Source organism: Streptomyces afghaniensis, assembly GCF_044327915.1.
Classification (GTDB): domain Bacteria; phylum Actinomycetota; class Actinomycetes; order Streptomycetales; family Streptomycetaceae; genus Streptomyces; species Streptomyces afghaniensis.
In genome coordinates this window covers 862438-919194 of the sequence record NZ_JBIRGJ010000001.1, presented here as the reverse complement: position 1 = coordinate 919194, position 56757 = coordinate 862438, and the positions used below count along the sequence as shown (strand labels likewise).

Here is a 56757-nt window from a genome sequence, read left to right as displayed (position 1 = left end):
GAGGCCATCGAGACCCGGATGCGGCACGTGCTCAAGACCGGCAGGCCCCTGCTCGACCAGCAGACCATCGGCCGTACGGCGGCGGACGAGCACGACCGGGCCTACTCGGAGTCGTACCACCGCATCGAGGACACCGACGGCCGGGTGCTCGGTCTGGCGATGGCCGTGCTGGACGTCACCGAGCGCCAGCAGGCCGCGGCCGAGGTCGCGCAGGCACGCCAGCACCTGTCGGTGATCGCCGACGCCGGGGTGCGGATCGGCACCACCCTGGACCTTCAGCAGACCGCCCGGGAACTGGCCGACGTGGTGGTGTCGCACCTCGCGGACCTGGCCGCCGTGGACGTCCTGGAGTCCGTCGTGGCCCGCGGCACCATCGCGCCGGTGTCCGGCGGCGCACCCGCGGAGTTCCGGGCGCTGGCCGTCGCGGCGGGCTACCCGACCGACGCCATCCACGCCGCCGACCCGGTCGGCGAACTGGCCACCTACGCCTCGTCACGGATCATCACGCAGTGCGTCCGCAGGGCCCGCCCGGTCCTGGTCGAGCGCGTGGACCCGAAGATGATGCGGCGCATCGCCCGGGACGCACGGGCCGCCCGGACCCTGCACGAAGCCGGCGCACACTCCTATATGGCGGTGCCGCTGATGGCCCGGGGCAAGGTGCTCGGCACCCTCACGCTGTACCGCACGGTCGACGAACGTCCCTTCGACGACCGGGACCAGGTGCTCGCCTCGGAGCTCGCCGCGCGCGCCGCGATCTGCATCGACAACGCCCGCCTCTACGGCCGGGAGCGCGGCACCGCCCTGACGCTCCAGCGCAGCCTGCTCCCGGCCACGCCCGCCGAGCAGGAGGGGCTCGACATCGCCGCCCGCTACCGCCCGGCGCTCAGCGAGGTCGGCGGCGACTGGTACGACGTGCTGCCGCTGGGGCCGGGACGCACCGGGCTCGTGGTGGGCGACGTCATGGGCAAGGGCGTGCAGGCCGCGGCGATCATGGGACAGCTGAGCACGGCGACGCGGGCGCTGGCCCGGCTGGACCTGCCGCCCGCCGAACTGCTGCGGCACCTCGACGACATCGCCGGCTCGCTCGGCGACGCGATCGCCACGTGCGTGTACGCGGTGTGCGACCTGCGGGCCGGCATCTGCTCGCTGTCCAGCGCCGGCCATCTGCCGCCCGTGCTCGCCGGGGCGGACGGCGGCGCGAAACTCGTCGACGTGCCCGGCGGCGTGCCGCTCGGGGTGGGCGGCGTGGAATTCGGCACCGTGGACCTGGAGTTCACCCCGGGGTCCCTGCTCGCCCTGTACACCGACGGGCTGGTCGAGAACCGCGGAGAGCCGATCGACACCGGCCTCACCCTGCTGACCCGCCACCTGGAGGACGCGGGGCCCAGCCTGCAACGGGCCAGTGACAGCCTCCTCGGCGCGCTGAGCCCGGAGCCGGACGACGACGTCGCGCTCCTGCTGGTCCGCGCCCGGTCCTGAGGACGCTCGGGGGCAACTGTCAGCATGGGTGCGTGAGTTACGTTCTCTCAGATGCGGCGCCGGGCACAGCCGTGGTCGGGGACGGTCCGAGGGGCTCTCAGGCCTCGTCCTTCCGCACGGTGCACAGGGCCCAGACGATGAAACCGGACATCGCGATCATCACGACCGACCAGACCGGGTAGGACGGCAGGGAGAGGAAGTTGGCGATGATGACGAGGCCGGCGATGCCCACGCCGGCGACCCGGGCCCACGTCGATGCCTGGAACAGCCCCATGCTGACGATCACGGCGACCACGCCCAGGATCAGATGGACCCATCCCCAGCCCGTGAGGTCGAACTCGAACACGTAGTTGGGCGTCGAGAGGAACACGTCGTCCTCGGCGATCGCCGCGATGCCGCGCAGGATGCCCAGAATCCCGGCGATCATGAGCATGACGGCACCGAAGACCATCAGCCCGACGGCGAATCCGCGCTTCGCGGTGGGCCCGTGCGTAGGGTGTGTGGCGGTCATCCTGCTGCCTCGTTTCTGTCGGGTCCGGCGCGCTCCGCAACCGGATGTGGAGAAATCCGGGGGGTCAGGGTTCCGGCCGGCCTGAGCCGCTCAGGACTCAGCGTGCCCGCGTACGGGACGGGGCCGCCTCACCCGCGGCGGGTGATCCGTACGGCGATGGTCCGCCGTACCGCGCCGTGCGGTGTCACCCGGCTCAGGTGAACCTCACAGCAGCCGCCGTTCGCGGGCGCGGCGCACCGCGTCGCTGCGGCGGCTGACCGCGAGCTTGCGGTAGATGCTCTTGAGATGGGTCTTCACCGTGTTCACGGACACGTGCAGGTCGGCGGCGATCTCCTCCGTCGACCTCATCTCGGCCAGGAGCCGCAGCACGTCACCCTCGCGTGCGCTGAGATCCTCCACGGCGAGAACCGGGTGCCGGTCCGGCATGGTGGGCCGGGGATCGTGGTGGGGGCCTGGGCGGGAGAGGAGCCAGCCGTCGGACAGTTCCCGGAGCCGGCCGGTGCTCAGCAGGGGGCGGAGCCAGGGACCGGCTTCCAGGAAGGGCCGGCGCAACTGCCCGCGCCGGCCGTCCAGGAGGGCCCCGGCGACGAGGCGGCGGGCGGTGACAAGGTCGCCTCGCTCGTGGGCGGCCTGGGCACGGACCAGCGTGGCGCGGACGGTCACCGCCGGGCCCGGCCGGTCGTCCTCCGGCAGGCTGTCGATCATGTCGAGCGCCCCTTCGGCATGGCCCGCCGCGAGCCGGGCCCGCGCCGCCTCGACCGCACAGGCCGTCCGGTGGTGCGCCACGCGCTCCACGACCGCTCGGGCCGATTCGGGACGCCCCTGGGCCAGGTGGGCGGCGGACGCGAGCAGGGCGGCGTGGTCCTCCGCCCAGGGTGAGCTCACCGCTGCCGGGACGGACGCTTCCGCCGCCGCCAGCGCGGCCCGGGCGTCACCTCGGGCGAGGAGCAGCCGCCCCCGGGTGAGGGTCCGGCCGGCCGCCACGACGGGGTCGCCGGTGAGCGGGCGGGAGGCGGCCGACGCGTCGAGGAGCGCCTGGGCGTCGTCGAGTTCGTCGCGGTCGATGAGCACGGCGGCCAGGACCAGCGGGGCGATGCCGGACCCGGACTGCCGGGGCAGGCTGTAGCGCTCCGCCTGGTCGGCCGCCGCGAGGGCCTTGTGCTCCGCCGGGCCGGGCCGGCCGTTCAGGTAGTCGATCAGCGCGAGGTGGCCGAGGGCCTCCCACCTGGGCAGCGCCATCGCCGCTCCGCCGGGGTGTCCGGCGACGGCGGACAGGGCGTCGCGGGCGGCGTCGAAGCGTCCGGCCCACAGGCGCGCGGAGCCGAGGTGGGTGAGCAGGAGGGCGGTGACTTCGGGGTGGTTGTCCAGGAGGTGTGCGGGGACGTCCTGCCGGAGGGCGCGCGCCTCCTCGGCGGCTCGCTCCGCCCTGTCCGGAGAGCCGGTCATCCGTGCCGCCAGCGCTTCCAGCAGGGCGCAGCCGAGCCGGACCGGCGCCCGGTCGCTGCCGTTCGCGGCCAGGTCGCGCTCGGCCCGGTGCAGGTGGGGCAGGCCGTGATCAAGATCGTGGTGGGCCAGTTCGCGGGCGGCGCGGACGAGGTCGGGCGCCGGGCCCGTGGTGTCCGGGCTCATCCGCGCGAACAGGGCGGACAGGTCCTCGGAGCGCAGGCCGGTGAACAGCTGCCCGAGCGCGAGGTCGTCCACCACGGCGTTGGCGGTGAACTCCCAGTCGCCCGCCGCGGCACCCTGGACGAGCGCCTCGTGCAGGGCTCCGGACCGCCGCAGCCACCGTGCGGCCCGGCCGCGCAGCTCCGGTTCCAGACCGGGGAAGCGCTCCCGCAGGTGGGCGCGGAGGATCTCCGCGAACAGCGGGTGCAGGCCGTACCACGAGTGGCCGAGGTACTGGACGAAGGCGTTCTGCCGGTGCAGCGCGGCCAGGACCGGCTCCGCGTCGGTGCGCAGCGTCAGCGCGTTCACCAGGTCGGGACAGCAGCGGTCCAGGACGCTGATGCGCAGCAGCAGGTCCTGGGTGCCGGGTGGCTGCCGGTCGAGCACCTCGGCCAGCAGGAAGTCGGCCACGGCGCTGTGGTCGGCCTCGAACTGCTTCACGTACAGGTGGGGGTCCGCGACCTGCCGGGCGGCCAGTGCGCACAGTCTGAGGCCGGCGGCCCATCCCTGAGTGCGGTCCACCAGGGCCCGCACGGCACTGTGGTTCAGGTGCAGACCGTGCCGCGACAGCAGCTCCCCGGCCTCCTCGGCGGTGAACGCCAGCTCCGCGTCCCGGATCTCCGTCATCTCGCCCGAGGCCCGGTACCGGTGCAGCGGCAGCAGGGGTTCCGTGCGGGTGACCAGGACCAGGCGCAGGCCGTGCCCGGCGTGGTGCAGGACGAACTGCAACTGCTCCGCGATCTCGGGTGAGCCCACCCGGTCGAACTCGTCGAGGACGACGACGGTCGTGTGGTCCCGGCCCTCGAGGTCGGCGGCGAGGCAGGTCAGCGTCCGCCGGTCCACCCGGCCGGGCTGCGCCGGGCAGCCGACCTCGGCTGCCACCGGAACGCCGGCGGCGCGCAGTGCCTCCAGCAGATAGGCCCAGAAGATCCCGGGTGCCTGGTCGGCGAGGTCGGCCGTGAGCCAGGCGACCGGTTCGCGCAGGCCGGCGGCCCAGTCGGCGACCAGGAGAGTCTTGCCGGCGCCGGCCGGGCCGTTGACCATCGTCAGGGGTGTCAGGAGCGCCTGGTCGAGGTGTCGGGTCAGGCGGGTCCGGCGCAGGAAGCCGGCGGGCCGCTTCGGCAGGGCGAACCGGGTACGCAGCAGCGGGTCGCCCGTGGGGTCGACGCCCGGGGACGCCGGCTCCGCACCAGTCTCCGCGGTCGCGGCCATGGGCACCCCCACTGCCTGCCGTGCGCCGGATCATGAGCAGCACTCGCTTACTCAGGATCTCAGTGTTCACTCCCCCGCGCACACCGGCCCGGGCCCTGCCGCTCCCCCGGCGACCACCCGTGACAACCACCCGTGGCGGGCGATGCGGGCGTCGCGGGTGACGGGGTTCTCTGGGGCCACGCGCCGCGGCCCCGGCGCGGGACGTATCCGCACCGACACCTGCGGAGCCGCACGGCAAGGGCCGAGGCGGCTCGGATCGGGGATGGTGACCATGTGCCGCTGGCTCGCCTACTCGGGCACTCCCGTGCTGCTGGACGACGTCCTCTACCGGCCGCAGCACTCACTGATCGACCAGAGCCTGCACGCGCGGATGGGTGTCGAGACCACCAACGGCGACGGCTTCGGCGTCGGGTGGTACGCACGGCACCTGCGCACCCCCGCCGTGATCCGCGACACCGGCCCGGCCTGGAGCAACCGCAATCTCCGGGAGATCGCCGACCACGTCCGCTCGTCGCTGTTCTTCGCCCACGTCCGCGCCTCCACCGGGTCGGCCGTGCAGCAGACCAACTGTCACCCCTTCCGGTACGGGCACTGGATGTGGATGCACAACGGGGCGATCAGCGGGTTCAGCGAACTGCGCCGCGACCTCATGCTCGCCGTGGATCCGGAGCTGTTCCCCTCGCTGGAGGGCACGACGGACTCCGAGGTGATGTTCCACGTGGCCCTCACCCTCGGGCTGGACGGCGATCCGCCGGGCGCGGTGGCCCGCATGGTGGGGCTCGTCGAGCGGCTGGGCCACGAGCACGGGGTGCCGCAGCCGCTCCAGATGACGGTCGCGGTCACCGACGGCGAACGGCTGTGGTTCTTCCGGTACTCCAGCGCGGGAGACTCGCGGTCGCTGTACTACAGCAGCCGGGTGGAGGGCGTGCGGGCCCTCCACCCCGATCTCGCGTTCCTGAGGCACATCTCCGACGACACCCGGCTGGTGGTGTCGGAGCCGCTCGGTGATCTGCCCGGCGTCTGGAACGCCGTACCGGAGAGCAGCTACGGCGTCGTGCAGCCAGGCCGGGAACTGCTACGGCACTTCGAGCCCGAGCCGGTCTGAGCCGTCCGGCACATCGCCGGCGGCGACGCCCGCCGCGCCCTGACCGCCCGGGAGACCGCCGCCGGAGCCGCCCGACCGACAGCCCGCGGCCCAGTGCCGACGGCTGACGGCCGGACTGCCGCCGGCCGGCCGGGCGGCGGCTGGCGGGCGGGCGGCGGCTGGCGGACGGGCGGCTCCGGCTGACGGCCGGGCGGGCGGGCGGCTGGCGGGCGGCAGACGGGCGAGCGAGCGGCTGGCGGCCGGGCGGGCGGGCGGCTGGCGGGCGGCAGACGGGCGGGCGAGCGGCTGGCGGCCGGGCGGGCGGGCGGCTGGCGGGCGGCAGACGGGCGGGCGAGCGGCTGGCGGCCGGACTGCTGGCGGCTGGCGGCCGGACTGCTGGCGGCTGGCGGCCGGACTGCTGGCGGCTGGCGGCCGGACTGCTGGCGGCCGGGCGGCCGACGGCTGACGGCTGGCAGCCAGGCGGGCGGGCGGGCGGCTCACGGCTGGCGGCCAGTCGGGCGAGCAGCTGATGGCCGGACTGCCGGCGGCCGGCGGGCGGCGGGCGAGCGCTGACGGCCGGCGGCCGGGCGGCGAGAGGCTGGCGGCCAGGCGGGCGAGCAGCTGACGGCCGGACTGCCGACGACTGGCGGCCGGCCGGGCGGACGGCGGCTGATGGTCGGGCGGACGGCTGCTGACGGTCGGGCGGGCGGACGGCGGCTGATGGTCGGCCGGACGGCGGCTGGCGGACGGCGGCTGATGGTCGGGCGGCCAGCGGCCGGGCGGGCGAGCGGCTGACGGCCGGCGGCCGGGCGGGCGAGCGGCTGACGGCCAGGCGGGCGGCGGGCGGCTCGGCAGTGGGACGTGGGTACTCCGGCCGGACACGGGTCGGTGAGACGGTGGTCGGCGGACGGCCTGTGCGGTCGGGCGTCGGCCCGGCCGGTCCGTCAGCGGAGCCTGTCGGCGAACACCTCGTACGCCTGCTGGTCGAAGAGTACGAACCTGACCTCCTCGACCGCCGTGTCCGCTGCCCGTACGGTCTCCACCGCGATGCGTGCGCCGTCGTCCATCGGCCAGCCGTAGACGCCCGTGGAGACGGCCGGGAACGCGACCGTGCGGGCGCCGAGTTCGTCGGCGACGCGGAGGGACTCGCGGTAGCAGGAGGCGAGGAGGGCGGAGCGGTCCTGGGTCGCGCTGAAGACGGGTCCGACCGTGTGGATGACCCAGTCGGCGTCCAGGTCACCCGCGGTGGTGGCTACCGCCTGACCCGTGGGCAGGCCCTTGCCGTACCGCGAGGCGCGCAGCTTGCGGCACTCCTCCAGGATGGCGGGGCCGCCGCGCCGGTGGATCGCTCCGTCGACGCCTCCCCCGCCCAGCAGCGAGGAGTTGGCCGCGTTGACGATGGCGTCGACGCTCTCGCGGGTGATGTCGCCCTGGACGAGTTCGATGGTGGTCACGTCTGCCTCAGTCGCTTCCAGACGGCCTTGGCCGCGTTGTGCCCCGACATGCCGTGCACGCCCGGACCCGGCGGGGTCGCCGACGAGCAGATGAAGACGGCCGGGTGAGGGGTGCGGTAGGGGAACAGGGTCGGTTTGGGGCGCAGCAGGATCTGGAGGCCGGAGACCGCGCCGGAGGCGATGTCTCCGCCGACATAGTTGGCGTTGCGGGCGGCGAGTTCGGGCGGGCCCGCCGTCGCGCGGGCCAGGACGCGGTCGCGGAACCCCGGGGCGAACCGCTCCAGTTGGCGTTCGACGGCGTCGGTGAGGTCGCCGGTCCAGCCGTGCGGTACATGGCCGTAGGCCCAGAAGACGTGCTTGCCCGCCGGGGCCCGGGTGGGGTCGACGACGCTCGGCTGGACCGTGATCAGGAACGGTTTGTCGGGGGCCCGGCCCTCCCGGGACGCCGCGCGCAGGGCCGCGCCGATCTCCGCGTGGTCCGCGCCGATCTGCACCGTGCCCGCGACGCGGGCCTCCTTCGCGGTCCAGGGCACGGGGCCGTCCAGCGCGTAGTCGATCTTGAAGACGCCCGGCCCGTAGCGGTAGTCCGCGTAGTGGTTGCCGAAGCCGGCGATGCGGGCCAGGGCGGTGGGCGAGGTGTCGAAGACATACGCGCGGGCCGGCGGCAGGTCGTCGAGGCGCTTGACCTCGTAGTCGGTGTGGACGCTGCCGCCGAGGTCGCGCAGGTAGGCGGCGAGGGCGTCGGAGATCGCCTGGGAGCCGCCGCGGGCGACGGGCCAGCCGCGGGCGTGTGCCGCCAGGGCGAAGACCAGGCCGATGGCGCTGGTGGCGAAGCCGCCGAGCGGTGCCATGACATGTGCGACGAGCCCGGCGAACAGGGTCCTGGCCGGTTCGTCGCGGAAGCGGCGCGTCAGCAGGGTCGACGGGGGCAGGCCGACCAGACCGAAGCGGGCGAGGGTGACCGGGTCGCGGGGCAGCGCGGTGAGCGGCAGGGACATGAAGTCGCGGGCCAGCGCGTCCCACTTGGGCAGGAAGGGCTCGATGAGCCTGCGGTACGCCCCGGCGTCGCGCGGCCCGAAGGAGGCGGCCGTCTCGCCCACCGACCGGGCCAGCACGGCCGCCGAGCCGTCCGGGAAGGGGTGGGCCATGGGAAGCTCGGGGTGCAGCCATTCCAGGCCGTAGCGCTGGAGCGGCAGGGCGCGGAACGCGGGTGAGTTGATGGCGAGCGGGTGCGCCGCGGAGCACGGGTCGTGCCGGAAGCCGGGCAGGGTGAGCTCCTCGGTGCGGGCACCGCCGCCCACGGTGCCCCGGGCCTCGAACACGGCGACGGAGAATCCGCGGCGGGCCAGCTCCACGGCTGCGGTCAGTCCGTTCGGCCCCGCACCCACTACGACGGCATCGAGCATCGACGGCACCTTCGGACCCCTTCGTCAGCCGACGGCCACTGAGGATCAGGATAGGCCCGGGAACTGACAGTCACCGGCCGCGGGCGGATTCGTGCGGGAAAGCGGCCCGGAGCGCCGCTTGAGCGACTGCGCGTGTACGGTCCGTGACATTCAGGCTCCGCTCGCCAGCAGCGCCGCCACCCGGCGGGCCGTGGCCGCGTCGCGGGCCGCGGTGAACGGCAGGTCGTTGCCGCCCGTGATGCGGAACGGCTCGCCCGTGCGGGTCAGGTGGGCGCCGCCCGCCTCCTCGACCAGGAGCAGACCGGCCGCGTGGTCCCAAGCGGCCTCCCACGAGAAGGCGACCGCGTCGGACTCGCCCCGCGCGATGGCGAGGTACTCCAGTCCGGCCGAGCCGCACGCGCGCGGTGCCACACCCTCGGTGCGCAGGCCGAGCAGGGCGCGCTTCTGCTCGTCCGTCGTGTAGTCCGGGTGGGAGGTGGCCACGCGGAGGTCCCGTCCGGGTTCGGGAACGCCGGCGAACAGCCGCTCTCCGTCGAGGTAGGCGCCCTTGCCCCGCTGGGCGGTGGCGAGCTGGTCGCGGGCGGCGGCATAGGTCCAGGAGGCGAGCAGGGTGCCGCCCTGGGCCAGCGCGACCAGGGTGCAGAAGGCCGGTTCGCCGCGCACGAACTGCCGGGTCCCGTCGACCGGGTCGACAATCCAGACCGGGGCGTCGCCGCGTATGGCCTCGTAGGACGCCGGGTTGGCGTGGACCGCCTCCTCGCCGACCACGGCCGAACCGGGCAGCAGGGCGCCCAGTGCCTCGGTCAGGTACAGCTCGGCCTTGCGGTCGGCGTCCGTGACCAGGTCGTGCGGGCCGGCCTTCTGGTCGACCTCGTGTGCGGCGAGCCGGCGCCAGCGCGGCATGATCTCGGCGGCGGCCGCGCTGCGGATCGCCTCCTCGACGTCGGAAGCGTGCCGTGCGAGAAACTCTTCGATGGTTTCGGTGCTGTCGATCACCCCTCCATCACAACACGTGGCACTGACAATCCCTACCCGCCCGGTGCACTCCCGGTGGCTTCCCGATGAACAGCGACGCGTCCGCGCCGGCACCACGGACAGCCATGAGGACTCGGCGGGTTCACCGCCCGACCGCGTAGCCCTGCATGCCGCGCGGGTTCGCCGCCGCCGACAGGACGCCCGTCTCGGGGTCCCGCGCGACCGCGCAGAGCCGGCCCTCCGACCAGGGGCCGCCGACGGTCACCCGATGGCCGCGCCGCCGCAGCTCCTCGACGACGGCCGGGGCCGTGCGCGACTCCACGGTGACGCTCCCCGGACGCATGCCGCGCGGGTAGAAAGAGCCGGGGAAGCTGTCGTTGTGCCAGTTCGGGGCGTCGATCGCGCCCTGGAGGTCCAGGCCGCCGCGCACCCGGGAGCGCAGCGCGACCGCCAGGAGGAAGTGCAACTGCCACTGGTCCTGCTGGTCCCCGCCCGGTGTGCCGAACGCCATGACCGGCACGCCCTCGCGCAGTGCGATCGAGGGCGTCAGCGTGGTGCGGGGCCGACGGCCGGGGGTGAGGGAGTTGGGCAGGCCCTCCTCCAGCCAGGTCATCTGGAGCCGGGTGCCGAGCGGGAAGCCGAGTTCGGGCACGACGGGGTTGGACTGCAGCCAGCCGCCGCTGGGCGTGGCCGAGACCATGTTGCCCCAGCGGTCGACGACGTCGAGGTGGCAGGTGTCGCCGCGGGTGGCGCCGTCGTCGCCGACCTCCGGCTCGCCGGGCACGGGGGACGCCGGGCTCTTCGCGACGGTGGGTTCGCCGGTGCCCGGGGCGGCGGAGCCCTCCTGGGCGGTGGCCGCCACGCGGGCGTGCGCGCACAGTCGCGGGGTGCGTCCGCCGGGGCTGCCGGGCCGCAGCTCGTGGGAGGCCCGCTCGCCGACGAGAGCGCGGCGGTCGGTGTTGTACGCGTCGGACAGCAGGTCGTCGAGCGGCACGCCGGTGGCGTCCCCGTACCAGGCCTCCCGGTCGGCCATGGCGAGTTTGCAGTTCTCGACCAGCAGGTGGACGTAGTCGGCGGAGCCGTGGCGGGGCAGTTCGGGCGGAAGCAGGGCGAGCTGCTGCAGGAGGACCGGGCCCTGGCTCCAGGGGCCCGGCTTGCACACGGTCCAGCCGTTCCAGTCGTACGTCGCCGGCGTCTCGTAGGTCGCGGACCAGGCGGCGAGGTCGGCGGCCGTGAGGGTGCCGGTGTGGTGTGCGCCGCTGGTGTCCAGGGTGGGCTGCCCGGCCTGCCGCACCAGGGCCTCGGCTATGAAGCCGGAGCGCCACACCTCCCGCGCTGCCTCGATCCGGGCCTCCCGGTCCCCCGCCCCCGCCGTCTGGGCGAGCAGGCGCTTCCACGTGGCGGCGAGCGCCGGGTTGGCGAAGAGCTCGCCGGGGCGGGGCGGCTTGCCGCCGGGCAGGTAGACGTCCGCCGACGAGGTCCATTCCGTCTCGAACAGTTCGCGTACGGTCTCGACGGTCTCGCCGACGCGTTCCACGGGCGGGTGCCCGTGCTCGGCGTATCCGACGGCGTACTTCAGGACGTCGGCGAGGGACTTGGTGCCGTGGTCGCGCAGCAGCAGCATCCAGGCGTCGAACGCGCCCGGCACGGCGGCGGCGAGCGGCCCGGTGCCGGGGACGAGGTCCAGGCCGAGGCCCCGGTAGTGCGCGACCGTCGCCCCGGCCGGTGCGACGCCCTGCCCGCACAGCACCCGTACCTCACCGCCGGCCGGCGCGAGCAGGATCGGCACCTCGCCGGCCGGGCCGTTGAGGTGCGGCTCGACGACATGCAGCACGAACGCGCCCGCCACGGCGGCGTCGTAGGCGTTGCCGCCGTCCTCCAGGACGGCCATGGCCGACTGCGAGGCGAGCCAGTGCGTGGAGGACACCATGCCGAAGGTGCCCTGGAGGGTGGGGCGGGTCGTGAACATGTGACCTCTCATCTCGTTCACCTTTTTGCCGGTGATCCCCCTTCCCTACCCGGGCTGACGGAGCGGATAGCGGGATGCTGGTGACACCATGCGGATGTTCTGTGTCCTCGCCGTCCTGGTGGCCGCGAACCTGCTCAACAACTGGCTCGCGCCCGGCGCCTACGTACCCACCTGCGTGGCCGCGGCTGCCGCGCTGCTGCTGATCGCCCGGTGGGACGGTCTCACCCGCGCCGATCTCGGGCTCGACAAGGTTGCCCTGTTGCGAGGGCTGCGGTGGTCATCGGTCCTGGTGGGGGCGGTTCTCGCCCTTTTCCTGGTCGGGCTGGCCCTGCCGGTCACCAGGGAGGCCTTCGAGGACGAACGCGCCGCCGGCCTGACCGTGGGGGAACTGCTGTGGCGGGTGCTGATCCGGGTGCCGGCCGGCACCGTGCTGCTGGAGGAGATCGCCTTCCGCGGCGTCCTGTGGGCCATGGTGCGGCGTCGGCGCGGTACCGCCTGGGCCACCGCGGTGTCGTCATCGCTGTTCGGGCTCTGGCATGTGCTTCCCTCGCGCGGGCTGAGCCGGGCCAACGAGGCCGTGGCGGTCCTCGGCACCGGACCGGCGGGCACCGCGCTGTCGGTCGCGGCCGCCGTGATCGCCACGACCGCCGCCGGGGTCGTCCTGTGCGAGCTGCGGCGCCGGTCCGGGAGCCTGCTGACGCCCGCTGCGCTGCACTGGGCCCTCAACGGCTTCGGCTACGTGCTGGCCTGGGCCGTACCTCGATGGAGGGGCGCGGGGGACGTGCTGTGACCGTCGGACAGTGCCCGCGTCAGCCGTGGGATGTCGTGCCGCCGAGGACCTGCTCGCGGAGGATGTCGGCGTGGCCGCAGTGCTGGGCCAGTTCGCGCAGCGTGTGGAGGTAGACCCAGCGCAGCGGCAGCGGGCCCCGGCGGTTGCCCAGGAGGAGGTCGTCCAGTGTCAGCTCTGCCGTGGCGCGACGGGAAGCCGCGCAAGCCTGCTGGTAGGCGTGCTGGACCGAGGCGATCGTGTCGTCGTCGCGCAGGTCGAAGGACTCGTCGGGCGAGTCGGGAATGCCGATCTCGGCACGGGACCGGCAGGTCGTCCCCTCGTCGAACCAGACCTTCTCGACGAACGTGGCGTGCTTGACCAGGCCGAGCAGCGTGGTCTTGGACATGACCAGTGACCGGCGTGCCTGCTCCTCGGTCAGTCCGTTCAGACTGTCGTGCAGCGCGGAGCGATGCTCATCGAGGAACGTCTCGAACTGGTCGCGGAGCGTTGCGTGGAAGACGGCGGGTTCCGTGGACGGCTGGAAGACCATGTCCGCAACGATAGGCCGCCCGGCTCCTGTGCGACCGGCGCGATGACAAACCACCCAGTGGTCGCCGAACCGGCCGAAACCCGGGCCGTCGACAGTGAGTCACCGTCACCACGCAGGCACGGAGCGAGTTCGCACTTCCGCGTCACAGGGAGTCATGTGAAACTGTCGTCCCGTCCGCCGTCCCCCCACGAGAAGGGCGCCGTGCGTTCCCTACCTCTGCCCCTGGCCCTGACCGCACGCCTGTCCCCCGTGGCCGTGCTCGCCGCGGCGGGCTGGGCGCTGTCGTCCGGCCCGCTCGCCGCGCCACAGGCCGCCGAGCACAGGCCGGCCGACGAGAAGACCGGGACCCAGTCCGCGTCCGCACCGTCGACGTCGGCTGTGTCGAAGACCTACTCGGCCGCGCCGGCGCCGTGCGAGAGCGTCGCCAAGAAGACGGTCGAGTCGCTGGTGCCGGGTGCCAAGACGGCCGGGAAGGAGATCCCGTCCACGGACTCGGAGCTGCGCCGCACCTGCTCCTGGAACGCGCTCAAGGGGTACAACTACCGCTGGCTCGACGTGTCCTTCGAGGTGATGGAGTCGGACGAGGCGGCGGAGAAGGCCTACCAGGGGCGCACCGAGGAGAAGAGCGGCGGAGGTGCCGTCCCGGGTCTGGGTGACACCGCGTACTCCATCGTCAACCTCACCACCGAGGACAAGCAGCAGACCCGCGAGGGCCAGGTCTTCGTCCGCGCGTCCAACGCGCTGGTGATCGTCACGTACAACGGCAGCGACTTCGAGTCGAAGAAGGCGCCGAGCACGGACACGATCAACAAGGGCGCCATCAAGGCCGCGAAGGAAGCGGTGGCCGCGCTGGAGGACGGCAAGGGCTGACCGCCCTCCAGCATCCGCGTCCGGGTCCGTGTCCGTGTCCGTGTCAGACGGTGGCCCGGTTGCCGCCCCGCGCCGCCATCAGCACCAGGTACAGCAGCATCGACGTGCCCAGGCCCACCGCCCAGCCGTAGTCGGCCAGATCGGCCAGGGCCGGGATCGGGCGGCCGTCGATCAGCGGCTTGAAGCTGGCGCCGCCGACGGCGAGGACTCCACCGACCGCGAAGGCGACGACGGCCCGCCAGTTCCAGCCGCCCTCGTACCAGTAGCGGCCGCCCGTGCGGTACAGGTCGGCCAGGTCGAGCCGGGAGCGGCGCAGGATCCAGTAGTCGGCGATGAGGATGCCCGCGACGGTGCCGAGCAGGCCGCCGACCAGGCCGAGCCAGGTGAAGATGTAGCCCTGCGGGTCGGAGTACAGCTTCCACGGGAAGATCAGCACACCGAGGACGCACGTGGCGAGCGCGCCCGCCCGGAAACTGATCTTCCGCGGCGCGATGTTGGAGAAGTCGAACGCGGGTGAGACCAGGTTGGCCGCGACGTTGACGGACAGCGTGGCCACCAGGACGGTGACGAGGGCGAACAGCAGGCCCACCGTGTTGTCGGTCTTGGCCGCGAGCTGTACCGGGTCCCAGATCGCCTCGCCGTAGACGGCCTGCGAGCCGGAGGTGACCATCACGGAGAGGAACGCGAACAGCGTCATCGTCGTCGGCAGACCGAGGGCCTGGCCCCACGTCTGCGCCTTCTGGCTCCTGCCGTAGCGGGTGAAGTCGGGGATGTTCAGCGACAGCGTGGACCAGAAGCCGATCATGCCCATGAGCGCCGGAGCGAACAGCTTCCAGAAGTCCGGGCCCCAGCCGAGCTTCGACGGCTGGTCGAACAGCGGACCGAAGCCGCCCGCCTTGTCGCTCATCCACCACAGCATCACGAAGGCGCCGACGAGCACGAAGGGCGCCGCCCAGTTCTCGAAGCGGCGGATGGTCTCCATGCCGCGGTAGATGATGACGACCTGAAGCGCCCAGAAGATCGCGAACGACAGCCACATCGTCCAGGCGTAACCGCCGACCTTCGCCGCGTCCGTCCAGCCACTGCCGACGAGCTTGCCGGCCAGGAAGTAGATGGCCTCGCCGCCGATCCAGGTCTGGATGCCGAACCAGCCGCACGCCACCAGCGCCCGTACGACGGCGGGCAGGTTGGCCCCGCGGATGCCGAAGGAGGCCCGGGCGAAGACCGGGAAGGGTATGCCGTACTTGGGTCCGGCGTGCCCGGTGAGCAGCATCGGTATCAGCACGATCACATTGGCCAGGGCGATGGTGAACACCGCCTGCTTCCAGTCCATGCCGACGGCGATGAGTCCGGAGGCCAGGGTCCAGGAGGCCGTGTTGTGGGCCATGCCGACCCACAGCGCGGAGAAGTTGTACGTGGTCCAGGTGCGCTTCTCCACGGGGACCGGCAGCAGGTCCTCGTTGGCGTAGGGACCGGTCGGTGCGGGGGCGCCCGGGGCGATCTCCACCCGGCCGTCGGCGAGGGTGACTTGGGTGGTCGGCGGCGGGGCCGTGGGAGCGGTGTCGGTCATGGGCCAGGCCAATCATGGAGGTGGGACGGGAAAGGCCATGCGGGTGGCGCCGATGGGGGGTGCGCTCGGGAGCGTCCTGGGCCCCCTTCCCGGGCCGGCGGGAAGGGGGAGCTCAAAGGGAGTGGTGCTGGCTGTCAGCCGTTGACGGCCGGGATGACCCGCGATCCGTACGTGTCGATCACGGTTTCCTGTGCGTCGTGCATGTCGTAGACGGCGAACTGGTCCACGCCGAGCTCGCGCAGCGCGTTCAGCTTCTCGACGTGCTTGTCGACCGGGCCGATCAGGCAGAACCGGTCGACGATCTCGTCGGGCACGAACTGGGTGTCGGGGTTGTCGGCGCGGCCGTGGTGGGAGTAGTCGTAGCCCTCCCGCGCCTTGATGTAGTCGGTGAGTTCGTCGGGGACGGCGGCGGAGTGCTCGCCGTACTTGGACACCAGGTCGGCCACGTGGTTGCCGACCATCCCGCCGAACCACCGGCACTGGTCGCGCGCGTGGGCGAGCGCCTCCGGGGAGTCGTCCTCGGTGACGTAGGCGGGGGCCGCCACGCAGATGGTCACCTCCGAGGGGTCCCGGCCGGCGGCGACGGCCGCGTCCTTCACGGCCCTGACCATGTACTCGGTCAGATACAGATCGGCCAGCTGGAGGATGAACCCGTCGGCCTCCTCGCCGGTCATCTTCAGGGCCTTGGGGCCGTACGCGGCCATCCATACGGGGAGTTCGGCGCCCGGCCCGATCCACGGGAACCTGACGACCGTGCCGCCGCCGAGGTCCGCCTCCTGGCCGCTGCCGAGCGCCCGGATGACCTTCATGGCCTCGCTGATCCGGGCCAGCGTGTTGGGCTTGCGGCCGGCCACGCGCATCGCGGAGTCGCCGCGGCCGATGCCGCAGACCGTGCGGTTGCCGAACATGTCGTTGAGCGTGGCGAAGGTGGAGGCGGTGACCTCCCAGGTGCGGGTCCCCGGGTTGGTCACCATCGGCCCGACCTTCAGTTTCGTGGTGTTGGCCAGGATCTGGCTGTAGATCACGAACGGCTCCTGCCACAGCACGGCGGAGTCGAAGGTCCAGCCGTACGAGAATCCGTTCCGTTCCGCGCGTTTCATCAGGCTGATCACCCGCGAGGCCGGCGGGTCCGTCTGCAGGACGAGTCCGAAGTCCATCGGCACCACTCCTAGTTGAGGTACTGACAGGTGGAACGCGGGGTGAAGACGCCGTGCCCGGCGTGCCCGGTGTACTCCCGCTCGGTGATCACGGGCTCGCCGCGCGAGATGACCGTCTCGACCCGGCCGGTGACGCGTTTGCCCTCGTACGCCGAGTAGTCGACGTTCATGTGGTGGGTCTCGGCCGACATGACCTGCTCGGCGTGCGGGTCGTAGATGACGACGTCGGCGTCGGCGCCCGGCGCGATGGTGCCCTTCTTCGGGTAGAGGCCGAACATCCGGGCCGGCGAGGCGCAGGCGATCTCGATCCAGCGGCGGCGCGAGATGTGCCCGTCGAGGACCGCCTGGTGGAGCAGGTCCATACGGTTCTCCACGCCCGGCAGGCCGTTGGGGATCTTGGAGAAGTCACCGCGGCCGAGTTCCTTCTGGCCCACGAAGCAGAACGGGCAGTGGTCGGTGGAGACGACCTGGAGGTCGTTGGTGCGCAGGCCCCGCCACAGCGCGGCCTGGTGCTCCTTCGGCCTGAGCGGGGTGGAGCACACGTACTTCGCGCCCTCGAAGTCCGGCTCGGCGAGGTTGTCTGTGGACAGGAACAGGTACTGCGGGCAGGTCTCGCCGAAGACGTTCAGCCCCTCGTCGCGGGCCCGGGCCAGCTCGGCGACCGCCTCCGTCGCCGAGACGTGCACGACGTACAGGGGCGCGCCCGCGACCTGCGCGAGCTTGATGGCGCGGTGGGTTGCCTCGGCCTCCAGCAGGGCCTTGCGGACCTCGCCGTGGTAGCGCGGGTCGGTCTCGCCCCGGGCCAGGGCCTGCTCGACCAGGACGTCGATCGCGATGCCGTTCTCGGCGTGCATCATGATCAGGCCGCCGTTCTCGGCGGAGCGCTGCATGGCGCGCAGGATCTGGCCGTCGTCGCTGTAGAAGACGCCCGGGTAGGCCATGAACTGCTTGAAGGAGGTGACGCCTTCCTCGATCAGCAGGTCCATCTCCTTGAGCGTCTCCTGGTTCACATCGGAGACGATCATGTGGAAGCCGTAGTCGACGGCGCAGTTGCCCTCGGCCTTGGCGTGCCAGGCGTCGAGGCCCTCGCGCAGGCTGTGCCCGACGCTCTGCACGGCGAAGTCGATGATCGTCGTCGTGCCGCCCCAGGCGGCGGCGCGGGTGCCGGTCTCGAAGGTGTCGGAGGCGAAGGTGCCGCCGAAGGGCAGCTCCATGTGGGTGTGGGCGTCGACGCCGCCGGGGATGACGTACTTTCCGGAGGCGTCGATCGTCCGGTCTGCGGTGAAGGCCTCGGCGGCGGGGGTGCCGGAGGCTGCGAGGGCGGCGATGCGGCTGTCCTCGATCAGGATGTCGGCGTGGATCTCGTCGGAGGCTGTGATGACGAGGCCGCCGCGGATGACTGTACGGCTGCTCATGTCGTGGTCGCTCCTCGCAGTGGGTTGGTGCGGGTGGTGGGTGGCTGGTCGCGCAGTTCCCCGCGCCCCTGAGGACGTCCCCCCAGCGGACGTCCTACGGAGCTGTCAGTGGGCCGTACGCCCCCGGTGCCCGGTCCCTGTAGAACTGCCAGCGGTCGCGGACCTCGCGGAGTTTGGCCATGTCCAGGTCGCGGACGACCAGTTCGGGCTCCTTGTCGCTCGCCACCTCGCCGACGAACTGGGCCTCCGGGTCCACGAAGTACGACGTGCCGTAGAAGTCGTTGTCGCCGTACTCCTCGACGCCGACCCGGTTGATCGCGCCCACGAAGTACTCGTTGGCGACGGCCGCCGCCGGCTGTTCCAGCTGCCAGAGGTAGCCGGACAGGCCGCGCGAGGTGGCCGAGGGGTTGAAGACGATCTCGGCGCCCGCGAGGCCGAGTGCGCGCCAGCCCTCGGGGAAGTGCCGGTCGTAGCAGATGTAGACGCCGACCTTGCCGACGGCCGTCTCGAAGACGGGCCAGCCGGAGTTGCCGGGGCGGAAGTAGAACTTCTCCCAGAAGCCCCTGACCTGCGGGATGTGTGTCTTGCGGTACTTGCCGAGGTAGGAGCCGTCCGCGTCGATCACGGCGGCGGTGTTGTAGAGGACGCCGGGCTGTTCCTCCTCGTACATCGGCAGGACCAGGACGATGCCCAGTTCTTTGGCGAGGGCCTGGAAGCGGCGGACGATCGGGCCCTCGGGGATCTGCTCGGCGTACTCGTAGAAGGCCGGGTCCTGGACCTGGCAGAAGTACGGTCCGTAGAACAGCTCCTGGAAGCACAGGACTTGAGCACCCTGCGCGGCCGCGTCGCGGGCCGCCTGCTCGTGGACCTGGATCATCGACTCCTTGTCGCCCGTCCATGCGGTCTGGAAGACGGCGGCACGGATCACTCGGCTCATCGGGACCTCCGGTCGCTCGGTGTGCCGTGAGCCTAGGAAGCCGGGACGGGCTCTTTGAGTTGCACCGTGTCACGTCTGCGGGCGTGCGGCGTGTCACCGTGTCACTCTGCCGTGTGCCCATGTTTCACCGCCGTTTTCCCAGGTGGTCGGGTGTTTCACTGCTGTTGCGCGTCGTGCGCGAGGAGTGCGATGTGCACCGAGGCGGCCTGCTCGAAATCGTCGAGGTCCACCCCGAGGCGGACTTGTATGGCTTCCAGGCGGCGGTAGAGGGCGGGCCGCGAGACGTGGTGGAGCTGGGCGGTCCGGGACTTGTTGCGGCCGGTGGCCAGGTAGGTGCGCAGCACCGACAGCAGGTCCTCCTCGGCCTCGCACAGCAGCCCGTCCAGCTCGCGCTCCGCGAAGGACTGCACGTGCGGGTCGTCGCGCAGCAGGCGGATCAGGCCCCGCAGGTGGACGTCCTTCAGGCGCACGACCGGTGGGAGGTCGAGGACGGCGGTGGAGTCGGCGACGGCGTCCGCGACGTGCTGGGCCTCGCGCAGTCCGGCGGGGACGTCGTCCCAGGCGACCCGGGGGTCGGCCGCGGCGACGACCGTGCGGGCCGGTCCCGACTCGGAGCGCAGCCGGGTCGCGAAGTGTGCGGCGAGGGCGTCCGCGTCCTGGTCGCGGGGGAGGCTGAGCAGCACGGCGGTTGCTCCGTCGGCCAGTTCGGCGACCAGCCCGGGCAGGCCCAGCAGACGCAGCAGCCGGTCGAGCCGGGCGGTGTCGCCGTCGCGGACGACCAGCGGCACGAACGTCCGCCGGTTGACCGGCAGCCCGGCCGCACGCGCCCGGGGCAGCAGCTGCCGTGCCGGTACGACGCCGCTGGCCAGGTCGGTCAGCAGGCTCTGCGCGGACTGCTCCTCCCAGGAGCACGCGGCGCCGCCGCCGAGCATGCGGTGCAGGACGAGGGCCTCGGCGGCACGGTCGGCCAGCAGCCGCCCGGTGGCGGTGTCGCCCCGGTAGCCGCACAGCAGGATCCGGCCCCAGCGCTCCCCGCGTCCGCCCAGTTCGGCCCGGATCCAGCCGTCGCCCTCGGTGCCTCCGGCCTGACGGGCGATGCGCTCCCAGTCGCGGAGCACGTCGTCCACCGCCGGCCGCTCCCCCGCCGTGCCGAGGACGCGGTGGGCGAGGTTGGTGACGACGACCGGGCAGGCGCTGTGCCGGGCGACCTCGTCGAGCAGGCGTTGCAGCGGGGCGCCCGCGGTGATCAGGGCGGTGAGTTCGGTGCGGACGGCCTCGGAGAGGCTGACGGCGGCGAACTTGCGCCGTACGAGCCGTGACTGGACCTCCTCGGTCAGCTCGGCGAAGGGGAAGGGCCGGTGCAGGACGACCATCGGCAGCCCGCACCGCTCGGCCGCCCGGCGCATCACGGCCGGCGCTGCGGGGAAGGCGCGGCCGAGTCCGAGGACGACGGCGGCGGCTTCCGCGCGGTGCAGCGACCGGACGTACTCGGCCTGCTTCTCCTCGTCGCCGGCGAGCAGCACACCGGTGGTGAGTATCATCTCGCCGCCGCTGAGCATCACGCCGACGTCGGCGGCCTCGGCGACGTGGACCCAGCGCACCGGCCGGTCGAGATGGCTCGCGCCGGCCACCACCTCGGGCTCCCCGGCGAGCACCCGCTCCAGGGTGAGGACCTGCCGGACCGACAGCGCGGGTTCCAGGGAATCCAAGGTGATGGTCATGGTGCCGTTCCCTTGTTCAGTGCACTGCTACTGGATGCTCCTCAGAGCGTTCTCGAGGATCGCGGCGCCTTCCTCGGCCTCCGCGACGTTGAGGGACAGCGGCGGGGCGACGCGCAGGGCGCTGGTGTTGTGGCCGCCGCCCTTGCCGATCAGCAGGCCGCCCTCGCGGGCCGCCTCCAGGACGGCCGCCGCGGCCTGCGGATCGGCCTCGTCGGTCCCCGGCCTGGTGATCTCGATGCCGATCATCAGTCCGCGTCCGCGCACCTCCCGTACGGCCGGCACCTGCGCGGCGGCGGACCGCAGCCGTTCGATGAGCATGCCGCCGACGCGCCGGGCGTTGCCCTGGAGGTCGTGTTCCAGCAGGTAGTTGAGGTTGGCGAGGCCCGCCGCCATGGTGATCTGGGTGCCGCCGAACGTGGAGATGCTGTTGGAGTCGAGGCAGTTCATGATCTCGGAGCGGGCGACGACACCGCCGATGGACATGCCGTTGCCGATGCCCTTGGCGAAGGTCATGATGTCCGGCGGCCCGTTCCGCCCGTGGGCCTGCCAGCCCCAGAAGTGCTCGCCGGTACGGCCCCAGCCGGTCTGCACCTCGTCGGCGATCCACAGGACGCCGTGCTCGTTCAGCACCTCGCGGAAGGCGGCGTAGAGCCCGTCGGGCGGTGAGGTGAAGCCGCCGATGCCCTGGATGGGTTCGGCGATCAGCGCGGCCGGCGCGCGGGTGTGGCCGAGCAGGTCCTTCAGGTCGTCGACGCAGGCCGCGATGAAGTCGTCGTCGCCGAGGGAGGCGTACGGGCCGCGGGTGCGCACGCCGCCGTGGACGTACAGCGTCTGGAGCGGGGACAGCGAGGTCGGGGACCAGCCGCGGTTGCCGGTGATGCCGACGGCGCTGAAGGAGCGGCCGTGGTAGCTGTTGCGCATGGCCATGATCGTGTTGCTGCGCCGGTAGGCGGTGGCGAGCAGCAGGGCGGTGTCGTTGGCCTCGGTCCCGGAGGTGGTGAAGAAGACGCGGGCGTCCGGGATGCCGCTCAGCTGGGTCACTCGCTCGGCGAGTTCGACCATCGGCCGGTTGAGGTACAGGGTCGAGGAGTGGATGATCCGCCCGGCCTGCTCGCTCACCGCCTTGGTCACCTCGGGCAGGGCGTGCGCGGTCATCGTGGTGAGGATGCCGCCGAAGAAGTCGAGGTACCGGTTGCCGTGGGCGTCCCAGACGTGACGGCCCTCGCCGTGGGTGATCTCGAGGGGGTCCTCGTAGTAGAGGGCGAGCCAGTCGGGGAGTACGGCCCGGTGGCGGCCCAGCAGGTCGTTGGTCACGGCTGCACCAGTCCTTCGTAGGCGTCGGGGCGGCGGTCGCGGTAGAAGGCCCACGTCTGCCGCACTTCTTCGATGAGGTCGATGTCCAGGTCCCGGATCACGAGCTCCTCCTGGCTGTCGCTGGCGACGTCGCCCACGAACTGCCCGCGGGGGTCGACGAAGTAGCTCGTCCCGTAGAAGTCGTTGTCGCCGTACTCCTCCTGCCCCACGCGGTTGATCGCCGCGATGTAGTACCCGTTGGCGACGGCGGCCGCGGGCTGCTCCAGCCGCCACAGGTGGGACGACAGGCTCCGGTGGGTGGCGGAGGGGTTGTAGACCAGCTGGGCTCCGGACAGGCCGAGTTGCCGCCAGCCCTCCGGGAAGTGGCGGTCGTAGCAGATGTAGACGCCCACCTTGCCGGCCGCCGTGTCGAAGACGGGCCAGCCGAGGTTGCCCGGCTTGAAGTAGAACTTCTCGCGGAAACCCTTGAGCTGCGGGATGTGGTGCTTGCGGTACTTGCCGAGGTAGGTGCCGTCGGCGTCGATCACGGCCGCGGTGTTGTAGTAGAAGCCGGGCTGCTCCGCCTCGAACACCGGCGCGACGATCACCATGCCGGTCTCGCGCGCGAGGGCCCGCATGCGCCGTACGGTCGGCCCGTCGGGGACGGGTTCGGCCCAGCGGTAGTGCTCCGGCTCCTCGACCTGACAGAAGTAGGGGCTGTTGAAGACTTCCTGGAAACCGATGATCTTCGCGCCCCGGCGGGCCGCCTCGCGGGCGTGCTCCTCGTGTTTCGCCACCATGGACTCGGTGTCGCCGGTCCAGGTGGCCTGGACCAGGGCGGCACGTACGACGTTGGCCATGAGCTGCTCCTTCGACGCGACGTCAGCGCCTCTACGCCCGTAGAAGCGGGCCGTAGAGCCACGAACGTAAGCCTCCGGCCCAGGCTTGCCAAGACCATCGTCCCCAACCCGCGGTGCCGGGCGCGATTCGCACTCCTGTGGGTGAGTCGCCGGGGGCACGAGATGCCCGGTCAGGCAGGGAATCCGGCGACTCGCAGGGCGTGCACGAGGTCCCAGCGGCGCTCGTCCGACACGCCCCGGGCGGCCTCCAGCAGGAGCGGTACGAGGGTCTGCGGACCGGGCCCGGCGCTGCGGGCCACCTCCTCGGGAGTGCGGGCTCTGACGTACACGTCGAGCAGCACGCGCACCTCGCGGTGGCGCCCCTCGGCGACCAGCCCGAGGACGGCCTCTCCGATCTCGCCCGGGGGCCGGCCGGCCCCCTGTCGCAGGATCTGCTGCCCGTCGCCCGCGCGCCCGGCCGCACCCAGCGCGTCCGCGGCGGCGACCAGCCGCCCGGCGGGCAGCGAGCCGGCTTCCCAGAGCAGCGTCTGCCAGTCCGCACCGAGCCCGGCCCGCTCCAGCTCGTGCGCGAGCAGCGGAAACCGGGCCGGGGCCCAGGACGCGGCCTCGACCAGCAGAGCGTGCGCCTCGCCGCTGCGCCCCTCCTTCCGCAGCCGCGCGAGGGCCTCGACGGCTTGCACGACGTCCCTCCGCTCGGCCGCACCGACGTCCACGGCGCGCGGTTCCGCACGCTCCTCCCCCACGGCTTCGGCGGCCCCGGCGAACCGTGCACCACGGGGCGTACGGCGGCCGGTCACGGGGGCGGGGTCGGGAAGCAGCGGCACAGCACCGGACGGTGCGACGACGGGAGGGGCGTCCTCCTCGACCATTCCGGCGAAACGGGCACTGCCGCGGCGGCGCTTGCGTTGTTTGGGGGCGCGGGGTTCTGGGCCTGCGGTGGGTTCCGGGGTGGCGGCGGGTCCTGGGGCGGCGGCGGGTCCTGGAGGGGCGCTTGGTTCTCCGGGGGCGATTGGTTCGCGGAGGGCGCTTGGTTCTCGCGTGGCGATGAGTTCCGGGGCGACTGCGGGTTCCGGTGTGGCCGGGGGCGCCCCGAAACCGTCGGACGCGCCACCGGATACGGCCTCCCAGGAGGCGGCGTGCCCCGCCGGGTGCTCTCCGTCGCGGGGATCCGTCCGGCCGGCCCTGGCCGGGGAGACGCCGGACGCCGTCTCCCGGTAGGCGGCATGACCTGCCGAAGACCCGCCGTCCCGGGCATCGGGCCGCCCTGCCGGGTCCGCGTCGGCGTCCGGATGCCGGGCGGCACGGCGACCGGCCGCACCCGTCACGCCTGACGGCGGGTCCTCGCGGCGCCGAGCCGTGTCAGGCATGCCGGGGTCGTACGGGCCGCCCGGGGCCGATCGCATACGGCCGCTGTCCGGTGCCGGGCCGTCAGACGTGTACCCGTCGGCCCTTGCCGGTCGAGCCCCGTCCGCCGCCGCGCCAGAGGCTGCCCACCTGGCCGATCCCGCTCGCGAAGCCCCGTGCGCCGTACCAGGGCCCGCCTCCCTGCCCTGTCCCGCTCGCGAAACCCCCTCCGCCGCGAAGCCTCCGTCGTTCGGCCCGCGGCGCCACGCGCCCGACCAGGCAACGTCGTCGCCGCCCGGGGACCCACCGCCGCCGCGTCCGCCCGGAACCGCGCCCGCGCCGACGGACACACCGGCAGCGGGCCCCGGCCTGCCGTCACCCCACGCCCCGTGGAACACGCCCCGCTCACGGCGGTCCAAGTCGGCCATCCGGGCCCGGAGTTCCGCGCAGCGCGCTGTCGCGCGTTCGTGGTCGTCGTGGGCCCAGGCGAGGTCGAGGCGGAGGGTGTCGGCCTCTTCGCGGGTGGCGGCGGTGGCGAGGAGTCGGGTCAGTTCCGTCTGGCGCTCGGCGGCGTACTTCTGTTCGCGGAGCATGACGTCGAGCCGGTCACCGAGGGCGTCACGGCCACCGGGCCGGGCATCGTAGGCGGCGAGCGCGGCGGCATGCAGGGACCGGGCGCGTTCGGTCTCCGGGCCCGCGCCCCCCGGGCCGTACTGCCCGGCGAGGTCCTGCAACAGCGCCTCGACCACGTCCCACGGTGGCATCTCCCGCCCGTCGAGACAGGCCCGCATGCCCTCGGGGTCGCGCTGCCAGAACACCGCGCACCAGCCCCCGGCCGGATCCAGGCGTGCCAGCAGACCGTCCAGGTAATGCGCGAACTCCCGTACTTCACTTGGGAGTCGATCCACCGCCATCGCTCAACTCCCGCCCGACCGGACACTCCGCCCAGTAGGCAACACCAGTCGTGTTACAGCGGTGCTACGGGGAGTTTTCACACGCGGCGCAGGAGCCTCAGCACCGCCTCGTCAGACCGGCGCGGGCACGCACCGCCCGGCCAGCTCGTCCATCGACAGCCCGAGCGCGCCCGCCAGCGCGGACACGGTGAAGAAGGCCGGGGTCGGAGCCCGCCCGGTCTCGATCTTCCGGAGCGTCTCCGGGGAGATGCCCGCGCTCGCCGCGACCTCCGCCATGCTCCGGTCGCCACGCGCCTCACGCAGCAGCCGGCCGAGCCGTTCGCCGCGATCGCGCTCTTCTGGGGTGAGAGGGGTGCGCACCATGCCCCCATTCTAATACCGGTATAGTAATTGGCATGGTTGAGCTGAAGACCGATGTGTCGATCGATGCGATGTACGAGGCGGGCCAGGTCGTCGCCCGCGCCCTGACCGCCGCGCAGAAGGCCGCCGACGTGGGCGTATCCCTGCTGGAACTGGACGAGGTGGCGCACGACGTGCTGCGCGAGGCCGGCGCGACCTCGCCCTTCCTCGGCTACCGGCCGACCTTCGCGCCGACCCCCTTCCCGGCCGTCCTCTGCGTCTCGGTCAACGACGCGATCGTGCACGGCATCCCGACCCGCTACCGGCTGCGTGACGGCGACCTGGTCTCCATCGACTTCGGCGCGGAACTGGGCGGCTGGGTCGGCGACTCGGCGCTCAGCTTCATCGTGGGCACCCCGCGCGAGGCCGACCTGCGCCTGATCGAGACCGCCGAGCGCGCCCTCGCGGCCGGCATCGAGGCCGCCGTCGTCGGCAACCGCATCGGCGACATCGCCCACGCGATCGGCACCGTCTGCCGCGCCGCGGGCTACGGCATCCCGGACGGCTTCGGCGGCCACGGCATCGGCCGCCGGATGCACGAGGACCCCGGCGTGCCGAACGAGGGCCGCCCGGGGCGCGGGATGCGCCTGAGGCACGGGATGGCGCTGGCGATCGAACCCATGGTCATCGCGGGCGGCATCGACACCTTCCACCCGGCCCCCGACGGCTGGACCCTGATGACGGACGACGGCTCCCGAGCGGCCCACGCGGAGCACACGGTGGCGATCACGGACGCGGGCCCGAGGATCCTCACCGCACGCTGAGATCGTCCCGACCGCACGCAGAGATGTGCCGGGATTACCCGGCTACGCCCCGAAGGTGCCCCTTGTCCGCGATCGTGCGAAGGTGTTCTACGAGCGCGCCCCAGGTGTAACCGGCTGCCACCCGGGTTACCCGACCCCGGCACGTCGACCAGCGAGGGCGTCCCCCGCCCGCGCGCCGGGGACGCCGGGAACGGAAGGCCCATGAGCAGCGGCTTCAGCAGCCCGGAGGGCTACGGCTCGGATCCCTTCGGAGAATTCCTCGCACGCTTCTTCGGCGGACCGCGTCCCGGTCCCCGGCAGATCGACATCGGCCGGCTGCTCAGCCAGCCGGCCCGGGAGCTCGTCCGCGGCGCGGCCCAGTACGCCGCCGAGCACGGCAGCCGGGATCTCGACACGGAACACCTGCTGCGGGCGGCGCTCGCCACCGAACCCACCCGGACCCTGCTCACCAAGGCGGGCGCCAACCCCGACTCGCTGGCGTCGCAGATCGACGAGCGGTCGGGCCCGGCCCAGCACTCCCCGGACGACGCACCGCCGCCGACCGCGCTCTCCCTCACCCCTGCCGCCAAGCGCGCCCTGCTGGACGCGCACGACATGGCCCGGGCCCGCGGCTACGGCTACATCGGGCCGGAGCACGTGCTCAGCGCCCTGGCCTCCAACCCCGACTCGGCCGCCGGGCACATCCTGAACGCGGCCCGCTTCGCCCCCTCGGAACCCCCCGAGGCGCCGGAGGCCCCCCAGGCCGAGCGGCCGCGTCCGACGAACACGCCGACCCTCGACAAGTACGGCCGCGACCTGACCGAGCTGGCCCGGCAGGGCCGTATCGACCCGGTGATCGGCCGGGACCAGGAGATCGAGCAGACCGTCGAGGTCCTCTCCCGCCGCGGCAAGAACAACCCGGTGCTGATCGGTGACGCGGGCGTCGGCAAGACCGCCATCGTGGAGGGGCTGGCGCAGCGCATCTCCGAGGGGGACGTGCCCGACGTGCTGACCGGGCGCCGCGTGGTCGCCCTGGACCTGACGGGGGTGGTCGCGGGCACCCGCTACCGGGGTGACTTCGAGGAGCGGATGAACAACATCGTCGGCGAGATCCGCGCCCACTCCGACCAGTTGATCATCTTCATCGACGAGCTGCACACGGTCGTGAGCGCCGGTGCCGGTGGCGGCGGCGACGGCAGTTCCATGGACGCCGCCAACATCCTCAAGCCGGCCCTCGCCCGCGGCGAACTGCACATCGTGGGCGCCACCACGCTGGAGGAGTACCGCCGGATCGAGAAGGACGCGGCGCTGGCCCGCCGCTTCCAGCCGATCATGGTGCCGGAACCGACCGCGGCCGACGCGATCGAGATCCTGCGCGGCCTCCAGGACCGCTACGAGGCCCACCACCAGGTCCGCTACACCGACGAGGCCCTGGTTGCCGCCGTGGAGCTGTCCGACCGCTACCTCACCGACCGCCGGCTGCCGGACAAGGCGATCGACCTGATCGACCAGGCCGGTGCCCGGGTCCGGCTGCGCGCCCGCACCAAGGGCACCGACGTACGGGCCATGGAGCGGGAGCTGGAGCAGCTGACCCGGGACAAGGACCAGGCGGTCGCCGACGAGAGTTACGAGCAGGCCACCCAGCTGCGCGACCGGATCGTGGAGCTGAAGCTGCGGATCGCGCAGGCCGGCGGCGACGGCGAGATCGACGAGGGCCAGGACCTGGTCGTCGGGGCCGAGGCGATCGCCGAGGTGGTGTCCCGGCAGACCGGCATCCCGGTCAGCAGCCTCACCCAGGAGGAGAAGGACCGCCTGCTGCACCTGGAGGAGCACCTGCACGAGCGGGTGGTCGGCCAGGACGAGGCCGTGCGGGTCGTCTCGGACGCGGTGCTGCGCTCCCGCGCCGGGCTGGCCAGCCCCGACCGGCCGATCGGCAGCTTCCTGTTCCTCGGCCCGACCGGCGTGGGCAAGACCGAGCTGGCCCGGGCGCTCGCCGAGGCCCTGTTCGGCAGCGAGGACCGCATGGTCCGCCTCGACATGAGCGAGTACCAGGAGCGGCACACCGTCAGCCGCCTGGTCGGCGCCCCGCCCGGCTACGTCGGCCACGAGGAGGCCGGCCAGCTCACCGAGGTCGTCCGCCGGCACCCGTACTCGCTGCTCCTGCTGGACGAGGTGGAGAAGGCGCACCCGGACGTCTTCAACATCCTGCTCCAGGTACTCGACGACGGACGCCTCACCGACTCCCAGGGCCGCACGGTCGACTTCACCAACACCGTCATCGTGATGACCAGCAACCTCGGCTCCGAGGTCATCACCCGCCGCGGCGCCTCCGTGGGCTTCGCGTCGGGCGGCGCGGACGCGGACGAGGAGGCCCGGCGCGAGCAGATCCTGCGGCCCCTGCGCGAGCACTTCCGCCCCGAGTTCCTCAACCGCATCGACGAGATCGTCGTCTTCCGCCAGCTCAGCACGGAACAGCTGCGCCGGATCACCAACCTCCTGCTGGACCGCACCAGGTCCCTCGTACAGAGCAAGGGCATCTCGGTGACCTTCACCGACCGAGCGGTGGAGTGGCTGGCCGAGCACGGCTACCAGCCGGAGTACGGCGCCCGCCCGTTGCGCCGCACGATCCAGCGCGAGGTGGACAACGAGCTGTCACGACTGTTGCTGGACGGCAGGGTCGCGGAGGGCGGCCGGGTGACGGTGGACACGGAGGACGGCCACCTCGCGTTCCACACCCAGGAGACGCCACCCGCCGAGTTGTGACGCGCCCCGCCCTTCAGGGGCCCGGGGGACTGCGCGTCGCAGTCCCCACGTACCCCGCGGACGAACCCGTCAGCGCACCGGCCGCACCACCATGGCCGACCCTCCCCCTCGCCGTACCGTCTCCGCCGCTGCCAGCCACTTCCCGCCCGGCAACCGCTGAACTCCCGTGGCCGCACCGATCTCCGGGTTCGCCTTGAAGGAGTGCCCGATCGCCTCCAACTGCTTCCTCAACCCGGCGTCGTCATATAGCCCGGGTTCCAGCTCGGTCTGCGCGGCGTTGCGCTGACTGGCCCGGGGCGCGGCGATCGCGTCGACCAGCGGCAACTTCCGGTCGAGGAACCCGACCAGCGTCTGCAGAACGGTCGTGATGATGGTCGCGCCACCGGGCGACCCGAGCGCCACCACGGGCCTGTCGTGCCGGTCGAGGACGATCGTCGGCGAGATCGACGACCGCGGCCGCTTCCCCGGCCCCGGCAGATTCGGGTCGTGCACGGCGGGATTCGCGGGGGTGAAGGAGAAGTCCGTCAGCTCGTTGTTGAGGAGGAACCCCCGCCCCGGCACGGTGATCCCGCTGCCGCCCGTCTGCTCGATGGTGAGCGTGTAGGCGACGACGTTCCCCCACTTGTCGGCCACCGTCAGGTGCGTCGTGCTGTCGCCCTCGTACGTCGTCGGAGCGGCCGTACCGCCGGAGCCGCACGCCTTCGGGTCGCGCGGATCACCCGGCGCCAGCGGGCTCTTCAGCACCGCGTCGTCCTTGATCAGACACTCGCGCGAGTCGGCGAACCGCTGCGACAGCAGTTCCCTGGTCGGTACGTCCTCGAAGGCCGGGTCGCCCACCCAGCGGCCCCGGTCCGCGAAGGCGATCCGGCTGGCCTCGATGTAGCGGTGCAGGTACTGCGCCTGGCTCGCCTTCGACAGGTCGGTCCGCTCCAGGATGTTGAGCGCCTCGCCGACGGTCGTACCGCCGGAGGAGGACGGCGCCATGGAGTAGACGCCGAGGCCGCGGTACGAGGACCTGGTGGGTGCCTGGAGCTTGGCCCGGTAGGCGGCCAGGTCCCTCTCGGCGAGGTCGCCGGGGCGGGCGTTCCAGCCCGAGGCGGGGTCCACGGGCGGCTTGTTGACCGTGTCGACGATGTCCCGGCCGATGTCACCGCGGTAGAGGACGCCGACGCCCTTGCGGGCCAGCTCCGCGTAGGTGCGGGCGAGGTCGGGGTTCTTGAAGGTGGAGCCGACGACGGGGAGCCGCCCGCCGGGCAGGAACAGCTCGGCGGTGTCCGGGAAGTAGCGGAAGCGGGTCTCGTTGGACGCCGTCTGCGAGCGGAAGGTCTCGTCGACGGTGAAGCCGTCACGGGCGAGGCGCTCGGCCGGCTTCAGGACGCTCGCGAGCGGCTTGCTGCCCCACTTGTCCAGTGCCGTCTGCCAGGTGGCGGGCGTGCCCGGAGTGCCGACGCTCAGGCCGCTGCTGACGGCCTGGGCGAAGGGGACGGGCTTGCCGTTCTCGACGAACAGGTTCTTGTCGGCGGTCAGCGGGGCGGTCTCGCGGCCGTCGATGGTGCGGACCGTGCGGGACTTGGCGTCGTAGTAGACGAAGTAGCCGCCTCCGCCGACACCGGCCGAGTAGGGCTCGGTGACACCGAGGGCGGCGGCCGTGGCGACGGCCGCGTCGACGGCGTTGCCGCCCTGGCGCAGGACCTCGATCCCGGCGGCGGAGGCGTCCCTGTCGACGCTGGAGACGGCGCCGCCGTAGCCGACGGCCAGGGGCGTTTTCTCACCGCCCGTGCGCTGCGCGGTGGGTGGCGCCGCAGCTCCCACCGACACCACCACGGCGGCCGAAACCGCCAGGACCGTCAGATTCCGTGCCACAGGGCGACGCATCCGCACCTCCAGTCAAAGGCCGTCCGCGCAGCTTAATTCATCGCCATGGTCGCGTCAGGAAGGCGTCGAACACCGGTGCGTCGGGCCCGCTACCATGCGCGCCCATGAATGACGACGTGCGCAACATCGTCCTGGGGGTGGTCGCGGCGGGTATCAGCGCCGCGCTCGGCTGGGTGACCCGCACCTACCTGTGGAGGCGCAAGCTCCGCCGGAAGCAGGCCTTCTTCGGACTGCCCGACAACTCGGAATCGCTGCTGGTGGTGAACCGGGGGGCCGGGGGCCCCGAGTTCGCCGTGATGCGCTACGACGTGTTCGCGCTGCTCGAACTCGCCGCGCTGATCAAGGACTGCAACGCCCACGCCCAGATCCTTCCGCACGACACGGCACGTCAGGGATTCGGTGAGCGCACCGAGTTCTGCGTGGGCGGCCCGGCGTCCAATCGCCGCATGGCGGCGCACCTGTCCTCCCTGCTGCCCGGTGTAAGGGTCAACGTCGACGCCGAACCGAGCCCGGACCGGGGCTCGTTCCTGGTCGGTTCCGAGCGCTACCGCGTGGAGAACGGCAAGGAGGAGTACGCGCTGCTCGCCCGGCTCACGGCGGAGCGCAGCCAGCACACCCGTCCCGTGTTCCTGTTCTGCGGCCAGACGTCGATAACCAACCAGGCCACCACCCGCTATCTCGCCCGCCATCACGAGCGCCTGGCGCGCAAGTACGGCAACAACTCGTTCGTGCTGCTGCTGAAGGTGATCAATTCGCAGGCGTACGGGCCGGATGTCGTCGAGTTGGTGGAGGACGTGACGCGTGCGGCGCAGACGCCGCTGCCCGCTCCGGCTCCACGGGGCAACCACCGGGCCTCCTGAAGTCCTCCACTTCTCAACAATCGTTACTGCCACGTAACTTACCGACGGGTTACCACTGGTAAGGGGGCGAGGTTACCGTCTGGTCACTTTGTCACTGACACGAGTGAGGAGTGACCCGTGGGACACCACCGCAAGGCCCTGCGCACCACCGCCGTAGGCGCCGTCTCGGCGACCCTGGTCGCCGGCACAGCCCTCGGACTCGCCCCCACCGCACAGGCGGCGCCGAACCCGGTCCGGTTCGTCGACATCGCGGGCGACGGCGGCACCGTCCTCAAGGCCAACGTCGTCACCCCGGCCGGCGCCGACGGCACACGCCGCTACCCGCTGCTCGTCATGCCCACGAGCTGGGGGCTGCCCCAGGTCGAGTACCTGGCCCAGGCTCAGAAGCTCGCAGATTCGGGGTACGTGGTCGTCACCTACAACGTGCGCGGCTTCTGGCAGTCGGGCGGCGAGATAGAAGTCGCGGGCCCGCCCGACGTGGCCGACGCCTCGAAAGTCATCGACTGGGCGCTCGCCCACACGCCTTCGGACGCCGGGCACATCGGCATGGCGGGCGTGTCCTACGGCGCCGGCATCAGCCTGCTCACCGCCGCGCACGACAAGCGCGTCAAGGCGGTCGCCTCGCTGAGCGGCTGGGCCGACCTGATCGACTCGATCTACTCCGGGCGCACCCAGCACGTCCAGGCGGCCGCCCTGCTGGACGGCGCGAGCGTGGTGACGGGCCGGCAGAGCGCCGAACTCCGTCAGACCTTCGACGACTTCTACGCCTCCAACCTGGCGAAGGAGCCGGAACTCGTCGCCTGGGGGAAGAAACGTTCCGCTGCGACCTACGTCGACCAGATCAACAAGAACGGCACGGCGATCATGCTCGCCAACGCCTGGGGCGACACGGTCTTCCCGCCCAACCAGTACGCCGACTTCTACGAGAAGCTGACCGGCCCGAAGCGGCTGGAGATGCGGCCCGGAGACCACGCCACCGCCGAGCTGACCGGCCTGTTCGGGCTGCCCAACGACGTGTGGAAGGACACCGAGCGCTGGTTCGACCACTACCTGCGGGGCGAGGACAACGGCATCGACCGGGAACAGCCCGTCCAGCTCAAGTCCCGCTCCGCGGGCGGCTACGAGGGCTACCCGGACTGGAAGTCGGTCGCCGCGACCGACCGGAAGCTCGCCCTCGCGGGCACGACCACGATCCGCACCAACGTGAACTCGGGGGCCGACGGCGGAGTCGTCTTCCTGTCGAGCATCCTCGACCAGGTGGCCCAGCTGCCCCCGATGGCCTCGATCCCCCTGCTCCCCCGCCGCTGGGCCGCCGTATGGCAGTCGGAGAAGTACGCCACGGCCCAACGGGTGCGCGGAACGGCAAAGTTGCACACGACCCTCACTCCGACCAAGGAGAGCGGCACCCTCGTCGCCTACCTGTACGACGTGGGGCCGCTCGGCCTCGGCAAGCTGGTCACCAACGCGCCGTACACCTTCCACGGGCGCACCCCCGGAAAGCCGTTCGGCGTCGACCTGGAGCTGTACTCCACGGCCTACGACGTCCCGGCCGGGCATCGCCTCGCCCTGGTCGTCGACACGGTCGACCCGCTCTACATCGAGCACAACCCGTCCGGCGCGCAGCTGACCTTCTCCTCGCCGGCGAACGACCCGTCGTACGTGTCGGTTCCGCTGCGCGAGCAGTGATCTCCGGCTGCCGCCGGACGGGCCTGGCCGATGTGAACCGCCGCCCCCGTGGCCGACGGGGCCGTGGGGGCCGCACCCGGTGGGAATGGCCCGCGGACCGGGCGGGCGGTCTGCTCATCCCGGGCGGGATCGGCGGAATTCGGCGAAGTCCCCCTCTCCGACAGGGATGAAGGGCACATCGTAGTCGAGGTCCGATGCGATGAGCCGTCCGGTGCCTGCCCGTTCAGTGCTTGAGGATCTTGGAGAGGAAGTCCTTGGCGCGGTCGCTGGTGGGGTTGGTGAAGAACTCGTCGGGGGTGCGGTCCTCGACGATGCGGCCGTCGGCCATGAAGACGACGCGGTTGGCGGCCGAGCGGGCGAAGCCCATCTCGTGCGTGACGACGATCATGGTCATGCCGTCGCGGGCCAGTTGCTTCATGACCTCCAGCACCTCGTTGATCATCTCCGGGTCGAGGGCGGAGGTCGGCTCGTCGAAGAGCATCGCCTTGGGTTCCATGGCAAGGGCGCGGGCGATGGCCACGCGCTGCTGCTGGCCGCCGGAGAGCTGCGCCGGGTACTTGTCCGCCTGGTCGGCGACGCCGACCCGGTCGAGCAGTTCACGGGAGCGCTTGTCGGCGTCCTCCTTCTTGCGGCCGCGCACCTTGACCTGCCCCAGCGAGAGGTTCTGCAGGACGGTCTTGTGGGCGAAGAGGTTGAACGCCTGGAAGACCATGCCGACATCGGCGCGCAGCCGGGCCAGCGGCTTACCCTCCTCCGCCAGCGGCTGCCCGTCGAGGACGATCTCCCCCGACTCGATGGTCTCCAGACGGTTGATCGCCCGGCACAGGGTCGACTTTCCCGACCCCGAGGGGCCGATGACCACGACCACCTCCCCCCGGCCGACGGTGAGGTTGATGTCCTGCAGGACATGCAGCTCCCCGAAGTGCTTGTTGACGTCACGCAGCTCGATCAGCGGATCGATGGCCATGCTCAGCCCTACTCACTCTCAGCTGTGTGGTGGTTGCCGCAACGTATCCAGGCAAGATCGGACTTGTCGGGCGACACGCACTTTTCGATCATTAGCCGTATTTACGGCGAACTTTGGGCCAATGGTTGTGGCCATGGGGCTCACGACTCCGCGACTTCCGCGTACAGCTGGGACAGCTCGGGCACGCCGTTCGCGGCCCACTCGTGACCGGAGTCGACCACGTCGAACTCCCGGCCGGAGGCGAGCCGCACGACGGGCTGCCCGTCGTGCCGGATCTCCCAGGCGGCTCCCGGTACGGTGCGCACGATGACGGTGCCCAGGTAGAGCCCGGCGTCGTTGCCGAGCCAGGTCAGGGTCTCCTCGTCGTCCCGCCAGAGTGGCACGAGCTGGTCCAGCGCCTCCAGCGAGACCGCCGAGTCGTCCAGCCGGACACCCGCCCGGGACGCCTGGGAGCGGAGCAGTTCACACTCGGCGAGGAGTTCCGCGATGCCCGCCGGATCGGGCACCCCGAGCTTCCGGCGCCGGTTGCCCAGGAAAGGGATGTTCATACGTCCAGCGTGTCATTCGTACCGCCGTACGCACCACAGGCGCGCGGGCTCGCCGGGTCCTGACGAGTTCACGCCGAGTTCGCGCAGGGCTCGTTGACGGGTCCCTGAAGTCTCCCTAGTTTCACCAGGCGTCGTGCGTCTCGGCTTTCGTCGTGTCTTCTGTTCCGTTGCTGCGTTTCGTCTTGTCGCGTCGTGTGTCGATGAGCGGGAGGAGTCGGCCGTGCGCCGATGTGTCCGGGGGATCCTGGTCGTCCTGACCCTGTGCGGGTCCCTGGTGCCGGCGGTCTCGGCGCGGGCCGTCGAGGAGCGGCGGGCCGCGCCGGTGCCGCTTGAGCGGCTGTTCGACAACATCGCCGTCAGCGACGACGGCCGGCCCGCGCAGGCCGACTTCGACGGTGCCGGAGCCTCCCTGTCCGCGCGGGACCTCACGGCCGCGGGCTGGACGCCCGGCCGCGGCCTGACCGTCCAGGGGGCCCGGCTGACCTGGCCGCGGCGGCAGCCCGGCGAGCCGGACAACGTCCTCGCCGCCGGCCAGGACGTACGGGTCACGGGGCGCGGCGACGCCCTCGCCTTCCTGGTGGCGGGCACCGCCGGCACCGAGACCGGCGGCCCGGGCATGATCACATATGCGAACGGCACCCGCTCCGGGTACCGGCTGACCGCGCCCGACTGGCGCACCGGGCCGCTCGCCACGAAGGCGGTGGCCCTGCCGCACATCAACACGCCCAGCGGGCAACTCGCCGAGCGGGCCCGCCTGTACGTCGTGACGGTGCCGCTGGTCCCGGGGCGCCCGGTCGCGTCGGTCCGGCTGCCGCGCGCGGCCGGGCTGCATGTCTTCGCGGTGTCGGTACGGACCTCGACACGGGGCTGGACGGGCAGCTGGACGACGTCGGCCGGGGGCTACGGCGCGGTGGGGCCCTGGACCGACCGGACACTGCGGCTGGTCGTGCACACGTCGGCGGGCGGGCCCCGGGTGCGGGTGCGGTTCGACAACACCTTCGCGGCGGCGCCCGTCCGCATCGGCAGCGCGACGGTCGCCGTGCGGGCGTCGGGCGCGGCGGCGGGCGGGACACCGGTGCGCCTGTCCTTCGGCGGTGCGCAGGGCGTGGAGATCCCGGCCGGGGCCCAGGCGTACAGCGATCCGCTGGGATTCGCCGTCCCGTCGGACGCCGACCTGCTGGTGAGCTTCCATCTGCCCGGCACGGTGGCGGCGGCGCCCGTGCACCGGCTCGCGCAGCAGCGGTCGTACGTCAGCGGACCGGGCGACCACGCGGCGGACGCCTCCGGCGACCCCTACACCTCGGTGATCACCAGCTGGCCGCTGCTCGCCGGGGTCGACGTGAGCGGCGGGCCCGGGTCCGTGGTGCTGCTCGGGGACTCGATCACCGACGGCGACAAGTCCACGGTGGACGCGAACCGGCGGTGGCCGGACGTGCTGGCCGGCCGGCTGCTGGCGCAGAGCGAGGTACCTCGCTACGGAGTGCTGAACCAGGGCATCTCGGGCAACCGTGTGGTCACCGACCGGTATCCCGGCGACGGGGTGTCCACGGACGCGGCCGGGGTGAGCGCCCTGCACCGGTTCGACCGGGACGTCCTCGCCCAGCCGTCGGCACGGACGGCGGTCGTCTTCGAGGGCATCAACGACATGCGCTGGGGCACCTCGGCGGAGCAGGTGATCACCGGGCTGCGGGAGCTGGCGGCTCGCGGGCACGCCCGGGGCGTCAGGATGCTCGCGGCGACGATCCTGCCGTGCGAGGGCGAGGCGCGCTGTACGGCCGCCGTCGACGCCGAGCGGGTCGCGGTGAACGAGTGGATCCGGGACGGCGGGGTCTTCGACGGCGTGCTCGACTTCGACGCGGTGGTCCGGGACCCGGGGCGGCCGTCCCGGATCCTGCCCGCGTACGACAGCGGGGACCATCTGCACCCGGGCGACGCGGGACTCGCCGCCCTGGCGGACTCGGTCGACCTGGAGCTGCTCCGGTCCTAGACGTCGAGGTCCACCACGACCGGGGCGTGGTCCGACGCGCCCTTGCCCTTGCGCTCCTCGCGGTCCACGTACGCGTCCTTGACCGCCTTCGTGAACGGCGCGTTGGCGTACACCAGGTCGATGCGCATGCCGCGGTTCTTCGGGAAGCAGAGCTGGCGGTAGTCCCAGTAGGTGAACGGGTGCTCGTACTTGAGGGGCCGCGGGACCACGTCGGACAGGCCCGCCTCGCGCAGGGACGCGAGGGCGGCGCGCTCGGCCGGGGTGACGTGGGTGGAGCCCTCGAAGGCGGCGCGGTCGAAGACGTCGTCGTCCGTCGGCGCCACGTTGTAGTCACCCATCACCGCGAAGGGGCGGCTGCCGGACGCGTCACCGGCGACGGCGGCCTTGAGGGCCTCGAACCACTGGAGCTTGTAGGCGTAGTGGGGGTGGTCCACCTCACGGCCGTTCGGCACGTAGACCGACCAGACGCGGAGCGGGCCGCACGTCGCCGAGATGGCGCGGGGCTCCACCGAGCCGTCGAAGCCGGGGTCGCCGGGCAGGCCCTTGACGACGTCCTCGATGCCGACGCGGGACAGCACCGCCACGCCGTTCCACCGGCCGGTCGCGTGGACCGCCGACTCGTAGCCCAGCTCGCGCAGCTGCTCCGTCGGGAACTGGTCCTCGGCGACCTTGGCCTCCTGGAGGCACAGCACGTCCGTGCCGCTGCTCTCCAGCCAGGCCAGGAGCCTCGGCAGGCGGGCGGTGATCGAGTTCACGTTCCAGGTCGCGATGCGCATGTCCCACAACCTACCCGGCGGGTCTGACAACGCGGCCCGGTCCCCCGGGGGCCTCGGATCCCGGGCCTCAGACCTCGGCGGAGTCCCCCGGTGTCAGCCGCAGGTGCTCCGAGCCGCCGAGCTGCCCGATCTGGCGGTCGTAGATCGGGCGGGCCAGGTCGGTGAGCAGGGCGTCGTGGATGTCGTAGGCGCGCTGCGGCTTCACCTCGCGGACGTAGTCGATGACCTCCGAGATCTTGCTCCAGGGGGCCATCACCGGGAGCATCAGCGTCTCCACCCGGTGGCCGGGGACGGTGAGGGCGTCGCCGGGGTGGAAGACCTTGCCGCCGTCGACGAGGAAGCCGACGTTGGTGATCCGCGGGATGTCCGGGTGGATCACCGCGTGGAGCTCGCCGTGGACCTGGACGTCGAAGCCGGCGGCGGTGAAGGTGTCGCCGTGGCCGACGGTGTGCACGCGGCCGGGGAACGCCGAGGAGATCTTCTCGGCGACGGACTTCAGGGTCCAGATCTGCGCGGCCGGGTTGTTCTCCATCGCGGCGCGCAGCCGGAACTCGTCGAAGTGGTCGGGGTGCTCGTGGGTGACGAGGATCGCGTCCGCGCCGAGCGCGGCGTCCTCCTCGCTGAACCCGCCGGGGTCGAGGACGAGGGTGCGGCCGTCCTTCTCGAGGCGGACGCAGGCGTGCGACTTCTTCGTGAGCTTCATGACTCCATCCTGCCTCCGCGCTCCCCGGCGGGCTCACTCACTCCTGGGGCGTGGTCTCCTCGCGGATGACCTGCTGGGCGACCTTGAACGCGCTGTTCGCGGCGGGCACGCCGCAGTAGACGGCCGCCTGGAGCAGCACCTCCTGGATCTCACCCGGGGTGAGGCCGTTGCGCAGGGCGGCGCGGGTGTGGAAGGCCAGCTCGTCCAGGTGGCCGCCGGCGACCAGGGCGGTGAGGGTGACACAGCTGCGGGTGCGCCGGTCGAGGCCGGGGCGGTTCCAGATCTCGCCCCAGGCGTAGCGGGTGATGAACTCCTGGAAGTCCCCCGAGAACTCGTCGGCCTGTTCCAGCGCCCGGTCGACGTGCGCGTCGCCCAGCACCTCACGGCGGACCTTGAGCCCGGCGTCGTAGGGGTCGGGCCGGCCCTGGGGCTGCGGCGGTACGACCGGCGCGATCTCGGCGACGGGGCCGGTCTGCAGGGGCTGCGCGGGCGCGGCGGACAGGACCGGCTTCACGGCGGCAGCGGGCAGGGCGGTCTGGCCGGTGGAGGTCTCGAAGACGGGCTGCCAGGCGGTGGAGAAGTGCCGCACCAGCAGGTCGGTGACGGCCGCGGGCTGCTCCACCGGCACCAGGTGGGAGGCGCCCGGGACGACGGCGAGGCGGGCGTCCGGGATGCCGGCGACCAGGGTGCGGGCCTCGGCGGGACCGGTGACCTGGTCGTCCGATCCGACGAGGACCAGCGTCGGCACACCGACCCGCCCGAGCTCGGCACGCACGTCGAACGAGGCGAGCGCCTCGCAGGCGGCGATGTAGCAGCCGGGGTCGGTGGTGCGCACCATCTGCACGGCCCACTCGGTGATCGCGGGCTGCGCGGCGGCGAACCCGCCGGTGAACCAGCGCTCGGGCGCGGTACGGGCGATGGGGTCGAGGCCGTTCGTGCGGACGATCACGCCTCTCTGCCGGAACTCGTCGGCCGTGCCGAAGCGCGGCGAGGCGGCGATCAGCGCGAGGGAGGCGAGCCGCTCGGGGTGGCGCAGGGCCAGCTCGATGCCGACCGCCCCGCCGAGCGCGCAGCCCGCGTAGCCGAAGCGGTGCACGCCGAGCCCTTCCAGGGTGGCCAGCAGCCGGGTGGTGAGGTCGGTGACCGAGCCCGCCGGGTACGCGGGCGCGCCGCCGTGCCCCGGCAGGTCGAACCGGAAGACGCGCCACTGCTTGATCAGCTCGGGGACCTGGCGGTCCCACATGTGCCATGTGGTACCCAGTGAGGGACCGAGGATCAGGACGGGGGCCTCTTCCGGCCCGTCAAAGCGGTATTGCAGGGTTTCGACGTTCTTCTGACTCACCCGATCACGCTCCCACATCACACATTCTCCGCGGGAGCGGGGGCGCAGACCCGCGCCAGACCTCCACGTCCTGGTGCACACACCAGGGTTTCGTGGTGGCGAAGTCAGTGGTCCGGCCGGTATCGGTAGACGGAGACGTGAGAACGCGAGTCGGCGGTGAATTCGGCGCCGGTCCAGTCCGCGTGCCTGCTCTCCAGCTCGAATCCGGCCAGCTGCGCCATGAGGTCGAGTTCGGCCGGCCAGATGTAGCGGTGCGGGGTGCGGGACAGCTCGGCCTGGCTGGTCTCGCCGAATCGGAAGTGGTGCGAGACGACGTGCTGGTTCAGGACGTCGTAGGTGTCCAGTCCGATGTAACCGGCCTCAGAGTTCCAGACCACGGCCGTCTGCCCCGGTGGCAGCTTGCGCAGCTCCGGTACCCAGAGCTCGATCACGAACCGGCCGCCGGACGTGAGGTGGCGGGCGGCGTTACGGAAGCACTCGACCTGCTCGGCCTGGGTGAGGAGGTTGGAGATGGTGTTGTAGACGAGGTAGACCAGCGTGTACGTCCCCGGGGCCGTGGAGGTCGTCATGTCACCGATGACCACGGGGATCGTCGCTTCGTCCGCCTTGGTGCGCAGCTGGTCGACCATCGGCCGCGACAACTCGATGCCGGTGACCGGTACTCCCCGCTCGGCGAGCGGCACGGCCACCCGGCCGGTGCCGACAGCGAACTCGAGCGCCGCTCCGTCGCCCGCGATTTCTGCGAGGCGGTCCACGGTCGGCCCGAGGATCTCGGGCGCGAACATGCCCGTACCGGGGCTGTCATAGCGTTGGGCGGCATCGGCGTCCCAGAGATTCTCCTGCTCCATACCGCCAGCCTTCGCCGTCGGCCCGAGCGATGTCCACCGATTATGGGCCCGCTGTCAGGCAGCCACGTGGATCACGCGTACGGCGAGGTCCGGTTTCGGCTTCGGCTTCGGCTTCGGCGTGCCACGGTTGCGAGGACGTCATGGCCCAGCCGCTGGATGACGGGGCGCCCTTCCCACCTGCGACTGTGGCTGGAAGGGGGCGGAGAGTGCCACCGGCCGCAGCAGGCACGGAGCGTTGTCAGTGGTGGGTGGCAGCATCGGGCACATGACGGACACCACGGCATTCGACTGGCGGTCCTTCCTGCTCAGGTGGAGCGGGGAGTGGGCAGATTCCCTGCCCGACGACGACATGCGGAGTGCGGACGACGAGGCCGCGCGGCGGGCGCGCTGGCTCGGGTTTCCGGCCGCGCCGGAGGAGCGGATCGCGGCCATGGAGGAGCGCCTCGGCCGACGGATGCCCCCGTCGTACCGGGAGTTCCTCAAGGTCAGCGACGGGTGGCGGCACGCGGGCGGGTTCGTGTGGCTGCTGGCGGGGACCGAGGACGCGCACTGGCACGACAACGAGTCGGGGCTGGCGGACCTGTTCGAGGAGTACCTGGACGAGGACGCCGACCCGGAGCAGCGGCGGGAGGCGGACATCTGGCGGCGCGGGCTGCAGCTGGACGTCGAGTCCGACGCCACCCACGTTCTCCTGGATCCCGAGGACGTGGATGAGGACGGTGAGTGGGCTGTCTACACGTGGGCGAGCTGGCTGGCCGAGCCACCCGAGCGCCACGCGAATTTCCTCGAGTTCATGCGGGACGTGTACCGGGGGTTCCACAGCCTGCGCGCGCGAGGCGGTGACGAGGAGCCGGTGTTCGTCAACGACACGACACGGGAGCTGGACTCCATGGTGGAGGAGGCCCGGCTGGAGGCGCTTCGCGGCGGCTGGGAACGGGCCGGGGAGGCCCTGGACGAGGCCAAGGAGTACGGCAGACCACGAGCCGCCGGGCTGGGCGATCAGATACGCCGCCTGCTCGGACAGACCTACATGGTGTACTTCGACGGGCTGGCCACCGACCCGCGGTACGCTGCCGAGCTGATGCCACCCCTGGTCTCCGAGCACGCGGCGCACTCGTACCGGGACGACTCCACGCTGACGTTCCATCTGCGGGGCGCCGACGAGGACTTGGTGTCGCTGGCTCACGCGACGCTGGATCAGGTGCGCAACGGCACGTACCGGTACACGGCGGCCGGACCGTTCGGGGAAGCGGTCGAGCGGGCGCGGGAGCTGGCGCGGTGGGGAGACACCGACGGGGCATGGCGGACGCTGAGGGACGCTCTGCCGCTGTGGGAGCCGCTGGGACCTGATCATCTGGCGCCGCTGGGATGGGTGGCCGACCCCGTGCTCGGGCCGCTGCTGACCCCGGAGCGGGGCCGCGAGCTGCTGTCCACGCCACGGGGCGGGCAGACCGGCGAGGTGCCGGGGCCGACGGCCGGGCTCGACCCGGGTGACCTGGCGTGGCTCGCGGAGCCGGACCCCGGCAACAACCGCACGTCCTACCGGTTCGTCCTGGTGGAGGCGGTGGAGCCGGAGGAGTTGCCCGAACGGCTCGCGGACGGGGACGGGGACGGCACCGTGCTGAACGAACCCATGACCTCCTGGGAGGCGCGCCGCAGATCGCTGGACGAGCGGCGGGAGTTCTCGTCCTACGACGACAGGGCTCTCATGGCGGTCGGCCGGGCCGGCACCGGCTGGAGTTTCGCTTTCGACGGTAATCCCGCCCCGTTCGACCAGCGGCGGTTCGTCTCCCCGGCCGCCGCCGCCAGTGAGGGCACCCGCGCGGTGGTGGTGTGGAGCGGCCTGAGGAAGAGTCACGGGGAGCGGTTCTTCCACCTTTCGGTGGCGCTAGACGGTGCCGAGCAGTACGCGTTCACGTACGCGGACGGAGAGGTCCGGTCAAGCGGGGAGATACCGCGGCCGCTGGATCCGAGCCGGTTCTTCGGTGGTCCGGCGGACGGCGCCGGGGCGGAACGGTCGCTGCTGGAGGCGGTGGCCGGGGAGTTCGGTGCCCAGCTGCCGCGTCACGCGATCGTGAACGGGCGGCTGCACACGTTCGCCACCCGTTCCTGGACGCGGCCGCCCAGGGACGGAGAGACGTACATGGTGATCCGCATACACGATGAAGCCCCACGCCCGGGGGACGGAAAGCGGCCGGGAGGCGACGGGCACCAGGAGTGACGTGGTGGGGCGCGCCCCAAACCGGGCGTCGGGCGGGGCCGGTGACGGCAACCGGGCCGGAGCCGATGATGCGGGGCCGGCCGGGCGGCACAGCCGGTTGCCCTCACCCATCGGCTCCTCCGGTCATCCGGCCCCGGGGTCTTGCTTTCCGCGCCCGGTGAGCATGTCGCGCAGGCGGTCGACCATGCCTGTGCCGGGCGCCAGGAGTTTGTTCGCGGGCGGCGTGTCCGGCGCGGACGGGTGCGGACGGGTCGGAGCATGCTTCTTGGCGGACCGGGCCTTCTCCCCGAGCTTCTCCAGGGCATCGGCGGAGCAGACGTCGGCCAGCATCGGGAAGAGCCGGTTCTCCTCGTCGTTGACATGCGCCGTGACGGCAGTCTTCAGCCGCAGGATCAGCGCGTCGAAACGCCCGTCCCCGGGCCGGCAGTCCTCGAGCTCCTTGAGCATGCGCTCGACTTCGCCGTGATCGGCGATCTCCTTGTCGGCGAGGTCGTCTCCCCCGTCGACGTACCGGCGCACCGCCGGGTACAGGTACTCCTCCTCGGCCACCGAGTGCCGGATCAGCTCCATGGTGAGCCGGTCCGCCAGTTCGCGCCGCTGCTCATCGGCCTCGGGCAGTGCTTCGATCTGCGAGAAGAGGTCCTCCACCTCGCGGTGATCCGCGGTCAGTTCCTGGATGACGTTGCCACCGTGTCCCATGGGTTCTCCACTCCTTGTCGTCCCGAGGCCGGGTATCCACCGGCTCACCGCCCAGCACGGATACCTGCCACGCCCGCACCCACAACCTCACGCCGGTCCAGCACTTCACTCCGGTGGCCGACAGGCTCCGGCCGCGGCCGCTCGAGTTGCGTCCCATGACCGGTGTGAAGGTCCGTGTGACAGACGACGCTTATGACGGACTTCGGCGGGAACACGGAGTCGTGCCCAAAAGGGCAACGAATGGAAGGAGTTGTCGTGTCGTTCCTGTGGGCCATCATCGCTGGGCTCGTCATCGGCCTGCTGGCCAAGCTCGTCCTTCCCGGACGTCAGCCCATCCCCCTGTGGCTGACGGTCCTCATGGGCATCGTCGGCGCCGTCGCCGGCAACGCGCTCGCCACCGCATTCGGTGTGCGCGACACCGGCGGTATCGACTGGATCCGTCACGTCTTCCAGGTCGGCATCGCCGCCGTCCTCATCGGCTTCGTCACCCCGCTGTGGGCCCGACGACGCGCCTGACACCGCGCCGGGTGACTCAGAGGTCGCTCGGTATGCCGAGGCCCGTCAGGGCGCCGACCGGGTCCAGGTCGGGGGTGCCCCGGGGCCACCAGTCCTCGTCGCCCGGCTCGGACTCGTAGGCGTACCACAGGCCGTCGCGGCCGAGGCGGAGCTGCACATGGCCCTGGGGGTGGGTGAGGTGGTTGCGCCAGGGGCGGAAGGCGGGCAGGTCCGCGGCGAGGAGCAGCGGACGGGCCCGGTCGAACCGGCCGGCCGGCGGATCCCACGGCTCCTCCAGTACGGCGAGGCCCTCCGGTCCGCCCTGGCGCCAGGCGGCGACCGCGCGGGCCAGCTCGGACGGGGTGCGGCCCGCCGCGGAGGCGAGGGAGGAGTAGAGCGCCCGGGTGCCCGCGGTGAGCCCCGAGCCGGGGCGGGCCGCGGCCAGGCGGACCGCGTCCTCCCAGAGCGTCAGCTGCCCGACCGGATCACGGCCCGTGGTGAGCAGCGCGTGGGCCCGGGCGGCGGCGTCCGTGGCCAGCTGGTCCAGCGCGAACGGGTCCGGGCCGCCGGGGGCCGCCGGGTAGGCCGGGGGCTGCTCGGGGTGCGGGGGCGGGGGCAGCGGCGCCGGCAGGGGCGGGAGGGCGCGCGGCGCGAGCACCTCACCGGCCCGCACTCCGGGGAGCGGCGCCGGTCCCCTGTCCTGCGCGGCGCGCGCCGCACGGGTGGCACTCAACCGGGACAGCGCGTCGAGCAACTCGCGTTCGCCCCGGCCGCGCAGCAGGAGCAGGACGAAGGGGTCGGCGTCGAGCAGCCGCGCGGTCTGGTAGCAGAGGGCGGCGGCGTGCTTGCAGGGGTGGCCCCGGTCGGGGCAGCTGCACCGCGGTTCCAGATCGCCCGGTCCCGGCAGCAGGGGCACGCCGCAGTCCGCGAGGGACTGGGGCATCTCCTTGTCGAGGAGTGCCGCGATGTGCCCGGGCCGGTCGGCGGCGGCGTCCAGGAACCGCTCCCAGTCCTGGTCGTCCAGCGTGCGCAGCCGCACCTGCACGCGGTACGGGCGCGGACGGCTGCCCCGCACGTACGCCAGCACCAGGCCGGGCGTCACGGTGATGGCGTCGACATTGCCCTGCCCGGCATAACCCCGCCCGCGCTCCAGCCGCTTGGCGTCCAGCGCGCCCTGCTCCAGCGCGGCGACCCACGCGTTGCCCCACCAGCTCTCGGCGAAGCCCTTGCCTTCCGGGTCCCGGGGCGGGAAGGCGGGAAAGGTACGGCGGAGCTCGGTGTCGCGGTCGGGGGCGGCCATGGAGTGGGTGATCCGAGGAGTCTCGGGTCGGGTGGCTGAGGGGGTGGGGGTGCGAGTGGGGTCGGCGCGGCTGTGAGGCGAGTCGGGCAGGCCGTGGGGCGAGCGCTCGGCGGTTTCGTCAGGGCCCTCGGGCGCCGCCTCCGACTCGTCCGTGTCCGCGGGCATTCGGAAAGCGTCGGCCAGCAACTTCCGTACGTCCCGCACTCCCCCGCCGACGGCGTGCCCGCGCGCCTGCCGACCGGCCCTGGGCCGCTCTCCCGCACGCCCGTGCCGCGACCGGCGTCCCGCACTCTCCGCCTCTTCCCGGGCCCGCCGCGCGTCCTGCCGTGCTGCACGCAGTGCCTCGCGCGCGATATCCGCCGCGTTCGTCCCCGGGCCCTCGTCGTCACCCACGGCCGGGCTGTCCGCTGGTGCAGCGGCGGGCTGGTCCTCCACGACAGCGGAAGCACCGGCCGAGTGCGTCCCGGCCGGGGACTTCCCCGGGGCGCGGGAACGGTCCGGCCCGGCGGAGGCGCCGGAACTGCTGGGCCCGACAGAGGCGCTGGAATTGTCCGCCCCGTCCGAGGCCCCCGCCCCCTCCGGGGCGCCGGAACCGTCCGCCCGGCCGGCAGCGCCGGAACTGTCCGGCCCGCCGGAGGCATCCGAACTGACCGCCCTGCGCAGTGCCTCGCGGGCCACGTCTGCGGGACGGGGGGCTTCCTCCTGGCCGGTGGGCCGCTCGGACGGGTGGGGAGCGGAGGGCGTCTCCGGGTTCCGGTGGGCCTGTTCCCGGGCCGCCCGCAGGGCCCGGCGGGCCTCGTCGGCCGGACTGGGCGTCATGGCGTCCTCCGCAGGGAGACCAGGTCGGACAGCTCACGGTCCGTCAGTTCGGTGAGGGCCGACTCGCCGGAGCCGAGGATCGCGTCGGCGAGGGCGCGCTTGGCCTGGAGCATCTCGGCGATGCGGTCCTCGATCGTGCCCTCGGTGATGAGGCGGTGGACCTGGACGGGCTGGGTCTGGCCGATGCGGTAGGCGCGGTCGGTGGCCTGTTCCTCGACGGCCGGGTTCCACCAGCGGTCGAAGTGGACGACGTGGCCCGCGCGGGTGAGGTTGAGGCCGGTGCCCGCCGCCTTGAGGGACAGCACCAGGACCGGGGTCGAGCCGGCCTGGAAGCGGTCGACCATGCGCTCCCGCTCCGGTACCGGCGTGCCGCCGTGGAGGAGGTCGACCGGGACCGCCCGGGTGGCCAGGTGGGAGGTGATGAGGCGGGCCATGCCGACGTACTGGGTGAAGACCAGGGCGGATCCGTCTTCGGCGAGCAGCGTGTCCAACAGCTCGTCCAGCAGCGCGAGTTTGCCGGAGCGGGCGGCGAGCCGGTCGCCGCCGGCCCGGGCGGGCTCCTCCTTCAGGTACAGCGCCGGGTGGTTGCAGATCTGCTTCAGCGACGTCAGGAGCTTCAGCACCAGGCCCCGGCGTGCCATGCCCTCGGCGGTCTCGATGGCGAGCATCGACTCGCGCACCACCGCCTCGTACAGCGCGCCCTGTTCACGGGTGAGCGGCACCGGGTGGTCGGTCTCCGTCTTGGGCGGCAGCTCGGGGACGATGCCCGGGTCGGACTTCTTCCGGCGCAGCAGGAAGGGCCGGACCAGGCGGGCCAGGCGCTCCACGGCCTCCTCGTCCTCGCCGTTCTCCACGGCCCGGGCGTGCCGGGCGCGGAAGGACTTCAGCGGGCCGAGGAGGCCCGGGGTGGTCCAGTCGAGCAGGGCCCACAGCTCCGACAGGTTGTTCTCGACGGGTGTGCCGGTCAGGGCGACGCGCGCGGGGGACGGGATCGTGCGCAGCGCCTTGGCCGTGGCCGAGTAAGGGTTCTTGACGTGCTGCGCCTCGTCGGCGACGACCATGCCCCACGTCTGCCCGGCCAGGACGGGGGCGGCGGAGCGCATCGTGCCGTACGTGGTGAGGACGAAGCCGCCGTCCAGGTCGTCGAGGCTGCGGTCCGGGCCGTGGAAGCGGCGGACGGGGACGCCGGGTGCGAAACGGGTGATTTCCCGCTGCCAGTTGCCCAGCAGCGAGGCCGGGCAGACCACGAGGGTGGGCTCGCGGCGGGCCCGCTTCAAGTGCAGGGCGATGAGCGTGACGGTCTTGCCGAGACCCATGTCGTCGGCGAGGCAGCCGCCGAGGCCGAGGGAGGTCATCAGGTCGAGCCAGGCCAGGCCCCGGAGCTGGTAGTCGCGGAGGGTGGCGTGCAGGCCCGGCGGCGGTGCGGCCGGGCGTACTCCCGCGGTGAGGCGGTCGCGCAGGGCGGCCAGCGCGCCGGCCGGTACGGCCTCGACCGTCTCGCCGTCCACGTCGGCGGTGCCGGTGAGGGCGACGGACAGCGCGTCGACCGGGTCGAGCAGCCCCAGGTCCCGCTTGCGGGCCTTGCGGACGAGGGCGGGGTCGACCAGCACCCACTGGTCGCGCAGCCGGACGACCGGGCGGTGGGCCTCGGCGAGGGCGTCCATCTCGCTCTCGGTGAGCGGGTCGCCGCCGAGCGCCAGCTGCCAGCGGAACTGGAGCAGATCCTCGCTCTCGAAGAAGCCGGTGCCGTCGGTCGCCGAGCCGGGGGCCGGCCGGACCACCGCAGCGGCCGAGAGATCCTGGGCCAGATCCCGGGGCCAGTGCACGGCGACGCCGGCCGCGGCGAGCCGGGTGGCAGCGACACCGAGCAGGTCGCTCAGCTCCTCCTCCGTCAGCGCCAGCACGTCGGGCACGTCCTGGTCGCAGAGCCGGTCGAGCGGAGGCCAGACCCGGGCCGCGCGGCGGACGGCGAGGGCCGCGTCCACCCGGGCGCGCGGGCCGAAGGCGTCGTCCGCCTCGCCCGCCCACAGCGCCGCCGCGTCGGCGACGAGGGTGGGGTCGGCGAGGCTGTGCACCTGGACGACCGCGGCGCCGGCGCCGCGTGCTCCGCCGTCGAAGGTGTCGTCGAACAGGTCGTACGCGGAGAGGTCCAGCCGGAGCGAGATCCGCACGCCGGCGTCCATGCCGGCGGCGACCTCGGCGGCCCAGTCGTGGGCGTGCGGCAGGTGCTGGGCGTCGCGGGCCGCGAAGGGTCTGCCGGTGGCGTGGGGTGCGGCCGGGGTGCGCGGCAGGGTGTCGGCGACCGCGTCGAGGAACGCGCGTACCAGCGCTTCCGGTTCGGGCAGGCGGATCGGGCCCGGGCCGGGCAGCGGGACGGCATGCCCCTCGTACGGCAGGGCGGCGGCCACCGCGCGCAGGTGCGCGATGTCGTCCGGGTCCAGCGGGCCGGCGCGCCAGGCGTCGTGGCCCGTGGGTGTCAGACCGGGCAGCAGCCGGCCGCGCGCGGTCAGCCGCAGGGCGTGCAGGGCCGCGGCGCCCCAGCAGGCGGTGGCCGGGTGGGCCGCGGGGTCGCGCCGGGCGCGGACCAGCAGCGGAAGGGCTTCGTCCAGCGGGAGGGACAGTGCCGGGGTGGTCCGCCGCCGGACCGCGGCGCCGTGCCGTCGTACGACCGTGAGCTGTGTGTCGTCGGTGGGCAGGGTCTCGCCCTCGGGGTCCCAGAAGGCGATGCGCCCGTCGCGTGGGAGGGGTGCGGGCAGGAAGACGGCCGGGAGCCGGACCGGAACCGTCGCGTCCCCCGCCCGCTCGGCCACCGCAGCCGTGTCGCCCATACGTCCTGTCACCTCCCGCCCACGTGTCGGATCAGTTGTCTCCGACTCTACGGGCGGGGTCTGACATTCGGCCCCGACGACCCCGACGGCCGAGCACGGCCTCGGGTCAGGGCACCGTCCGCGACACGACGTACACCCAGGGATACGCCGGGTTGGACAGGTCGACCACCACGTCGTGCGTGGGTGCGGGGTTCTTCTGCCGGTGGACGAAGCCGTACCAGGAGTCGCCCTCGGGGAACTTCCAGCCGGTGACCTTGCGGTCGCGGGCGCCGATGGTGATGTGGTCCTTCTCCAGGTCCTTCCGGGTCACGCCCAGGCCTGTCAGATAGGCGTCCAGACCGGCCGCGTTGGTCTCGAACTGGGCGTACAGGCGGCTGGTCTTCCAGTTGTTGGTCTCGTAGTACGCCACGTGCCAGGCCGGGTGCGGGACGGGCACCTGGTAGATCCGGCGCTGGAGCTTGGACGGCCAGCCCGCGGTCAGGCCGGTCGCCGAGTACTTCGCCTCCTTGTCCTTGCCGCTGTCCCGGCTCTGGTTCGCGGAGATCACCAGGTAGCCGGCCGGAACGCCGATGAGCAGCACGATGATCAGGAGGGTGAGCGCCCTGCGGCGGATCATGTGGCGGCGGTCCTCGGCCGGGCGTTCCTCCCCCTCCGGCCACGAGCCCTGGTGCGGCAGCGAGGTGGTCACAGCGTCTCCTGGGTACTGCGGAGGGACTGCGCGTACCGCTCGTAGCGCTCGTACCGCTCCACCCGGCGGCGCTTGGCGCGCCGGAAGCGGCGGGCGACCAGCCGGGCCAGGTCGGCGGCGCCGACCATGCCGGCCTCGGGGCCGAGCTGGGCCCGGGCGATACGGGCCTCGGGGCGGTAGCCGCGGCCGGTCAGATGCCTGCGGAAGGCGTCCCTCGCGGGGCCGATCAGCAGGTCGTCGGCGGCCGAGACGCCGCCGCCGATGACGAAGCAGGAGGGGTCGAGGGCGGCCGCGAGGTTGGCGATGCCGACGCCGAGCCACTGGCCGATGTCCTGGAGCAGCTCGATGCACATGGCGTCGCCCTCGCGGGCCAGCTCGGTGATCATCGGGCCGGTGATGTCGGAGATGTTGCCCTTGACGTGCTCGATGATCCCGTACGCCACCGGCGAGTCGGCCGCGGCCAGCTCGCGCGCCTCGCGGACCAGGGCGTTTCCGGAGCTGTACTGCTCCCAGCAGCCGCGGTTGCCGCACGGGCAGCGGTGGCCGCCGGGCACGACCTGCATATGGCCGAACTCGCCGGCGACGCCGTACTTGCCGCGCTTGACCTGCCCGTCCTCCAGGATCGCGCCGCCGATGCCGGTGCCCAGCGTGATCATCACGAGGTGGTCCTCGCCGCGGCCGGCGCCGAAGCGCCACTCGGCCCAGGCGGCGGTGTTGGCGTCGTTGTCCACGAGGACCGGGACCGACAGGCGGCTGGCGAGGCGGTCCCTCAGGGGTTCGTTGCGCCAGGACAGGTGGGGGGCGAACAGCACGCGGTTGCGGTCGGCGTCGACCCAGCCGGCCGCGCCGATGCCGACGGCGTGCACGTCGTGCCGGTCCGAGAGGTCCAGGACCAGCTCGGCGATGGTGTCCTCGACGACCTTGGGGCTCTTGGACTTGTCCGGCGTCTCCGTGCGGACCTTCTCCAGGATGTTGCCGTCGGCGTCGACGACGCCCGCCATCACCTTCGTACCGCCGATGTCGATGCCGACCGTCGGTACGCGGGGTGCCGTCAGGTGTGAGCGGCGCTCCCGGGTGCCGACGGTGCGGAGCACGGTGGCACGGCGGGAGCCGATGGGGGCGGTGAAGTCGCGGTAGGTGCTCATCGCCGCCGATTCTGCCTCACGGGGAGGCAGGGTGCGGAGCGGGGGAACAACCCACCGTTGCCGTGTGCGGGTGCGTGGGGGCTGATCGCGCAGTTCCCCGCGCCCCCGAGAAACGCGCCGCCCTCAGGTCCTCACAAGAAGCTGGAACTCGAACGAGTAGCGCGTCGGGCGGTAGGTGTGTGTGCCGTATTCCACTGCTCGGCCCGTGTCGTCGAACGTGACGCGTTGCATGGTGAGCAGCGGGGCCCCCGCCTCCTCCGCCAGTCGTTCCGCCTCCTCCGCCGTCGCGGCCCGGGCGCCGATCGACTGGCGGGCGCTGTGGAGGGTGATTCCCGCCGCCCGCATCAGGCGGTAGAGGCCCGTGGTCTCCAGTTGGGCGGTGTCGAGGTCGATGAGGCCGGGAGGCAGGAAGTTGCAGAGGTAGGCCATGGGCTCGCCGTGGGCGAGGCGCAGGCGTTCCACGCGGTGGACGTCGCTGTCCTCGGCGACGCCGAGTGCGGCGGCGACCTCGGCGGAGGCGGGGACGAGCGTGTTGACGAGGACCTTGGTGGCCGGGCGCTGGCCCGCCGCCTCCAGGTCGTCGTAGAGGCTGCTCAGCTCCAGCGGGCGTTTGACCTGGCTGTGCACGACCTGGGTGCCCACGCCGCGGCGGCGGACGAGGAGGCCCTTGTCGACGAGCGACTGGATGGCCTGGCGGACGGTCGGCCGGGACAGGCCGAGCCGGGCGGCGAGTTCGATCTCGTTGCCCAGCAGGCTGCCGGGGGTCAGCGTGCCGTGCTCGATCGCGGCCTCCAGCTGCTGGGACAGCTGGAAGTACAACGGCACGGGAGAGCTGCGGTCCACGCTCAGCTCGAGCTGCACGGTCGGGTCCACTTCTGGTTTCGGCACGGGCCGAGCGTAGCTCCGTGCGTTGTTGACGGGAAGTTGTGTAGTCAGATTGTCCGGACATTCCGATTGACAGGGGAGGGCTGGGCACGCACTTTGTTTTCATGCGCATCGGCGTCATCGGTACGGGCCGCATCGGCACGATCCACGCGAACACGCTCAGCCGGCACCGCGACGTGGGCTCCCTGATCCTCACGGACGCGGACGCGTCGCGGGCCCAGGAACTGGCGCACCGGCTGGGTGAGACGGCCGCGCCCGGCGTGGAGGAGATCTTCCGCTGGGGGGTCGACGCCGTGGTGATCACGACGGCGACGTCGGCCCACGCCGAACTGATCGGTCGGGCAGCACGCTCGGGCCTGCCGGTGTTCTGCGAGAAGCCCATCGCGCTGGACCTGCCGGGGACGCTGAGCGCGATCGCCGAGGTCGAGACGGCCGGGACGGTGCTCCAGATGGGCTTCCAGCGCCGCTTCGACGCCGGCTACCGGGGCGCCCGCGAGGCCGTACGCTCCGGCAGGCTGGGGCGGCTGCACACCGTACGGGCGCTGAGCAGCGACCGGACGCCGCCGCCCGCGGCGTGGCTGCCGCTGTCCGGCGGGCTGTACCGGGACACGCTGATCCACGACTTCGACGTGCTGCGCTGGGTGACGGGCCGGGAGGTGACGGACGTCTACGCGGCGGGGTCGGACGCCGGGCCCGCGATGTTCCGCGAGGCGGGCGACGTCGACACCGGCGCCGCGCTCCTCACCCTCGACGGCGGCACGCTCGCCACGGTCACCGGCGCCCGGCTGAACGGGGCCGGCTACGACGTGCGCATGGAGCTGGCCGGGGAGCTCGACCAGATCGTGGTCGGCCTGGACGACCGTACGCCGATCGCGTCCACCGAGCCGACCGGACCGCCGGCCGCGGACAAGCCCTGGACCGGCTTCCTGGAGCGCTTCGGCCCCGCCTATGAGGCGGAGCTGAACGCCTTCGTCGAGGTCGTGCGGGGCGAGCGGGCCAACCCCTGCGACGGGCGCGAGGCCCTTCAGGCGCTGCGTGTCGCCGAGGCGTGCGAGGTGTCGCGCCGGGAGCGCAGGCCGGTGCACCTCGCGGAGATACCCGGCGGGGCCGCCTCGGCCTTCGGGTAACGGCGGGGCGGCGGTGCCGCGAGCCCGGCGGGCCGGTCAGTGCCCCTCCTGTTCCTCCTCCAGGAGTCCCGCGTCGTACGCCAGCAGCGCGATCTGCACGCGGTTGTTGAGGTCGAGCTTGGCCAGGATGCGGGAGACGTGCGTCTTGACCGTGGCGACGCTCATGAAGAGGCCGGTGGCGATCTCGGCGTTGGACAGGCCCCGGCCGACCGCGACGGCGACCTCGCGCTCGCGGTCGTTGAGGGCGGCCATGCGTTCACGCGCACGTGTGCGGCGGGTGTCGGCGGCGGTGCCGACCGCGTGCTGCATCAGCTGGCGGGTGACGGTGGGCGACAGGACCGGGTCGCCGGCCGCGACCCGGCGTACCGCAGCGAGGATCTCGGCCGGCGGGGTGTCCTTGAGGACGAAACCGGCGGCGCCCGCGCGCAGCGCCCGCAGGACCTGTTCGTCGGCGTGGAAGGTGGTGAGGACCACCACCTGCGGGGCGTCCTCGCGGGCGCGCAGCCGCTCCGTGGCCGTGAGACCGTCCACCGTCGGCATCCGGATGTCCATGAGCACGACGTCCGGCCGGGTGCGGTCGACGAGCGCCTCCACCTCGCCGCCGTCGGCCGCCTCGCCGACGATGTCGATGTCGTCGGCTCCGCCCATCATGAAGGACAGTCCGGCCCGCACCAGCGGATCGTCGTCGACGAGGAGCAGTCTGATCGCAGTCATGGGCCTTACGTAATCACGGTCGGGGCGGACGCGGGGCCCGGACGCCGACGCCGGGCACCACCCCGGCCAGGTCAACTCCGGTCAGGGCAGGGGGTCATGAGGAAGGATCCGCGAGGCCGCGCCTCAGCCCCACGGCAGCCACGCCCGTACCTCGAACCCGCCCTCCGGTGTGTGGCCGTGCTCCAGTCGGCCGCCCGCCAGGGTCGCTCGTTCCGTCAGGCCGATCAGGCCCTGGCCGGAGCCGGGGACGGGTGGTACCTCGCCCTCGGGGGGCGGGTTGTGCACGGAGACGGTCAGGCCGGTGCCCGGTCCGCCGGTGACGGTCACCGTGACCTCCGTGCCGGGCGCGTGCTTGCGGGCGTTGGTCAGGCCCTCCTGGGCGATCCGGTACGCGGTGCGGCCGACGGAGGACGGAACGGCGCCGGCGTCGTCGACCCGCTGGTCGAGGGCGACTTTCATGCCGGCCTCACGCGACTCGGCGACCAGCGTGTCCAGCGCCGCCAGCGTCGGCTGCGGCCGCCCCGTGTCGTCCGGCTCCCCGGCCCGCAGGACGCCGATGATCTCGCGCAGGTCCTGGAGGGCCTCGTGCGCGCTCTCCCGGATGACACCCGCCGCCCGGGCCGTCTCCGCCGGGGGTGCGTCGGGCCGGAACTCCAGGGCGCCCGCGTGCACGCTCAGCAGGGTCAGCCGGTGCGCGAGCACGTCGTGCATCTCCCGCGCGATGGCCTCACGGGCGAGCCGCTGCGCCTGCTCGGCCCGCAGCCGCGCCTCCGTCTCGGCCCGCCGGGCCCGGTCCCTGAGGCTCACCATGAGCTGCCGCTTGGACCGTACGAACATGCCCCAGCCGACGATCGCCAGCGTGAGCAGACCAGCGAGGAGCACGCTCACCAGGTACGGGATGTCCGCGTCGGGACGCAGCCAGTAGTAGAGCGGAACCAGGGCCACGTTGATGCCGCCCACCCAGGCCCCGTATCGGAAGGGGCGGTGCACGGCGAGGGTGAACAGGGCGATCAGCCCCGCCCCGCCCGCCGTGTCCGAGACGAAGGTGGCGGCGGTCATCGCCACGGCGAGCCCCAGCGGCCAGCGGCGGCGCAGCCAGACGGCCGCGCAGGCCAGCGCCCCGATCAGCTGGTCGACGACGGCCAGCCCTTCCGAAACGTGGGGGTTGTCGTTGAGCGCTTCTATGGCGACCGCGCCCACCAGCACGGCCAGCAGGAAGCAGGAGAAGTCGACGACCCAGTCGCGGGCGGTACGCCGGGGCCGTCGCCCGGCCCGTGCGGCGTCGGGGTCGAGCTCGTGCAGCAGGGCGGAGGGGATGAACCATCTACGTCCGGTGAACAGCGCAGGTGTCTCGACCGCCGGCACCGGGGAGGCCTGCCCCGCGTTGTCACCACTCACGGTCGACAAATCTACGCAGGCCGGGGCCCCTTCACCTCGCTCCGGCCGGAATCGTCGACCAAAGTCACCGCATCGCAGACTTTCGACGCGGCCGACCCGGTCCGGACAGGGACTTCCGTCCAACGGACGCTCGCCCCGCGGCCGATGTGCGTGGGGGGTCCGCGGGGCGAGGCTGGGGCCATGAAGCAAGTGCTGGAGATTCTCGGCTTCCTCGCCCTCGTCCAGGGCGTGGCGGGCCTGGTGCACGAGTTCACCGACTGGGACTGGGGCCTCGTGCAACGACTGGGGTTCCTCGACGGCTACGAGATCTACGCGAGCGTCGCCCTGCTCGTGCTGGGTGTCGCCCTGTTCGCGGCGGCCGGGAGCCGGAAGTCCGCCTGAGTACGCGGGCGGACTTCCGGCCGGCGTTCACGGAGGTGGCCGCCCGGCTCAGCAGCCGTAGTCGACCAGGTCGAACGACTCGTAGTGGTCGGCCGTGTAGTAGTCCTCCCGGTTCTCCTCACCGGTGACGATGCGCCGCGCACCGCGCGTGGAGGAGCCGGGGGTGATGACCGTGTACTCGTGGTAGTAGCCGGTCGACTGGCTCGGCAGGATGCCTTCCCGGTTCTGGAAGACGGTGCCGTCCTGCTCGAACGGGAAGGGGCCGCCCTTCTCGATCAGGTCGAGCGTGTCGTGGGCCTGGGACGGCAGGTCGCCGTAACAGATGGTGCCGACGGCGGTGGGGGCCGCGTCGGCCGTGGTGGCGGAGACGGTACCGCCGACGAGGAGCGCGGACAGGAGGGCGGCTGCTGCGCCGAGCCGCGAGGCGCGTGGGGGGAAATTCATGCGGACATGATGACGCGCGTAGACGCTGGCATGTCAATGACAAGCACGGAGATTTTCCCGTCAAGTCCGATGAGTTAGCGGGAAGTTAACCTGCCCTCCGGCGCCCCCACCCGCTGTTCGCCAGGGCCGGCGAGGACACCGGGGCAGGGGCGGTCACGCGTCCTCCGGCAGCGTGTACTCGCCGTACTCCGGGCGGCCCGCCACCTCGTACGTCTGGATCGAGACGCCCGTGCTGGTGACGCTCCCTCCGGCGTGCCGGAACGCGGTCGGTACGGCGCCCTCCGGGAACAGCCGGAACCCGGTGCCGAGCACGACCGGGAAGGTCAGCAGATGGAGCGAGTCGACGAGGCCGTGCGCCAGCAGGGACCGGACGAGGGCGCCGCTGCCGTGCACCTGGATCTCGCCGTCGGTGCGCTCCTTCAGGGCCGTGACCTCCTTGGCGAGGTCACCGGTGAGCACGGTGGTGCCCTCCCACCCGGGGTCCGTGAGGGTCGAGGACGGGACGTACTTCGGCAGTGCGTTGAGTTTCGAGGCGACCGGATCGGCCGGGTCGGTCACCTTCGGCCAGAACGTGCTGAAGATGTCGTAGGTCCGTCGCCCGAGCAGGAAGGCGCGCGGGCGTGCGAAGACCTCGTCGATGAACCGGCCGAAGTCGTCGTCGGCGTACGGGAAGCTCCAGCCGCCGTGGGTGAAGCCGCCGCGGGTGTCCTCGTGCGGGCCGCCGGGGGCCTGGTAGACGCCGTCGAGGGTGACGAAGAGGGTGGAGACGAGCTTGCCCATGGCGGGTGCCCTTCTTCTCGGAACGGTCTGGGTCTGTTGTTCATCGGTTCAGACCCCGTGCGCGCCCGCAACTCATCGCTCGGCCGTACGGCTCTGCGAGGCGGGGCGCCGCCAGGAGCCCATCTCGACGTCCGTTCACCGCCAGCACCGCTGTCGGTCGGCCGGTGGGATGGACCCATGA

The 56757-nt window shown here is 72.5% G+C and carries 47 protein-coding genes (2 of these 47 cut by a window edge); 14 read left to right on the top strand and 33 right to left on the bottom strand.

From position 1 onward, the window contains the following. Positions 1-1479, top strand: partial view of a SpoIIE family protein phosphatase gene (locus ACH4G3_RS03735; RefSeq protein ID WP_397622913.1) — the 3' portion only. It extends 567 nt beyond the left edge of the window; only the last 1479 of its 2046 coding nucleotides appear in the window; its start codon lies beyond the left edge, outside the window; it ends in the stop codon at positions 1477-1479. 97 nt (positions 1480-1576) lie between these two features. On the opposite strand, the gene ACH4G3_RS03730 is transcribed toward ACH4G3_RS03735, so the two are convergent. Together ACH4G3_RS03730 and ACH4G3_RS03725 are read right to left on the bottom strand one after the other, a co-directional pair. After that, positions 1577-1990 carry a DUF7144 family membrane protein gene (locus ACH4G3_RS03730; protein WP_397622912.1) on the bottom strand — a complete coding sequence of 138 codons (414 nt, stop codon included), beginning with the start codon at positions 1988-1990 and terminating at the stop codon, positions 1577-1579. Between the two features lie 204 nt (positions 1991-2194). Then, positions 2195-4867, bottom strand: a complete 2673-nt coding sequence (locus ACH4G3_RS03725) for a winged helix-turn-helix domain-containing protein (RefSeq protein ID WP_397622911.1) — start codon at positions 4865-4867, stop codon at positions 2195-2197. Between the two features lie 271 nt (positions 4868-5138). Here ACH4G3_RS03725 and ACH4G3_RS03720 point away from each other — a divergent pair, with 271 nt between their 5' ends. Further along, positions 5139-5972 carry a class II glutamine amidotransferase gene (locus ACH4G3_RS03720; RefSeq protein ID WP_397622910.1) on the top strand — a complete coding sequence of 278 codons (834 nt, stop codon included), beginning with the start codon at positions 5139-5141 and terminating at the stop codon, positions 5970-5972. Between the two features lie 923 nt (positions 5973-6895). On the opposite strand, the gene ACH4G3_RS03715 is transcribed toward ACH4G3_RS03720, so the two are convergent. From ACH4G3_RS03715 to ACH4G3_RS03700, 4 genes are all read right to left on the bottom strand, one after another. Continuing rightward, on the bottom strand, positions 6896-7405 hold the full coding sequence (locus ACH4G3_RS03715) for an O-acetyl-ADP-ribose deacetylase (protein ID WP_397622909.1): 510 nt from the start codon (positions 7403-7405) through the stop codon (positions 6896-6898). After that, positions 7402-8811 carry a phytoene desaturase family protein gene (locus ACH4G3_RS03710; RefSeq protein WP_397622908.1) on the bottom strand — a complete coding sequence of 470 codons (1410 nt, stop codon included), beginning with the start codon at positions 8809-8811 and terminating at the stop codon, positions 7402-7404. Before ACH4G3_RS03710 ends, ACH4G3_RS03715 begins: the two co-directional genes overlap by 4 nt. A gap of 150 nt (positions 8812-8961) precedes the next feature. After that, positions 8962-9807 carry an inositol monophosphatase family protein gene (locus tag ACH4G3_RS03705; RefSeq protein ID WP_397622907.1) on the bottom strand — a complete coding sequence of 282 codons (846 nt, stop codon included), beginning with the start codon at positions 9805-9807 and terminating at the stop codon, positions 8962-8964. A gap of 121 nt (positions 9808-9928) precedes the next feature. Then, positions 9929-11755, bottom strand: a complete 1827-nt coding sequence (locus ACH4G3_RS03700; RefSeq protein ID WP_397623373.1) for a gamma-glutamyltransferase family protein — start codon at positions 11753-11755, stop codon at positions 9929-9931. Between the two features lie 88 nt (positions 11756-11843). Here ACH4G3_RS03700 and ACH4G3_RS03695 point away from each other — a divergent pair, with 88 nt between their 5' ends. After that, positions 11844-12545, top strand: coding sequence for a CPBP family intramembrane glutamic endopeptidase (locus ACH4G3_RS03695; protein WP_397622906.1), 702 nt, complete (start codon positions 11844-11846; stop codon positions 12543-12545). A gap of 19 nt (positions 12546-12564) precedes the next feature. Here the strand turns inward: ACH4G3_RS03695 and ACH4G3_RS03690 are convergent, their stop codons facing one another. Next, on the bottom strand, positions 12565-13074 hold the full coding sequence (locus ACH4G3_RS03690) for a DinB family protein (RefSeq protein WP_397622905.1): 510 nt from the start codon (positions 13072-13074) through the stop codon (positions 12565-12567). 201 nt (positions 13075-13275) lie between these two features. On the opposite strand from ACH4G3_RS03690, the gene ACH4G3_RS03685 reads away from it, so the two are divergent. After that, a complete protein-coding gene (locus ACH4G3_RS03685; RefSeq protein WP_397622904.1) occupies positions 13276-13944 on the top strand; it encodes a hypothetical protein in 669 nt (222 codons plus the stop codon). A 43-nt stretch (positions 13945-13987) separates the two neighbouring features. Here ACH4G3_RS03685 and ACH4G3_RS03680 read toward each other — a convergent pair whose 3' ends face one another. The 9 genes from ACH4G3_RS03680 to ACH4G3_RS03640 form a co-directional block, all read right to left on the bottom strand. Continuing rightward, on the bottom strand, positions 13988-15514 hold the full coding sequence (locus ACH4G3_RS03680) for an NCS1 family nucleobase:cation symporter-1 (protein ID WP_020277062.1): 1527 nt from the start codon (positions 15512-15514) through the stop codon (positions 13988-13990). A gap of 134 nt (positions 15515-15648) precedes the next feature. Beyond that, positions 15649-16671, bottom strand: a complete 1023-nt coding sequence (locus ACH4G3_RS03675) for a TIGR03842 family LLM class F420-dependent oxidoreductase (protein WP_397622903.1) — start codon at positions 16669-16671, stop codon at positions 15649-15651. An 11-nt stretch (positions 16672-16682) separates the two neighbouring features. Continuing rightward, entirely contained in the window at positions 16683-18086 is a 1404-nt protein-coding gene (hydA, locus tag ACH4G3_RS03670; protein WP_397622902.1) for a dihydropyrimidinase, read from the bottom strand. Positions 18087-18180: 94 nt separating this feature from the next. Beyond that, complete coding sequence (locus tag ACH4G3_RS03665; protein WP_397616222.1) at positions 18181-19023, bottom strand: nitrilase-related carbon-nitrogen hydrolase; 843 nt, start codon at positions 19021-19023, stop codon at positions 18181-18183. A gap of 155 nt (positions 19024-19178) precedes the next feature. Next, positions 19179-20744: a PucR family transcriptional regulator gene (locus ACH4G3_RS03660; RefSeq protein ID WP_397622901.1), complete on the bottom strand. Its 1566-nt coding sequence runs from the start codon at positions 20742-20744 to the stop codon at positions 19179-19181. Between the two features lie 27 nt (positions 20745-20771). Beyond that, complete coding sequence (locus tag ACH4G3_RS03655) at positions 20772-22058, bottom strand: aspartate aminotransferase family protein (RefSeq protein WP_397622900.1); 1287 nt, start codon at positions 22056-22058, stop codon at positions 20772-20774. Beyond that, positions 22055-22897 carry a nitrilase-related carbon-nitrogen hydrolase gene (locus ACH4G3_RS03650; RefSeq protein WP_397616225.1) on the bottom strand — a complete coding sequence of 281 codons (843 nt, stop codon included), beginning with the start codon at positions 22895-22897 and terminating at the stop codon, positions 22055-22057. The genes ACH4G3_RS03655 and ACH4G3_RS03650 overlap by 4 nt, the downstream gene beginning before the upstream one ends. Before the next feature lie 170 nt (positions 22898-23067). Beyond that, positions 23068-25155 (bottom strand): hypothetical protein, encoded by a 2088-nt coding sequence (locus ACH4G3_RS03645; protein ID WP_397622899.1) that lies wholly within the window; start codon positions 25153-25155, stop codon positions 23068-23070. A gap of 111 nt (positions 25156-25266) precedes the next feature. After that, on the bottom strand, positions 25267-25518 hold the full coding sequence (locus tag ACH4G3_RS03640) for a helix-turn-helix domain-containing protein (protein WP_397622898.1): 252 nt from the start codon (positions 25516-25518) through the stop codon (positions 25267-25269). A 32-nt stretch (positions 25519-25550) separates the two neighbouring features. On the opposite strand from ACH4G3_RS03640, the gene map reads away from it, so the two are divergent. Both map and ACH4G3_RS03630 read left to right on the top strand, forming a co-directional pair. Next, on the top strand, positions 25551-26318 hold the full coding sequence (gene map / locus ACH4G3_RS03635) for a type I methionyl aminopeptidase (RefSeq protein ID WP_397622897.1): 768 nt from the start codon (positions 25551-25553) through the stop codon (positions 26316-26318). Between the two features lie 201 nt (positions 26319-26519). After that, positions 26520-29060, top strand: a complete 2541-nt coding sequence (locus tag ACH4G3_RS03630; protein ID WP_397622896.1) for an ATP-dependent Clp protease ATP-binding subunit — start codon at positions 26520-26522, stop codon at positions 29058-29060. Between the two features lie 69 nt (positions 29061-29129). Here ACH4G3_RS03630 and ggt read toward each other — a convergent pair whose 3' ends face one another. After that, a complete protein-coding gene (gene ggt, locus ACH4G3_RS03625; protein ID WP_397622895.1) occupies positions 29130-30935 on the bottom strand; it encodes a gamma-glutamyltransferase in 1806 nt (601 codons plus the stop codon). 104 nt (positions 30936-31039) lie between these two features. Here ggt and ACH4G3_RS03620 point away from each other — a divergent pair, with 104 nt between their 5' ends. Together ACH4G3_RS03620 and ACH4G3_RS03615 are read left to right on the top strand one after the other, a co-directional pair. Next, a complete protein-coding gene (locus ACH4G3_RS03620; protein ID WP_354746305.1) occupies positions 31040-31795 on the top strand; it encodes a hypothetical protein in 756 nt (251 codons plus the stop codon). A 117-nt stretch (positions 31796-31912) separates the two neighbouring features. Further along, a complete protein-coding gene (locus ACH4G3_RS03615) occupies positions 31913-33481 on the top strand; it encodes a CocE/NonD family hydrolase (RefSeq protein ID WP_397622894.1) in 1569 nt (522 codons plus the stop codon). 223 nt (positions 33482-33704) lie between these two features. On the opposite strand, the gene ACH4G3_RS03610 is transcribed toward ACH4G3_RS03615, so the two are convergent. After that, on the bottom strand, positions 33705-34448 hold the full coding sequence (locus ACH4G3_RS03610; RefSeq protein WP_397622893.1) for an amino acid ABC transporter ATP-binding protein: 744 nt from the start codon (positions 34446-34448) through the stop codon (positions 33705-33707). A gap of 140 nt (positions 34449-34588) precedes the next feature. Continuing rightward, complete coding sequence (locus tag ACH4G3_RS03605) at positions 34589-34996, bottom strand: DUF6278 family protein (protein ID WP_020277080.1); 408 nt, start codon at positions 34994-34996, stop codon at positions 34589-34591. 220 nt (positions 34997-35216) lie between these two features. Here ACH4G3_RS03605 and ACH4G3_RS03600 point away from each other — a divergent pair, with 220 nt between their 5' ends. Beyond that, positions 35217-36983, top strand: a complete 1767-nt coding sequence (locus ACH4G3_RS03600) for an SGNH/GDSL hydrolase family protein (RefSeq protein ID WP_397622892.1) — start codon at positions 35217-35219, stop codon at positions 36981-36983. On the opposite strand, the gene ACH4G3_RS03595 is transcribed toward ACH4G3_RS03600, so the two are convergent. From ACH4G3_RS03595 to ACH4G3_RS03580, 4 genes are all read right to left on the bottom strand, one after another. Further along, positions 36980-37759 (bottom strand): exodeoxyribonuclease III, encoded by a 780-nt coding sequence (locus tag ACH4G3_RS03595; protein WP_397622891.1) that lies wholly within the window; start codon positions 37757-37759, stop codon positions 36980-36982. The genes ACH4G3_RS03600 and ACH4G3_RS03595 overlap by 4 nt on opposite strands. A gap of 67 nt (positions 37760-37826) precedes the next feature. Further along, complete coding sequence (locus ACH4G3_RS03590; protein ID WP_397622890.1) at positions 37827-38462, bottom strand: MBL fold metallo-hydrolase; 636 nt, start codon at positions 38460-38462, stop codon at positions 37827-37829. A gap of 37 nt (positions 38463-38499) precedes the next feature. Next, the gene (gene pcaDC / locus ACH4G3_RS03585; RefSeq protein WP_397622889.1) at positions 38500-39822 is read right to left on the bottom strand and encodes a bifunctional 3-oxoadipate enol-lactonase/4-carboxymuconolactone decarboxylase PcaDC; all 1323 of its coding nucleotides are present in this window, start codon (positions 39820-39822) and stop codon (positions 38500-38502) included. A gap of 86 nt (positions 39823-39908) precedes the next feature. After that, positions 39909-40652: a class I SAM-dependent DNA methyltransferase gene (locus ACH4G3_RS03580; protein WP_397622888.1), complete on the bottom strand. Its 744-nt coding sequence runs from the start codon at positions 40650-40652 to the stop codon at positions 39909-39911. A gap of 265 nt (positions 40653-40917) precedes the next feature. On the opposite strand from ACH4G3_RS03580, the gene ACH4G3_RS03575 reads away from it, so the two are divergent. Next, positions 40918-42873 (top strand): SMI1/KNR4 family protein, encoded by a 1956-nt coding sequence (locus ACH4G3_RS03575; RefSeq protein WP_397622887.1) that lies wholly within the window; start codon positions 40918-40920, stop codon positions 42871-42873. 123 nt (positions 42874-42996) lie between these two features. Here ACH4G3_RS03575 and ACH4G3_RS03570 read toward each other — a convergent pair whose 3' ends face one another. Then, positions 42997-43572: a hemerythrin domain-containing protein gene (locus ACH4G3_RS03570; RefSeq protein WP_397622886.1), complete on the bottom strand. Its 576-nt coding sequence runs from the start codon at positions 43570-43572 to the stop codon at positions 42997-42999. Between the two features lie 255 nt (positions 43573-43827). Here ACH4G3_RS03570 and ACH4G3_RS03565 point away from each other — a divergent pair, with 255 nt between their 5' ends. Further along, positions 43828-44088, top strand: a complete 261-nt coding sequence (locus ACH4G3_RS03565) for a GlsB/YeaQ/YmgE family stress response membrane protein (protein ID WP_397622885.1) — start codon at positions 43828-43830, stop codon at positions 44086-44088. A 16-nt stretch (positions 44089-44104) separates the two neighbouring features. Here ACH4G3_RS03565 and ACH4G3_RS03560 read toward each other — a convergent pair whose 3' ends face one another. From ACH4G3_RS03560 to ACH4G3_RS03540, 5 genes are all read right to left on the bottom strand, one after another. Continuing rightward, positions 44105-46186, bottom strand: coding sequence for an SWIM zinc finger family protein (locus ACH4G3_RS03560; RefSeq protein ID WP_397622884.1), 2082 nt, complete (start codon positions 46184-46186; stop codon positions 44105-44107). Then, positions 46183-49014 carry a DEAD/DEAH box helicase gene (locus tag ACH4G3_RS03555; protein WP_397622883.1) on the bottom strand — a complete coding sequence of 944 codons (2832 nt, stop codon included), beginning with the start codon at positions 49012-49014 and terminating at the stop codon, positions 46183-46185. Before ACH4G3_RS03555 ends, ACH4G3_RS03560 begins: the two co-directional genes overlap by 4 nt. A 106-nt stretch (positions 49015-49120) precedes the next feature. After that, positions 49121-49702, bottom strand: coding sequence for a sugar kinase (locus ACH4G3_RS03550; protein ID WP_397622882.1), 582 nt, complete (start codon positions 49700-49702; stop codon positions 49121-49123). Then, positions 49699-50847 carry an ROK family glucokinase gene (locus ACH4G3_RS03545; protein WP_351411921.1) on the bottom strand — a complete coding sequence of 383 codons (1149 nt, stop codon included), beginning with the start codon at positions 50845-50847 and terminating at the stop codon, positions 49699-49701. Before ACH4G3_RS03545 ends, ACH4G3_RS03550 begins: the two co-directional genes overlap by 4 nt. Before the next feature lie 123 nt (positions 50848-50970). After that, complete coding sequence (locus tag ACH4G3_RS03540) at positions 50971-51708, bottom strand: GntR family transcriptional regulator (RefSeq protein WP_397623372.1); 738 nt, start codon at positions 51706-51708, stop codon at positions 50971-50973. 128 nt (positions 51709-51836) lie between these two features. Between ACH4G3_RS03540 and ACH4G3_RS03535 the strand changes: the two genes are divergently transcribed. After that, positions 51837-52859, top strand: coding sequence for a Gfo/Idh/MocA family protein (locus ACH4G3_RS03535; protein ID WP_397622881.1), 1023 nt, complete (start codon positions 51837-51839; stop codon positions 52857-52859). 36 nt (positions 52860-52895) lie between these two features. Here ACH4G3_RS03535 and ACH4G3_RS03530 read toward each other — a convergent pair whose 3' ends face one another. Together ACH4G3_RS03530 and ACH4G3_RS03525 are read right to left on the bottom strand one after the other, a co-directional pair. Next, the gene (locus ACH4G3_RS03530; protein WP_397622880.1) at positions 52896-53573 is read right to left on the bottom strand and encodes a response regulator; all 678 of its coding nucleotides are present in this window, start codon (positions 53571-53573) and stop codon (positions 52896-52898) included. 123 nt (positions 53574-53696) lie between these two features. Then, entirely contained in the window at positions 53697-54971 is a 1275-nt protein-coding gene (locus ACH4G3_RS03525; protein ID WP_397622879.1) for a histidine kinase, read from the bottom strand. A 180-nt stretch (positions 54972-55151) separates the two neighbouring features. On the opposite strand from ACH4G3_RS03525, the gene ACH4G3_RS03520 reads away from it, so the two are divergent. Next, positions 55152-55352 carry a hypothetical protein gene (locus tag ACH4G3_RS03520; RefSeq protein WP_397622878.1) on the top strand — a complete coding sequence of 67 codons (201 nt, stop codon included), beginning with the start codon at positions 55152-55154 and terminating at the stop codon, positions 55350-55352. Positions 55353-55400: 48 nt separating this feature from the next. Here ACH4G3_RS03520 and ACH4G3_RS03515 read toward each other — a convergent pair whose 3' ends face one another. Next, positions 55401-55796 (bottom strand): guanyl-specific ribonuclease, encoded by a 396-nt coding sequence (locus tag ACH4G3_RS03515; protein WP_020271925.1) that lies wholly within the window; start codon positions 55794-55796, stop codon positions 55401-55403. A gap of 153 nt (positions 55797-55949) precedes the next feature. After that, on the bottom strand, positions 55950-56576 hold the full coding sequence (locus ACH4G3_RS03510; protein WP_397622877.1) for a dihydrofolate reductase family protein: 627 nt from the start codon (positions 56574-56576) through the stop codon (positions 55950-55952). Positions 56577-56753: 177 nt separating this feature from the next. Between ACH4G3_RS03510 and ACH4G3_RS03505 the strand changes: the two genes are divergently transcribed. After that, on the top strand, positions 56754-56757 hold the beginning of the coding sequence (locus ACH4G3_RS03505; RefSeq protein ID WP_397622876.1) for an SDR family oxidoreductase. The gene runs 761 nt beyond the window's last position; the window shows 4 of its 765 coding nt (coding positions 1-4); it begins with the start codon at positions 56754-56756; its stop codon lies off the right edge, out of view.

Bases quoted from the DNA above. Each gene is read 5' to 3' on its own strand.
- ACH4G3_RS03720 (WP_397622910.1), top strand. From the start codon at position 5,139: ATGTGCCGCTGGCTCGCCTACTCGGGCACTCCCGTGCTGCTGGACGAC.
- ACH4G3_RS03545 (WP_351411921.1), bottom strand. From the start codon at position 50,847: ATGAGCACCTACCGCGACTTCACCGCCCCCATCGGCTCCCGCCGTGCC.
- ACH4G3_RS03680 (WP_020277062.1), bottom strand. From the start codon at position 15,514: ATGACCGACACCGCTCCCACGGCCCCGCCGCCGACCACCCAAGTCACC.
- ACH4G3_RS03530 (WP_397622880.1), bottom strand. From the start codon at position 53,573: ATGACTGCGATCAGACTGCTCCTCGTCGACGACGATCCGCTGGTGCGG.
- ACH4G3_RS03690 (WP_397622905.1), bottom strand. From the start codon at position 13,074: ATGGTCTTCCAGCCGTCCACGGAACCCGCCGTCTTCCACGCAACGCTC.
- ACH4G3_RS03560 (WP_397622884.1), bottom strand. From the start codon at position 46,186: ATGACGCCCAGTCCGGCCGACGAGGCCCGCCGGGCCCTGCGGGCGGCC.
- ACH4G3_RS03520 (WP_397622878.1), top strand. From the start codon at position 55,152: ATGAAGCAAGTGCTGGAGATTCTCGGCTTCCTCGCCCTCGTCCAGGGC.
- ACH4G3_RS03515 (WP_020271925.1), bottom strand. From the start codon at position 55,796: ATGAATTTCCCCCCACGCGCCTCGCGGCTCGGCGCAGCAGCCGCCCTC.
- map (WP_397622897.1), top strand. From the start codon at position 25,551: ATGGTTGAGCTGAAGACCGATGTGTCGATCGATGCGATGTACGAGGCG.
- ACH4G3_RS03650 (WP_397616225.1), bottom strand. From the start codon at position 22,897: ATGGCCAACGTCGTACGTGCCGCCCTGGTCCAGGCCACCTGGACCGGC.
- ACH4G3_RS03555 (WP_397622883.1), bottom strand. From the start codon at position 49,014: ATGGGCGACACGGCTGCGGTGGCCGAGCGGGCGGGGGACGCGACGGTT.
- ACH4G3_RS03535 (WP_397622881.1), top strand. From the start codon at position 51,837: ATGCGCATCGGCGTCATCGGTACGGGCCGCATCGGCACGATCCACGCG.
- ggt (WP_397622895.1), bottom strand. From the start codon at position 30,935: ATGCGTCGCCCTGTGGCACGGAATCTGACGGTCCTGGCGGTTTCGGCC.
- ACH4G3_RS03630 (WP_397622896.1), top strand. From the start codon at position 26,520: ATGAGCAGCGGCTTCAGCAGCCCGGAGGGCTACGGCTCGGATCCCTTC.
- ACH4G3_RS03590 (WP_397622890.1), bottom strand. From the start codon at position 38,462: ATGAAGCTCACGAAGAAGTCGCACGCCTGCGTCCGCCTCGAGAAGGAC.
- ACH4G3_RS03700 (WP_397623373.1), bottom strand. From the start codon at position 11,755: ATGTTCACGACCCGCCCCACCCTCCAGGGCACCTTCGGCATGGTGTCC.
- ACH4G3_RS03675 (WP_397622903.1), bottom strand. From the start codon at position 16,671: ATGGACTTCGGACTCGTCCTGCAGACGGACCCGCCGGCCTCGCGGGTG.
- pcaDC (WP_397622889.1), bottom strand. From the start codon at position 39,822: ATGTGGGAGCGTGATCGGGTGAGTCAGAAGAACGTCGAAACCCTGCAA.
- ACH4G3_RS03710 (WP_397622908.1), bottom strand. From the start codon at position 8,811: ATGCTCGATGCCGTCGTAGTGGGTGCGGGGCCGAACGGACTGACCGCA.
- hydA (WP_397622902.1), bottom strand. From the start codon at position 18,086: ATGAGCAGCCGTACAGTCATCCGCGGCGGCCTCGTCATCACAGCCTCC.
- ACH4G3_RS03620 (WP_354746305.1), top strand. From the start codon at position 31,040: ATGAATGACGACGTGCGCAACATCGTCCTGGGGGTGGTCGCGGCGGGT.
- ACH4G3_RS03665 (WP_397616222.1), bottom strand. From the start codon at position 19,023: ATGAGCCGAGTGATCCGTGCCGCCGTCTTCCAGACCGCATGGACGGGC.
- ACH4G3_RS03640 (WP_397622898.1), bottom strand. From the start codon at position 25,518: ATGGTGCGCACCCCTCTCACCCCAGAAGAGCGCGATCGCGGCGAACGG.
- ACH4G3_RS03695 (WP_397622906.1), top strand. From the start codon at position 11,844: ATGCGGATGTTCTGTGTCCTCGCCGTCCTGGTGGCCGCGAACCTGCTC.
- ACH4G3_RS03645 (WP_397622899.1), bottom strand. From the start codon at position 25,155: ATGGCGGTGGATCGACTCCCAAGTGAAGTACGGGAGTTCGCGCATTAC.
- ACH4G3_RS03580 (WP_397622888.1), bottom strand. From the start codon at position 40,652: ATGGAGCAGGAGAATCTCTGGGACGCCGATGCCGCCCAACGCTATGAC.
- ACH4G3_RS03575 (WP_397622887.1), top strand. From the start codon at position 40,918: ATGACGGACACCACGGCATTCGACTGGCGGTCCTTCCTGCTCAGGTGG.
- ACH4G3_RS03660 (WP_397622901.1), bottom strand. From the start codon at position 20,744: ATGACCATCACCTTGGATTCCCTGGAACCCGCGCTGTCGGTCCGGCAG.
- ACH4G3_RS03595 (WP_397622891.1), bottom strand. From the start codon at position 37,759: ATGCGCATCGCGACCTGGAACGTGAACTCGATCACCGCCCGCCTGCCG.
- ACH4G3_RS03510 (WP_397622877.1), bottom strand. From the start codon at position 56,576: ATGGGCAAGCTCGTCTCCACCCTCTTCGTCACCCTCGACGGCGTCTAC.
- ACH4G3_RS03605 (WP_020277080.1), bottom strand. From the start codon at position 34,996: ATGAACATCCCTTTCCTGGGCAACCGGCGCCGGAAGCTCGGGGTGCCC.
- ACH4G3_RS03725 (WP_397622911.1), bottom strand. From the start codon at position 4,867: ATGGCCGCGACCGCGGAGACTGGTGCGGAGCCGGCGTCCCCGGGCGTC.
- ACH4G3_RS03610 (WP_397622893.1), bottom strand. From the start codon at position 34,448: ATGGCCATCGATCCGCTGATCGAGCTGCGTGACGTCAACAAGCACTTC.
- ACH4G3_RS03730 (WP_397622912.1), bottom strand. From the start codon at position 1,990: ATGACCGCCACACACCCTACGCACGGGCCCACCGCGAAGCGCGGATTC.
- ACH4G3_RS03570 (WP_397622886.1), bottom strand. From the start codon at position 43,572: ATGGGACACGGTGGCAACGTCATCCAGGAACTGACCGCGGATCACCGC.